Origin of the sequence: Wolbachia endosymbiont (group A) of Pherbina coryleti (assembly GCF_964026875.1) — a bacterium.
Lineage (GTDB): Bacteria > Pseudomonadota > Alphaproteobacteria > Rickettsiales > Anaplasmataceae > Wolbachia > Wolbachia pipientis.
In genome coordinates this window covers 865,072-922,742 of sequence record NZ_OZ034706.1, presented here as the reverse complement: position 1 = coordinate 922,742, position 57,671 = coordinate 865,072, and the positions used below count along the sequence as shown (strand labels likewise).

Annotated in this window: 54 protein-coding genes, 2 tRNA genes and 6 pseudogenes (2 of these 62 only partly in view); 45 read left to right on the top strand and 17 right to left on the bottom strand. The window is 35.5% G+C overall.

Going from position 1 to position 57,671, the window contains the following annotated elements:
• Together AAGD87_RS04560 and AAGD87_RS04555 are read right to left on the bottom strand one after the other, a co-directional pair.
• On the bottom strand, positions 1–185 hold the 5' portion of the coding sequence (locus AAGD87_RS04560; protein WP_010082383.1) for a hypothetical protein. It extends 16 nt beyond the left edge of the window; only the first 185 of its 201 coding nucleotides appear in the window; its start codon is at positions 183–185; its stop codon lies beyond the left edge, outside the window.
• The gene (locus tag AAGD87_RS04555; RefSeq protein WP_007548762.1) at positions 169–498 is read right to left on the bottom strand and encodes a transposase; all 330 of its coding nucleotides are present in this window, start codon (positions 496–498) and stop codon (positions 169–171) included. The genes AAGD87_RS04560 and AAGD87_RS04555 overlap by 17 nt, the downstream gene beginning before the upstream one ends.
• A 347-nt stretch (positions 499–845) precedes the next feature.
• Here AAGD87_RS04555 and ubiG point away from each other — a divergent pair, with 347 nt between their 5' ends.
• A complete protein-coding gene (gene ubiG / locus AAGD87_RS04550; RefSeq protein ID WP_174515933.1) occupies positions 846–2,021 on the top strand; it encodes a bifunctional 2-polyprenyl-6-hydroxyphenol methylase/3-demethylubiquinol 3-O-methyltransferase UbiG in 1,176 nt (391 codons plus the stop codon).
• A gap of 11 nt (positions 2,022–2,032) precedes the next feature.
• Here the strand turns inward: ubiG and AAGD87_RS04545 are convergent, their stop codons facing one another.
• Positions 2,033–2,455 (bottom strand): TrbC/VirB2 family protein, encoded by a 423-nt coding sequence (locus AAGD87_RS04545; protein ID WP_341817429.1) that lies wholly within the window; start codon positions 2,453–2,455, stop codon positions 2,033–2,035.
• A gap of 157 nt (positions 2,456–2,612) precedes the next feature.
• On the opposite strand from AAGD87_RS04545, the gene metG reads away from it, so the two are divergent.
• Entirely contained in the window at positions 2,613–4,250 is a 1,638-nt protein-coding gene (gene metG / locus AAGD87_RS04540; RefSeq protein WP_264339323.1) for a methionine--tRNA ligase, read from the top strand.
• Positions 4,251–4,323: 73 nt separating this feature from the next.
• On the opposite strand, the gene AAGD87_RS04535 is transcribed toward metG, so the two are convergent.
• The gene (locus AAGD87_RS04535) at positions 4,324–5,775 is read right to left on the bottom strand and encodes a hypothetical protein (protein ID WP_265024274.1); all 1,452 of its coding nucleotides are present in this window, start codon (positions 5,773–5,775) and stop codon (positions 4,324–4,326) included.
• 118 nt (positions 5,776–5,893) lie between these two features.
• Positions 5,894–7,345, bottom strand: coding sequence for a replicative DNA helicase (locus AAGD87_RS04530; protein ID WP_341817428.1), 1,452 nt, complete (start codon positions 7,343–7,345; stop codon positions 5,894–5,896).
• Positions 7,346–7,452: 107 nt separating this feature from the next.
• Between AAGD87_RS04530 and AAGD87_RS04525 the strand changes: the two genes are divergently transcribed.
• From AAGD87_RS04525 to AAGD87_RS04500, 6 genes are all read left to right on the top strand, one after another.
• Positions 7,453–7,535 (top strand) — tRNA-Leu (locus tag AAGD87_RS04525).
• A gap of 24 nt (positions 7,536–7,559) precedes the next feature.
• Positions 7,560–8,156, top strand: a complete 597-nt coding sequence (locus AAGD87_RS04520; RefSeq protein ID WP_015589093.1) for an RDD family protein — start codon at positions 7,560–7,562, stop codon at positions 8,154–8,156.
• A 178-nt stretch (positions 8,157–8,334) separates the two neighbouring features.
• Positions 8,335–8,529, top strand: coding sequence for a hypothetical protein (locus AAGD87_RS04515; protein ID WP_155968352.1), 195 nt, complete (start codon positions 8,335–8,337; stop codon positions 8,527–8,529).
• Positions 8,501–8,848, top strand: coding sequence for a hypothetical protein (locus AAGD87_RS04510; RefSeq protein ID WP_341817426.1), 348 nt, complete (start codon positions 8,501–8,503; stop codon positions 8,846–8,848). The genes AAGD87_RS04515 and AAGD87_RS04510 overlap by 29 nt, the downstream gene beginning before the upstream one ends.
• 181 nt (positions 8,849–9,029) lie before the next feature.
• On the top strand, positions 9,030–9,404 hold the full coding sequence (locus AAGD87_RS04505) for a RadC family protein (RefSeq protein ID WP_264339328.1): 375 nt from the start codon (positions 9,030–9,032) through the stop codon (positions 9,402–9,404).
• A 485-nt stretch (positions 9,405–9,889) separates the two neighbouring features.
• Positions 9,890–10,180 carry a GIY-YIG nuclease family protein gene (locus AAGD87_RS04500; RefSeq protein ID WP_007549156.1) on the top strand — a complete coding sequence of 97 codons (291 nt, stop codon included), beginning with the start codon at positions 9,890–9,892 and terminating at the stop codon, positions 10,178–10,180.
• A 106-nt stretch (positions 10,181–10,286) separates the two neighbouring features.
• Here AAGD87_RS04500 and AAGD87_RS04495 read toward each other — a convergent pair whose 3' ends face one another.
• Positions 10,287–13,529 carry a UvrD-helicase domain-containing protein gene (locus AAGD87_RS04495; protein WP_341817425.1) on the bottom strand — a complete coding sequence of 1,081 codons (3,243 nt, stop codon included), beginning with the start codon at positions 13,527–13,529 and terminating at the stop codon, positions 10,287–10,289.
• Between the two features lie 81 nt (positions 13,530–13,610).
• Here AAGD87_RS04495 and AAGD87_RS04490 point away from each other — a divergent pair, with 81 nt between their 5' ends.
• The 13 genes and pseudogenes from AAGD87_RS04490 to AAGD87_RS07820 form a co-directional block, all read left to right on the top strand.
• Positions 13,611–14,477 carry a 4-(cytidine 5'-diphospho)-2-C-methyl-D-erythritol kinase gene (locus AAGD87_RS04490; RefSeq protein WP_182309431.1) on the top strand — a complete coding sequence of 289 codons (867 nt, stop codon included), beginning with the start codon at positions 13,611–13,613 and terminating at the stop codon, positions 14,475–14,477.
• Between the two features lie 3 nt (positions 14,478–14,480).
• The gene (locus tag AAGD87_RS04485; protein ID WP_209472851.1) at positions 14,481–14,837 is read left to right on the top strand and encodes an Mth938-like domain-containing protein; all 357 of its coding nucleotides are present in this window, start codon (positions 14,481–14,483) and stop codon (positions 14,835–14,837) included.
• A 1-nt stretch (position 14,838) separates the two neighbouring features.
• The gene (locus tag AAGD87_RS04480) at positions 14,839–15,648 is read left to right on the top strand and encodes a metal ABC transporter permease (protein ID WP_182309433.1); all 810 of its coding nucleotides are present in this window, start codon (positions 14,839–14,841) and stop codon (positions 15,646–15,648) included.
• Positions 15,649–15,779: 131 nt separating this feature from the next.
• Positions 15,780–15,959, top strand: coding sequence for a hypothetical protein (locus AAGD87_RS04475; protein WP_341817423.1), 180 nt, complete (start codon positions 15,780–15,782; stop codon positions 15,957–15,959).
• A 5-nt stretch (positions 15,960–15,964) separates the two neighbouring features.
• Positions 15,965–16,957 carry a DNA polymerase III subunit delta gene (holA, locus tag AAGD87_RS04470; protein WP_341817422.1) on the top strand — a complete coding sequence of 331 codons (993 nt, stop codon included), beginning with the start codon at positions 15,965–15,967 and terminating at the stop codon, positions 16,955–16,957.
• Between the two features lie 169 nt (positions 16,958–17,126).
• Entirely contained in the window at positions 17,127–17,612 is a 486-nt protein-coding gene (locus AAGD87_RS04465) for a hypothetical protein (protein ID WP_338481540.1), read from the top strand.
• A gap of 65 nt (positions 17,613–17,677) precedes the next feature.
• A pseudogene (locus AAGD87_RS04460) lies at positions 17,678–18,987 on the top strand (IS4 family transposase).
• A 10-nt stretch (positions 18,988–18,997) separates the two neighbouring features.
• On the top strand, positions 18,998–19,288 hold the full coding sequence (locus AAGD87_RS04455; RefSeq protein WP_341817421.1) for a Fic family protein: 291 nt from the start codon (positions 18,998–19,000) through the stop codon (positions 19,286–19,288).
• A gap of 188 nt (positions 19,289–19,476) precedes the next feature.
• Positions 19,477–19,689 (top strand): DUF977 family protein, encoded by a 213-nt coding sequence (locus tag AAGD87_RS04450; RefSeq protein ID WP_264724136.1) that lies wholly within the window; start codon positions 19,477–19,479, stop codon positions 19,687–19,689.
• A gap of 406 nt (positions 19,690–20,095) precedes the next feature.
• The gene (gene dapB / locus AAGD87_RS04445) at positions 20,096–20,881 is read left to right on the top strand and encodes a 4-hydroxy-tetrahydrodipicolinate reductase (protein WP_182309436.1); all 786 of its coding nucleotides are present in this window, start codon (positions 20,096–20,098) and stop codon (positions 20,879–20,881) included.
• Positions 20,878–21,636, top strand: a complete 759-nt coding sequence (gene pstB / locus AAGD87_RS04440; RefSeq protein WP_006280935.1) for a phosphate ABC transporter ATP-binding protein PstB — start codon at positions 20,878–20,880, stop codon at positions 21,634–21,636. Before dapB ends, pstB begins: the two co-directional genes overlap by 4 nt.
• A gap of 78 nt (positions 21,637–21,714) precedes the next feature.
• The gene (locus AAGD87_RS04435; RefSeq protein WP_007548709.1) at positions 21,715–22,008 is read left to right on the top strand and encodes a transposase; all 294 of its coding nucleotides are present in this window, start codon (positions 21,715–21,717) and stop codon (positions 22,006–22,008) included.
• Positions 21,993–22,169 (top strand): annotated as a pseudogene (locus AAGD87_RS07820) (hypothetical protein); the annotation flags it as partial. The gene AAGD87_RS04435 and the pseudogene AAGD87_RS07820, both read left to right, overlap by 16 nt.
• 2 nt (positions 22,170–22,171) lie before the next feature.
• Here the strand turns inward: AAGD87_RS07820 and AAGD87_RS04430 are convergent.
• On the bottom strand, positions 22,172–22,294 hold the full coding sequence (locus AAGD87_RS04430; RefSeq protein ID WP_341817420.1) for a hypothetical protein: 123 nt from the start codon (positions 22,292–22,294) through the stop codon (positions 22,172–22,174).
• Positions 22,295–22,333: 39 nt separating this feature from the next.
• On the opposite strand from AAGD87_RS04430, the gene AAGD87_RS04425 reads away from it, so the two are divergent.
• Genes AAGD87_RS04425 through AAGD87_RS07810 form a run of 3 tightly spaced genes read left to right on the top strand, consistent with a single transcriptional unit; the run spans position 22,334 to position 22,853 of the window.
• A complete protein-coding gene (locus AAGD87_RS04425) occupies positions 22,334–22,531 on the top strand; it encodes a hypothetical protein (protein WP_010082070.1) in 198 nt (65 codons plus the stop codon).
• Between the two features lie 3 nt (positions 22,532–22,534).
• Positions 22,535–22,696, top strand: a complete 162-nt coding sequence (locus AAGD87_RS07815) for a DDE-type integrase/transposase/recombinase (protein ID WP_010082071.1) — start codon at positions 22,535–22,537, stop codon at positions 22,694–22,696.
• Positions 22,689–22,853: an IS3 family transposase gene (locus tag AAGD87_RS07810; protein WP_010082072.1), complete on the top strand. Its 165-nt coding sequence runs from the start codon at positions 22,689–22,691 to the stop codon at positions 22,851–22,853. The genes AAGD87_RS07815 and AAGD87_RS07810 overlap by 8 nt, the downstream gene beginning before the upstream one ends.
• Positions 22,854–23,032: 179 nt before the next feature.
• Here the strand turns inward: AAGD87_RS07810 and prfB are convergent.
• A protein-coding gene (prfB, locus tag AAGD87_RS04420) for a peptide chain release factor 2 (RefSeq protein ID WP_141456981.1) occupies positions 23,033–24,137 on the bottom strand; the annotation gives its coding sequence in 2 pieces (ribosomal slippage) (positions 23,033–24,061 and positions 24,063–24,137; 1,104 coding nt in all).
• A gap of 153 nt (positions 24,138–24,290) precedes the next feature.
• Here prfB and mgtE point away from each other — a divergent pair.
• A complete protein-coding gene (mgtE, locus tag AAGD87_RS04415; protein ID WP_006280192.1) occupies positions 24,291–25,661 on the top strand; it encodes a magnesium transporter in 1,371 nt (456 codons plus the stop codon).
• A gap of 255 nt (positions 25,662–25,916) precedes the next feature.
• On the opposite strand, the gene AAGD87_RS04410 is transcribed toward mgtE, so the two are convergent.
• Positions 25,917–27,377 carry a TrkH family potassium uptake protein gene (locus AAGD87_RS04410; protein WP_341817419.1) on the bottom strand — a complete coding sequence of 487 codons (1,461 nt, stop codon included), beginning with the start codon at positions 27,375–27,377 and terminating at the stop codon, positions 25,917–25,919.
• 141 nt (positions 27,378–27,518) lie between these two features.
• Here AAGD87_RS04410 and AAGD87_RS04405 point away from each other — a divergent pair, with 141 nt between their 5' ends.
• Positions 27,519–28,757: a hypothetical protein gene (locus AAGD87_RS04405; protein WP_341817418.1), complete on the top strand. Its 1,239-nt coding sequence runs from the start codon at positions 27,519–27,521 to the stop codon at positions 28,755–28,757.
• 79 nt (positions 28,758–28,836) lie between these two features.
• On the opposite strand, the gene AAGD87_RS04400 is transcribed toward AAGD87_RS04405, so the two are convergent.
• The gene (locus tag AAGD87_RS04400; protein WP_264339338.1) at positions 28,837–29,853 is read right to left on the bottom strand and encodes a substrate-binding domain-containing protein; all 1,017 of its coding nucleotides are present in this window, start codon (positions 29,851–29,853) and stop codon (positions 28,837–28,839) included.
• A 140-nt stretch (positions 29,854–29,993) separates the two neighbouring features.
• Here AAGD87_RS04400 and dcd point away from each other — a divergent pair, with 140 nt between their 5' ends.
• Both dcd and AAGD87_RS04390 read left to right on the top strand, forming a co-directional pair.
• Complete coding sequence (gene dcd / locus AAGD87_RS04395; protein WP_006280485.1) at positions 29,994–30,551, top strand: dCTP deaminase; 558 nt, start codon at positions 29,994–29,996, stop codon at positions 30,549–30,551.
• Between the two features lie 353 nt (positions 30,552–30,904).
• Positions 30,905–34,108, top strand: a complete 3,204-nt coding sequence (locus AAGD87_RS04390) for a glycoside hydrolase TIM-barrel-like domain-containing protein (protein WP_341817417.1) — start codon at positions 30,905–30,907, stop codon at positions 34,106–34,108.
• Here the strand turns inward: AAGD87_RS04390 and AAGD87_RS04385 are convergent.
• Positions 34,095–35,404 (bottom strand): annotated as a pseudogene (locus AAGD87_RS04385) (IS4 family transposase). The gene AAGD87_RS04390 and the pseudogene AAGD87_RS04385 overlap by 14 nt on opposite strands.
• 206 nt (positions 35,405–35,610) lie before the next feature.
• On the opposite strand from AAGD87_RS04385, the gene AAGD87_RS04380 reads away from it, so the two are divergent.
• The 4 genes from AAGD87_RS04380 (at position 35,611) to AAGD87_RS04365 (ending at position 40,252) form a co-directional block, all read left to right on the top strand.
• A complete protein-coding gene (locus tag AAGD87_RS04380) occupies positions 35,611–36,426 on the top strand; it encodes a hypothetical protein (protein WP_338481530.1) in 816 nt (271 codons plus the stop codon).
• A 183-nt stretch (positions 36,427–36,609) separates the two neighbouring features.
• Positions 36,610–37,773, top strand: coding sequence for a multidrug effflux MFS transporter (locus AAGD87_RS04375; RefSeq protein ID WP_264339590.1), 1,164 nt, complete (start codon positions 36,610–36,612; stop codon positions 37,771–37,773).
• A 133-nt stretch (positions 37,774–37,906) separates the two neighbouring features.
• Positions 37,907–39,187: an ankyrin repeat domain-containing protein gene (locus AAGD87_RS04370; protein WP_264339347.1), complete on the top strand. Its 1,281-nt coding sequence runs from the start codon at positions 37,907–37,909 to the stop codon at positions 39,185–39,187.
• Positions 39,188–40,252: an ankyrin repeat domain-containing protein gene (locus AAGD87_RS04365; RefSeq protein WP_341817799.1), complete on the top strand. Its 1,065-nt coding sequence runs from the start codon at positions 39,188–39,190 to the stop codon at positions 40,250–40,252.
• A 259-nt stretch (positions 40,253–40,511) separates the two neighbouring features.
• On the opposite strand, the gene tkt is transcribed toward AAGD87_RS04365, so the two are convergent.
• Entirely contained in the window at positions 40,512–42,563 is a 2,052-nt protein-coding gene (gene tkt / locus AAGD87_RS04360; RefSeq protein WP_338481528.1) for a transketolase, read from the bottom strand.
• 113 nt (positions 42,564–42,676) lie between these two features.
• On the opposite strand from tkt, the gene rpsD reads away from it, so the two are divergent.
• The 8 genes from rpsD (at position 42,677) to AAGD87_RS04320 (ending at position 47,488) form a co-directional block, all read left to right on the top strand.
• Positions 42,677–43,291 carry a 30S ribosomal protein S4 gene (rpsD, locus tag AAGD87_RS04355; RefSeq protein ID WP_341817416.1) on the top strand — a complete coding sequence of 205 codons (615 nt, stop codon included), beginning with the start codon at positions 42,677–42,679 and terminating at the stop codon, positions 43,289–43,291.
• 9 nt (positions 43,292–43,300) lie between these two features.
• Positions 43,301–43,387, top strand: a tRNA-Leu gene (locus tag AAGD87_RS04350).
• Between the two features lie 30 nt (positions 43,388–43,417).
• Complete coding sequence (iscX, locus tag AAGD87_RS04345; protein WP_007552114.1) at positions 43,418–43,618, top strand: Fe-S cluster assembly protein IscX; 201 nt, start codon at positions 43,418–43,420, stop codon at positions 43,616–43,618.
• 438 nt (positions 43,619–44,056) lie between these two features.
• Complete coding sequence (locus tag AAGD87_RS04340; protein WP_010082513.1) at positions 44,057–44,398, top strand: DUF721 domain-containing protein; 342 nt, start codon at positions 44,057–44,059, stop codon at positions 44,396–44,398.
• 37 nt (positions 44,399–44,435) lie between these two features.
• A complete protein-coding gene (gene rpmB, locus AAGD87_RS04335; protein WP_006279619.1) occupies positions 44,436–44,750 on the top strand; it encodes a 50S ribosomal protein L28 in 315 nt (104 codons plus the stop codon).
• Positions 44,743–45,606: a lipoyl synthase gene (gene lipA, locus AAGD87_RS04330; RefSeq protein WP_264339352.1), complete on the top strand. Its 864-nt coding sequence runs from the start codon at positions 44,743–44,745 to the stop codon at positions 45,604–45,606. The genes rpmB and lipA overlap by 8 nt, the downstream gene beginning before the upstream one ends.
• A 53-nt stretch (positions 45,607–45,659) precedes the next feature.
• The gene (ubiE, locus tag AAGD87_RS04325; RefSeq protein ID WP_264339354.1) at positions 45,660–46,376 is read left to right on the top strand and encodes a bifunctional demethylmenaquinone methyltransferase/2-methoxy-6-polyprenyl-1,4-benzoquinol methylase UbiE; all 717 of its coding nucleotides are present in this window, start codon (positions 45,660–45,662) and stop codon (positions 46,374–46,376) included.
• Positions 46,373–47,488 (top strand): FtsW/RodA/SpoVE family cell cycle protein, encoded by a 1,116-nt coding sequence (locus AAGD87_RS04320; protein WP_264339356.1) that lies wholly within the window; start codon positions 46,373–46,375, stop codon positions 47,486–47,488. Before ubiE ends, AAGD87_RS04320 begins: the two co-directional genes overlap by 4 nt.
• Positions 47,489–47,769: 281 nt before the next feature.
• On the opposite strand, the gene AAGD87_RS04315 is transcribed toward AAGD87_RS04320, so the two are convergent.
• Entirely contained in the window at positions 47,770–48,633 is an 864-nt protein-coding gene (locus AAGD87_RS04315) for an Rpn family recombination-promoting nuclease/putative transposase (RefSeq protein WP_264339357.1), read from the bottom strand.
• Positions 48,634–49,444: 811 nt separating this feature from the next.
• Between AAGD87_RS04315 and AAGD87_RS04310 the strand changes: the two genes are divergently transcribed.
• Together AAGD87_RS04310 and AAGD87_RS04305 are read left to right on the top strand one after the other, a co-directional pair.
• On the top strand, positions 49,445–51,151 hold the full coding sequence (locus tag AAGD87_RS04310) for an ABC transporter ATP-binding protein (RefSeq protein ID WP_338481526.1): 1,707 nt from the start codon (positions 49,445–49,447) through the stop codon (positions 51,149–51,151).
• Positions 51,152–51,450: 299 nt separating this feature from the next.
• Positions 51,451–51,579 carry a hypothetical protein gene (locus AAGD87_RS04305; protein ID WP_264723330.1) on the top strand — a complete coding sequence of 43 codons (129 nt, stop codon included), beginning with the start codon at positions 51,451–51,453 and terminating at the stop codon, positions 51,577–51,579.
• 25 nt (positions 51,580–51,604) lie between these two features.
• On the opposite strand, the pseudogene AAGD87_RS04300 reads toward AAGD87_RS04305, so the two are convergent.
• The 3 pseudogenes from AAGD87_RS04300 to AAGD87_RS04290 form a co-directional block, all read right to left on the bottom strand.
• Positions 51,605–51,811: pseudogene (locus tag AAGD87_RS04300) on the bottom strand (transposase); the annotation flags it as partial.
• Positions 51,812–51,824: 13 nt separating this feature from the next.
• A pseudogene (locus tag AAGD87_RS04295) lies at positions 51,825–53,134 on the bottom strand (IS4 family transposase).
• 60 nt (positions 53,135–53,194) lie between these two features.
• A pseudogene (locus AAGD87_RS04290) lies at positions 53,195–53,889 on the bottom strand (IS630 family transposase); the annotation flags it as partial.
• 252 nt (positions 53,890–54,141) lie between these two features.
• On the opposite strand from AAGD87_RS04290, the gene argS reads away from it, so the two are divergent.
• The 3 genes from argS to AAGD87_RS04275 all read left to right on the top strand — a co-directional run bounded on the left by argS (position 54,142) and on the right by AAGD87_RS04275 (position 56,447).
• Positions 54,142–55,848, top strand: coding sequence for an arginine--tRNA ligase (argS, locus tag AAGD87_RS04285; RefSeq protein WP_264339362.1), 1,707 nt, complete (start codon positions 54,142–54,144; stop codon positions 55,846–55,848).
• Positions 55,849–55,942: 94 nt separating this feature from the next.
• Positions 55,943–56,167 (top strand): hypothetical protein, encoded by a 225-nt coding sequence (locus AAGD87_RS04280; RefSeq protein ID WP_010962565.1) that lies wholly within the window; start codon positions 55,943–55,945, stop codon positions 56,165–56,167.
• Positions 56,145–56,447 (top strand): type II toxin-antitoxin system RelE/ParE family toxin, encoded by a 303-nt coding sequence (locus AAGD87_RS04275; RefSeq protein ID WP_341817415.1) that lies wholly within the window; start codon positions 56,145–56,147, stop codon positions 56,445–56,447. Before AAGD87_RS04280 ends, AAGD87_RS04275 begins: the two co-directional genes overlap by 23 nt.
• Positions 56,448–57,448: 1,001 nt before the next feature.
• Here AAGD87_RS04275 and AAGD87_RS04270 read toward each other — a convergent pair.
• Positions 57,449–57,671, bottom strand: the 3' end of a protein-coding gene (locus AAGD87_RS04270; protein ID WP_264339364.1) for a Na+/H+ antiporter NhaC family protein. It continues 1,073 nt past the right edge of the window; the window shows 223 of its 1,296 coding nt (coding positions 1,074–1,296); its start codon lies beyond the right edge, outside the window — the gene reads right to left on this strand; its stop codon occupies positions 57,449–57,451.

Here is a 57,671-nt window from a genome sequence, read left to right as displayed (position 1 = left end):
TTTACAGCTATGGCTTTTTTGCTGTTTGTATTCAACATTACATGCAATTTTCTTGTCTGTTCATAGCTGCGATACTTTCTATCTTCGCTATTTTCTTTGCTATGACCAGGAGTGTTGTTGTATATACTAATTCCTGTACTGTCTATAGCAATTTCGATATCTTCCATATTATTTTCTGCAATCATTGATCTTAATATTGAGTTTCTTAAACCTTCTTGATGATTGTGAATAGCTGATAACTTGCAAATTTTTCCCAATTTGCTCAAGGTATCCTGCTATAAACCCAACTGTTTGCCTCAGGCCTATTCTAAATAAACAAGTTATTATGTGCACCAAAATTACAACTTTATCGCTATAAATATTGTTGCCACCTGGTATTTTTGGACCATTCTCGTACCACTTTTCTATGGCTTCGTTGATATAATGAAAAATATTTCCTCTTTTTTCTAGAAATTTGTTATATTCGCTATGGTTACTGACCCTCATTTTTTGTGGCATATTTTTTCTTTCAAGGTTAAATGGCTATTTTATAATGAATTTTGTCAGTAGCCACCAGATTTTTTCAGTTGCTATGCAACAAAGCCCACTGGAATCCAGTTCTTATTATACAGCTATCTGGTGTACTTATTTAAAATTAAGTTTTCTGGATCTCAGTGCCAAAGCACTGGGATGACACCCTTCCTGGCGGAGATTATTCTCAAATCACAATGTTCGTACAGTTGTGGAATGAATTGCGGTATGACGTAGGAAAACCTTAGCTATAGCTTTAGAACTCCCAAAAGGTCAGAAGCATTGAATGACTTGACAGAAAGTTCAAACCCATATAAAATGTCCTTATTTCTTATATGTTAGGTATAGTATCAATTGCCTCAGATCATGCTGGTTATGAATTAAAATCAGAAATAAAACCTTACCTGGAAGCCCTAGGTTACAGAGTAGTAGATCAAGGCTGCACTGCTAAGCAAAAGTGTGTAGATTACCCAAACTATGCTGTTAAAGTTGTAGAAGATATAACAAGCAAAAAAGCAAATTATGGGATATTAATTTGTGGTACAGGTTTGGGCATGAGTACTGTGGCAAATCGTTTTGAAGGAATCTACGCTGCTTTATGTAACAGTGTTGAGATCGCAAAATTAGCTCGCGAGCATGGCAACGCAAATGTACTGTGTCTTGGTGCAGGATTTACTGCGAGTGGATTAGCAAAAGACATAGTCAAACAATTCCTCGAAACAGAATTTTCAAAAGAAAGCAGACATAAAAAACGCCTTGATAAACTCAGCAATATAACCTCTAAGAAAAAAAAAACAAAAACTTATAACGAAGATGAAATATCAAAATTCGCTAAAATGGCAGGCCAGTGGTGGGATGAGAACGGCAAATTCAAACCATTGCACATAATGAATCCTGTTAGAGTATCTTACATTATTGAGAAAATAAAAGAGTTAAAAAAATGCAATTTGAAAGAATTATCATTGCTTGATGTTGGATGCGGTGGTGGCATTTTGTCAGAGTCAATGGCACGCGTTGGCATTAACGTTGTGGGAATAGATGTATGTGAAGAAAACATAAAAGTAGCGCATTCACATGCAAAAAAAGTAGGGTTAAATATAGAATATATACACACCAGCATTGAAGAGCTAAGCAATGACAAGAAGTACGACGTGGTTCTGTTGATGGAAGTAGTTGAACATGTGGATAATTTAGAGCTTTTCATGAAAAAAGCGATAGAACTGCTAAAACCGAATGGGCTGATATTTATATCCACAATAAATAGAACTATCAAATCCTTCTGCCTTGCAATAATTGGTGCAGAGTACATATTAAATTGGCTGCCAAAAGGTACACATAACTGGAATAAATTTCTCAAGCCGTCAGAAATTGCAAATCACTTAAGAGAAAATAATGTAACGCTGCAAAACATGGCTGGCATGGAGTACAACGTAATAAAGCGTGAGTGGAATCTAACTAAAGGCGTGGATGTTAATTATATACTCTGCGGTTTGTTAGATTTAACTCTATAAAAGCACCATTTTCACTTCCAATACTTTGAAGGATCTTGGCCAGCTTTTATACAGTAGCCTTTATTAGTTAGCGCCCAACCGGAACGACAAGCATAATCTGTACCTACACGTTCATATCCAGGAGCAGCAACACACTTTCCATTCTCCAAGGTTTGACCTTTAAAAAGACAACAAACTTCTTTTTCTGTTACCTTTGTTACAATTTGAGGAGCACCAAAAAACACAGCAACAAACATACCCAGTGCGAAAAGTGCAGGCCAAGGCATTCTGCCAAATATTGCAAGTAAGCTTGAACCAATTATTACCACTGTAATCATTGGTCTACCTATTCCATGAACGTAACCTATTACATTACACATTACATCTGTTGCTCCATCAGCGTGTGCATCAAATGCATAGAAAACTATAAATAGAATTACAAGAAAATTTCTCATTGTTCTTTCAATAATCATGCCTGATTGTTTCTTATTTTAATAAAATTTCAGTAAATAGCTTTTTTCAAAAATTATGCTTAACCCAATCAATATTTATTTATTACTGCCTTTTTAATACTATAATTAACTCAGTTGATTTTTATCAAAATGCTAAACCATGGAACAATTCGAGAACTTTTACATCACCACGCCAGTATATTACGTAAACGATAAGCCGCATATTGGTCATGCATACACTTCTCTCTTGTGTGACGTGGTGGCAAGGTTCATGAAACTAGCTGGGAAAAATGTCAAATTTACCACCGGTACAGATGAACATGGACAAAAAATAGAAAAAGCAGCTAAAGCAAAGGAAATGCAGCCAAAAGAATTTACAGATGAAGTGAGCGTTTCATTTAAAGAATTGGCTAAGTTCATGAATTTTGAGTATGACGATTTTATTCGCACTACGGAGGAACGTCACAAAAAAGCAGTTATAGCTTTATGGAATAGACTTGAAGAGAGAGGGCAAATATATTTGGATTCCTATTCGGGTTGGTATTCAGTTCGTGATGAAGCATTTTATCAGGAGTCAGAGCTGATAGATGGCAAAGCACCAACAGGTGCTGAGGTCCAGTGGATAAAAGAAGAGAGTTACTTTTTTCGCTTATCAAACTGGCAAGAAAAATTACTGGAACTCTATAAAAATCAGCCAAGTTTTATCTTTCCTGAGAGCAGAAGAAATGAAGTGATATCGTTTGTAAGATCAGGGCTCATTGACCTCTCAATCTCTCGCACTAGTTTTAACTGGGGAATAAAAGTACCAGGTAATGACAAACACGTAATCTATGTTTGGATAGATGCATTAACCAATTATCTTACATCAATAGGTTTCCCTAGTACTGAAGGTGAGGAATATAAGAGGTTTTGGGCAGAACCAGAAACACAGATTCCAGTGTCAAGCACTGGAATGACACCAAACCAAGGGAAAACGCAGATTCCAGTGTCAAGCGCTGCAAACCTAGCTGACAACTCTTTCAACGTTCATGTAATCGGTAAAGACATATTGCGCTTTCATGCTGTATATTGGCCAGCGATTCTCCTTGCAGCAGACCTGCCACTGCCAAAACAAATTGCAGTTCATGGTTGGTGGTTGAACGAGGGAGAGAAAATATCCAAGTCCCTTGGTAATGTCATAGATCCAATTGGCCTCGCTCAAGAGTTTGGTGTTGATCAGCTACGCTATTTTCTCCTTCGGGAAGCAAGATTCGGCCAAGATGGCAACTTTAGTAAGAAAAATATGATCAGCCGGATAAATTCAGAACTGGCAAACAACATAGGCAATTTAGTACAAAGAACAATTTCATTTTTACACAAGCAATGTTCTGGAATTGTACCAACAATCGATCAAAGCCTACTTAAAGGTGAAGAAAGTCTTCCAGGTTGCAAAGCTATACTCGATCAAGTGATGAATCACCTATCAAAGTATGAATTTAACCAGATTATACTTCTAATTATCAACATCTCTTCTGAAGCAAATGCCTACATAGACAAAAGTGCACCCTGGACACTAAGCAAAACTGACAGAGAGCGCATGAATTTAGTAATTTACAAGTTACTGGAATATATCAGGATAATAGGCATTTTATTGCAGCCAATCGTTCCCAAGTCAGCAGAGATGATACTAAATCAACTGCAAATTCCGAAAGAACAACGAGATTTAAAATCTTTGTGCGACGCGTGCGTAAGTTCAGGCATAACATTGCCTAAACCTACGCCGGTTTTTTTGAGGGTTGATGCTAAAGAGGAGAAATAGTGTAAAAACTATTTCTCCTGGATGGGATTATCTTTAGTTAACGACGGTGCACACCGCTGTCTACATATTCAAGTTAGGTGGCAAGTGCCTTAGTTACTTTAGCAAAATGTGATTTAGTAACATCAGCATCTATCACTACTACTTCAGTCATTGCCGACTTAACCTTTCCTAGGCTCCATGCAAACCAGCCTTGACCATTTTCTTCTTTAGTTGGCTGACTTTCTGGGCTAGAAATCTCAGTACCTTTTTCATCACCAGATTCTGCATCATAAAATACATCCTGATCCTCAGAAAGACTCATTAAATACCTTTTAGCAGCATCAACATTTAAATGATCAGGTTGCTTAGGAACGTTATCAATATTCATCTGATTTTCCTGGCTAGGAGTCTCAGTTTTTAAATTTTCTTGTGTAGCCACATTCTTTTTTTCATCAGTTTGCTCTCTTAAAAATTGCCTTACCATCTTCTGTTTTTCTCTAAACAAAAAATCAAATAATATTGGAGAAAGCTCTAGCTTTGCCCCCTCTGGAATAACAATACCATTACCTTGAGATTCACTTGAAAGTTGACTAGCACCACTTGCTTGATCTGCCTTATTACCAAACATCAAGTTTTTAACACTATTCCAGTATGGTGAAAATTTTTCTGAGACCCATGAAAATTCTATTTTAGTTGATGGCATAGTATCATAAACATTTTTTAATTTATTTCCAACACTACTAATTGTCCCTTTTGCTGACTCAATTGATGTATCACAAGTGTTTTTCAAGCTGCTTCCAAAGCTATTAAGTGCACTTTTTACTGGTTCAAATGACGTACCATAAACATCTTTTAAGCCATCTTTAACAATACGAGTTACACGACCACTAATAAATGCTTCTTTTGTAGAAGTAAATGCTTTTTCAGATGCTGTTTTGATATCCTTTGCAAACTCAGCTGATGGCATAGTATCATAAATATTTTTTAATTTATTTCCAACACTATTAAATTTCCCTTTTGCTTGTGAAATAATGGCTTGCTCTTGAGTTTGTACTTCGAAATCTCTCTTAGTAAGCTGCTGGTTTATGCTATCAAATTCTACCGCATTACCTGGCTGAGAAGCATTAATCCTTCTGGTTGCAGCCAACTCATTTTTCATTCTAAAAATCTCCCGATCTTTCTCAGAAATAGTTTTATCTTTATCTTCTATCTCTTTTGCTTGATTAGCCAGTTGAGTATTTTTTTCGGATATTTCTTTTACTTTCTCAGAAATTATTTTACCTTTAGCTTCTACTTTACTTTTTTCATCAGAAAGCTGAGCTTCCTTCTCAGAAATAGTTTTGTTCTTACTAACTGCTGCATACGAAAGTGCAATAGCTACAGCAGAAAATACAGCACCACCAATAATAAATGGAAGGCCAACACTTAATGCTGCAACTGGAGCTAAGAAACCAATATAAGGAGCTGCAGCAAACACTCCAGATGCTAATAAAGTTAAAGCAGCCAGAGTTCCAGCTATATAATAGGGTACATTGTTTTTATTCATCATCTCACGTATTATAAAATATAATACCATTATAAAAGGATTTTTAAGAAGTTGTCAAGCTATCTTTACATAAAAAAAAATAATTGATAAACTTGGGAACAAGAAGATTGCTGTCAAGCTATGAACTATGCCTTTCCGTGTAATCTTTAAATGCACCTCTGTTAGAGTCAAAATATAGCTTCACACTGCCAATTGGTCCATTTCTCTGCTTTGCAATAATGAGCTCTGCAATGTTTCTAATTTTTTCCATTTTCTCTTGCCATTCCCGATGTTTATTGTTTCCTTCATTTGGCTGTTTTCTTAGTTCATAATACTCTTCTCTATAGAGAAACATTACTATATCTGCGTCTTGCTCTATGCTCCCTGAATCACGTAAATCAGAAAGTTGTGGTTTTTTATCATCCCTCTGCTCAACAGAACGAGAGAGCTGAGATAGTGCAACAATGGGAATATTTAGCTCCTTTGCAATTGCTTTCAAACCCTGCGTCACTTCCGAGATTTCTTGCACTCTATTTTCATTACTCCTTTTTGTTGTTCCTCTGATTAGCTGCAAATAATCAATGAATACCACTTCTACATTATATAATTGATACAGCAAGCGTATTCTGGTGCGAAGGGCACTAATTGATAGCGCAGGGGTGTCATCTATGATGAAAGGCAGTTCAGATAATTCTGTACTAGTATTGATAAATTCATGCAATTCAAAATCACTAATTCTCCCGGTTAATGCCTTATAATAACTAATTCCTGAATCTATAGTGATCAGCCTTGCAGTTAATTGCTCTGCTGACATTTCAAGCGAGAAAAACGCTACATAGTGTTGCTTATCTGCTCTTTTTTGCAACATCTTACAAGCATTAAGTGCGATGTTTAGCGCCAATGCTGTTTTACCCATAGAAGGCCTTGCAGCTAAAATTAATAAATCAGATTTTTGTAGACCACCAAGAAGCTGATTTAGATCTTGAAGTCCGGTTGTAACGCCTAGCGCTTCTGGATTATTTTTCAGTGTGCTGATCTTCTCAACTACATCTTTAATTGAACTTGCAAGTTTTATATATGTTTTCTCACCTTGTTTTTTTACTGCCAAATTGAACAATTTTGTCATTGCTTGTTCAATTTGCGCCTGTGCAGGATTTTCAATATCGTAGTTGTAGCTATCACCAACTATTTCTTGCCCGAGCTTGATTAAACATCTCCTTAAGTAAGTATCACGGATTATTCTAGTCAAACTATAAATATCAAGTGCAATACTTGCCTTCGCTGCAAGCTTTGCTAAGTACTCTACCCCACCACACTCGGTAAATGCTTGGTCGTTTTCAAAAAACATTTTAAGGCTCAGTTCATTGGCAATTATGCCATGTTTTCTGGTTTTAGATATTTGCGTAAAAATACTTTGATGCAGTGGATCATAGAAATTTTCTGCTGTAATTGTGTCTTCAACTGCATCACAGATTCTATTATCACGAATCATTGCACCAATAAGCATCTGTTCAGCTTCTAAATTATGCGGTAATTTACATATTTCCTTATCTACACTTCTTGAACTGAGGAGATTGGCTAATTCATTCATTTTAAGTTTTGAGAGTAATTGTTGATTATTGTAGAATATTTAGTTTTGATTTGAAAGACATATAAAATTTGACTAATTCCGTGTTGCCTATAGCATTAAAACTTAATGCCCCTGTGGTGGAATGGTAGACACGGCAGACTCAAAATCTGTTGCTTGCAAAAGCATGCTGGTTCAAGTCCGGCCAGGGGCACGTTAAATATTGGAAAGTATATATATGTTACATAAATTTTTTAATCGTTTATTTTCTATTTTTTCTTCTATAAATGTTATTCAAAAGGTAAAGAAAGATGAAAATGGGATATGTTATGTAACGGGCCTCAGGCGCTATATATCAGTATTGCTTGATTTGATTATTATCGTTTTGTTCTTGCAGTTTTGCAGCCAAGCCTTAAATCAGCTCTTTATGAACTCAGAGGATAGCAAAATATTAAGTCAAATTGCTGCAAAATCCCCAATGCAAGCACCACTGTCTGCGGAAGAAAAGACAACGCAGAGTAGACTTATAAAATTACTAATCCTAAATCAAATAGTCCAGTTTATTATGCTCTTTTGCTATGTAATATATATGTGGGTAAAGTTTGCTACTACACCTGGAAAACTATTATTTGGGCTTAGAGTTGTGGATGCACAAACTTTCGAAAAGATGACCCTAAAACAAGCAACAAAGAGATTTTTTTCCTTTATATTGTCAGTTGCACCATTGTTCTTGGGCTTTTTATGGTCAAATTTCAACAAACGCTGTCAAACTTGGCACGATAAGATCGCAGGCACAGTGGTTGTCACGAGTAAAAGCCTTAGAAGGCAGAGCTAAAAACTACTTGACACCCTTCGCCAGCCCCTTTATCATGATACTGAAGGTATTCATTTATCTTCAATCTGTGCAGATTAAACGACAACAGTATTACGTATTGGCGTCTTATTTTTAATTTTTTGCACTATGTGCATGCACTGGGATGACACCTCTGGGCACTGCCGTCGTAAAGGAACCAGTGTCAGCTACTCGGATGACAAAGGAGGACAGTGTCTCAGCTACTTTCATGACACCATTTGCTGTCTTTAAAAATGAATGTTCTTACAATTGTGCGTCATGCGCTTTATTAAATATTTTACTTAAAAATCTAATTTCTTATTATACAAGAGATAAGCAATTCATTGATGATGAAAAATTACAAAAAGGGGCATAGAAAGCGCCTAAGAGAGAAAATTATTTTAGATAATGGACAATCATTACTTGATTATGAAGTTTTAGAGCACATTTTATATTCAGCATATAGTAGAATTGATGTAAAACCGGTGGCAAAGAGTTTGATAGAAAGTTTTGGCAGCTTAAATAAAGTTTTTAATGCTGACCTGGAAGCGCTGCAAAACGTTGATGATGTCAGCAATGCAGCGATATCTGCCATCTTCTGTGTAAAACAAGCCTTTGTTCGTTCTGCAAGAGAAGAAATAAAAAACCTGCCTGTAATCGATAACCATACGCGTCAAGTTAAGGAAATATCGTGAAATATAGCAACATTTGAGATGGGCATTTTATTTGTTACATTTATTTTTTTAGGGAGTTCTTATCTAGAAGAAGATAATTTTTTCAGAAGAATCTATAAATTAATAACTTTATTACTTAATATATAAAATAGTTTTTTCGTTTCCTTTCTTCCTTATACCACTTTTCCTTAACTTGACGCGTATGGTAATCGATAACTGGGAAAAATTGCTTGATTATTTAAGAATAAGTATAGGAAGCCTCAATAAGGAAAATTTTCGTGTCATCTATATGAATAAAAAGTATCGTCTAATAGCGGAAGACCTGCAAAATATTGGTACAGTAGATCAAACTCCTCTTTATGTCAGAGAGATCATCAAGCGCGCACTTTTGATTGGTTCAACATCCATTGTAATATCTCACAATCATCCAAGCGGAGATACACAACCTTCAAATAGCGATATATCTCTCACTAGACAACTAGCAGAAGCTTGCCAAAGTATAGGAATAGAATTAATAGACCACATTATTATTACATTCAGTAGCTATTTTAGTTTCAAGGAAAATAGGTTGTTGTGAAAGCCTTTATAGCTACAGTATAGCTCTTTTTACAATAATCCGAACAGATCATAATATGCTACTGCTCTACCATAGCCATAAGCACATATCTTATCCTATTCGGACTATTGCGAGAAGTGCTATAACTTAGATTTACCGACAATCGTCATTCCGCTACGTGTTAGCGGCTAAGAGATACCGTGAATGAATCGCGGTATGACGTAGATTGCTGTCATCCCGCTGCTTGTTAGCGGCTGAGATACCGCCGCGGTATAGTATAGCTCTTTTTACAATAATCCGAACAGATCATAATATGCTACTGCTCTACCATAGCCATAAGCACATATCTTATCCTATTCGGACTATTGCGAGAAGTGCTATAACTCGTCATCCCGCTACGTGTTAGCGGGATCTATCCGCGGTGGTATGACGGTAAGATTTATTGTGGCATGATGGTGTAGTATAATGTTGATAAACCTCAGTTACTTTAGCTATAAACGATTAAGATGAAGTTATCATATATCTATATACTTACAAATAAAGCTAATAGCACATTATATATTGGTGTAACTGCAAATTTGATCAAGAGGATTTGGGAACACAAAAACAAAATTGTTTCAGGTTTTACATCAAGATATAATGTAAATAAACTTGTATATTTTGAAGAGTTTGAAGATATAAGTTTAGCTATTGCAAGAGAAAGGCGCCTGAAAGAATGGCCAAGGCAGTGGAAAATTAATTTGATCAATCAAAAGAATCCTAGCTGGGTTGACTTATATTACTTAGCTTTAAGATAGCTATGCTGAGATCCCGCTAACACGTAGCGGGATGACGAGAAAGGAGTGGCGGTATGACGGTTCGCGGTGGTATGACGTAGTAGCTATTTCTTGCAATCAAGTTTCGTTAAAAGTCAGATTGAATGGTTAAATCTTCCACCCAAATAACCACGCACTCTACTTGCTTGTTTGGATATATTTCTTGTACTAAGGTTTTATAGATTAACATCTGTTTTTTTATTTCATTTAATAAGGAAACAGAAACGTTACGGTGTGATTTGTAGTCAATTATGATTGCTTTATCTTGCGTTATGCATAGCCTATCTAGTCGTACTAATACTGACTTGCCATCAATTGTTCCACTCAGTGTAATCTCTGATTTGCCTTCCAAGTCAAACAAATAGCCATATTTTTCATTAAAGGCTAATATTTTACTGTAAATTTCATCCTTATCTTCGCTGATGTTATCAAGGTATTTTCTGACCCAATTTTTTCTTCTTTCTTTTTCTATCTTGGGCATATACTGCAATATGCTGTGAATAATCAGGCCTCTTGCATAACCATCTGTCATCCAAGTAGCTGACACTGGGATCCATTCTGCTCCTTCTTTTTCACTGGATTCCAGCGTCACGCGCTGGGATGACACCGAAGAGTGGGCTAAAGCTGGTGGAAGGGAAATGACCGGAACGTCAAAGTAATCACGTTTTTTATAAATGTAAGGGTAGTTTGCATTCACGCATAATACTTCAACTTTTTCTTTAAATATTGGCCGTAAACCCCTTTGTTTCTTTTCATATGGTTCTCCATACTTAGTGATTAGATCATACCAAGAGCCCTTTTGCACTGGCTCTTTACTTAAGATGTATAACTCATCTTCAGCACGCGTGAGTGCTACGTATAATAAACGCAAATATTCATTATAATCCTCTAGTTTTTTCTCTCTTTTTACTTGATCGCAATAAGCGTTGTTGTTTTTTCCACACCAAAATGGTGCTTCCGTTCCATCAAAGATAATGCTTTCACTGTTTCTTGGCACTGTGTTTGTATCAACCAAAAATACTATGGGAGCTTGCAGACCTTTTGATTTGTGAATTGTCATTATTCGCACAGCATTGCGTTCTGATTGCATATCATTCTTAATCTCCGGATTATTCTCCTTGATCCATTGAACAAACGCTTGAAGAGATGGGTTTTCAAATTGCAACACGAGGTTCATAAATTCGTCTAGGACCTCAAAGCACTCAAGACCTAACCTTGCAGCAAATTTCTTCTTACCTGTACGTAATATATGCGTAAATAGTGCAAGAGGAGACTCTATGCGAGATAAGTTAATGAGATAGTTTAATTCACTATAGATAACCACAGAATAATCGTGAATTCTTTCCCATAGTGAATGCTCTTTACGGTCGTATGCAATGTTAAATAAATCATCCTCGGTGAAATTAAATAGCGGTGATTTTAAAGCATTTGCAAGAGCTAAATCATTTGCCTGGAGGAGTAAAAATTCGGCCAAAGCTATTAAGTCCTGCACGGCTATATAGTTCATAATTCTAAAATAATCCCGGCCTACAACTGGCACATTTGCTTTTTTAAGTTCGCTTATTATGTAATCAACTAACACGTTTCGTTGTCGCACCAAAATCATAATGTCTCTTGGCTCTATATGGCGATCTTTAGCGACTAAAATCCGCCCTTCGTTTAACCAATTGTGAATTCTGTTAGCTATTGTTTGAGCAAGTAATCGATCTGCTATTGTATAACCTTCCTTGCATGTCAGAGGAATTTGTAAAGCTCGCTGTTCTTTCTCTTTGCGCCTTGGTAACGCTGGCCAAATTTCAATATATCCTTGGTCATTTTCTCTATGTGGAACATGTTTTATTTCATTATCATTAAAAGATATTTCTGCGCGGAAGTTATTAAATATTCTATCTACAAGCATCAAAACTTCTGGAGTTGAGCGAAATGACTTTTCAAGTTGGCATGATATCCAATCTCTACCACCAGTTTTCGTATGAAAGTATTGTTGCATATAGTTGAATAGATGGGGATTTGCTCCTTGAAATCTGTATATGGATTGTTTTACGTCACCAACTACAAATAAGGTTCGCTTTTCATCATTACCGGCAAAAAATTCATCGCAGAGATTTGTTATAATTTTCCACTGGCTGATGCTATTGTCTTGTGCCTCGTCAACAAGGATGTGATCTATTTTTTGATCCAAGTTAAACAATATCCAATCTTTATAGTTTGGATTGCTGAGAAGATTTGTTGCTAAGTCAATTATATCATTGTAGTCAAGCAGTGCATTTTTTGATTTTTCACTATTATACAAATCAACATATACTTTAAATATACCAAGTAAGCTACTGGTTTTCTTGAATATTTGATAAGAGTTCATGTCTCTTATATGGGTAAATACTACATTCTGAACGCTCTCTATTATTTGCTCTGCATCTTTGAATTTCTCCAAAATACTTTTTGTTGCAATGGATGATATGCTCTTTTTTTCGTGCGATTCTGATTTTAGAAATACCTTGGCTAGGTTTTCTATTTTGGTGTCATTCCACTTTATTCCGGTGTCATCTGAGTAGCTGACACTGGTTCTTTTTTTCTGGATCCCAGCTGGGATGACAGTAGAATAAAGTATTTCACTATAACTCTGATCTCTTTTACTGCCTTCACTTAATATCTCGGCTAGTCTTTCCACGTGCTCGATTGTTTCACTCTGTAAGTCATGAATTTCATCTGGGGCGCTCAATTTATCTTTGATATATTTCGAATCATTTGCTGATATCGATCTTTTTATACATAAAGTATAAAGCAAATCGCGTAGTTTATTTTCATCAATTTCAGTTGCAATAAGGTTGATATCATCCTGCACAGTTTCGTTATGAAGCACTTTATTGAATATGATGGAATGTAATTCTTTGCATTCGCTCAGCGTGCAATTTGGAGCAATGCCAGCTTCTATAGGAAAGCTGGAGATTAATTTGTAACAGAAAGCGTGTATGGTTTGTATAGTTAGACCAAGATTTTCCAGTTCAGAGAAAAGCCTTCTTGCTCTTGTTAAATAATCTTTATTTTTTCTGGATCCCAGTGTCACGCACTGGGATGACATTGGAAAGAAATCTAGTTGTTCTAGATCTGCTGCCAACACACTATCTGAACATATTGCCCACTTACTGAGTATGCTGTGAATGCGATTCTCCATTTCGTTTGCTGCAGCATTGGTGAATGTTAAGCAAAGAATATTTCTTTTGTTTTCTAATAAAAGTCTCAATACTCTGTCTATTAAGATTTTTGTTTTGCCTGTACCAGCGGACGCATTTACCCACACAGAGAAATTAGGATTTATGGCATTTGATCTCATCAGAAGTGCGAGAACCTTATAAAAGTTGACTAGAATAGCATTATACATATAATGTAAAAATAGTGTTAGTGAAGATATATAATGAAAAGTTTTTGTGTAAAGGCGCCTGCAAAAATCAATCTTTTTTTGCATGTTGTAGACAAAAAAGAAACAGGGTATCATTTGATTGAAGGTTTATTTGTCTTTGCTAATCTCTCTAATTTTTTGGAAATAAAAGTAGGTGAGAAGGATTCTAGATACGATAACTCTACAGTTGAATTTATAAACTCCGAGTCTAAAATAAATAACCAATATAACACTGTAATGAAAGCGGTTAATCTGCTGCTTAGGCATGCTCCTGTACGCACTAAAGTCACTGTAAAGGTTGTAAAAAACATACCAATTGCTGCAGGACTTGGTAGCGGATCCTCAGATGCTGGAGCTGTGGTACGTACGCTAGGGAAGCTGTGGGAGATTGATAGGACGATTTTAAATGAAATAGCCTTAAACGTTGGTGCTGATGTTCCCGCAAGCGTAGATAGCAAGCCAGTTTTTGTTAGAGGTATTGGCGAAGAATTATGCCACATTAAAAAATTCTCTTTACCTACAAATGTGGTGCTTGTGAAACCGAAAAAAAGGTTTTTGAGTACACCAGATGTATTTTCCAAACATGAAGGAAAATTTTCTGAGCCAATTAAATGGAGCGATGACGCTGAAAAGGATTTGTTGAAGCTTCTTAAAGAGACGAGAAACGATCTTCAAGAAATAGCAATAAGCTTTGTACCTGAAATTAAGGATGTGATATCAACACTTGAGTCACAAGAAGGCTCTATACTTTCTCGCATGTCAGGCAGTGGTGTATCATGTTTTGGAATATTCGATAGTGAGGAAAATGCAAAAGCTGCTGCAGTTAATATCGGAAAAAAGCAACCAGAATGGTGGGTATGTGACACTCAATTAATAGTTTGACTTATGCCCTTAATTTCCGAGAATAAAAATCTTATAAATGGTTACAGGGAAGGAAAATTTTTGGTGAATAATAGAGAATATTGCGGCTCAATTATAATTTTTCCTGAAAAGGTGATTAAATTGAAAGAAAGTGATATAAACAGCAAGGAGTATTTTGAATCTTTTTTAACAGAGGAAATAGAAATTTTGTTAATAGGTACTGGTAAAACACGCAATATACTAAGTTCTTCAGTGAAGTCCTATCTTATGGAACAAAAAGGTTTAAATTTTGAATTTATGACAACAGGTTCTGCATGCAGAACCCATAATATTCTGATATCCGAAGATAGATTTGTTGTCAGTTATCTAATAGCCATATAGCATGTTTGAAATGTTTACCCAGGATTTTTTCATCAACAGTCTAGTTGCAGTAGTCGTAATTAGCCTAGTAACAGGCGCTTTAGGATCGTTTATGATATGGCAAAGGTTATCTTATCTTGGTGATAGTTTGTCCCATTCTTCATTGCTTGGTATTGCACTTGCTTTGATCTTTAAGATTAGCCCATCGCTTAGCATAATGCTCATTGCAATTACATTTGCTATACTACTTTCTCTTAATTTTAACAGATTATATTCTGCTGATACGATATTGAACATTGTTACCAATGTAGTTTTATCATCGAGTTTAATACTTATGTCTTTTCTTCCATCTGGCAATAATAGTATTATTAGCTCACTGTTTGGTGATATATTAACGCTCGATCAAAGTGATATAATATCGATTTTTTTAACCTCTCTAATAGTTACTTTGATATTAATATTTAGATGGCGTTATTGGTTAATGATTTCAATTAATCAAGATTTAGCAGTAGTTGAAAAAATTAATGTTACCTTTGTTAGACTAGAATTTTTAATCACTCTTGCTATATTTATAGCAATTGCTGCCCAACTAATAGGAATATTACTCATTGCTGCATTTTTGCTAATACCAGCAGCATCTGCAAGGCTCATTTCGAAAACTCCAATGCAGATGATTATTGTTGCAACAGTTTTTTCTGTGATTTCTGGGATATCAGGTCTCATGTTATCTGCAAGTTTTGATTTGTTAACTGGACCTGCAATTATACTTGTTGCAGCGGTATATTTAATTATCGCTTATTTTATAAGGCTAGTGTTAAGCAGGTTGGCTTAATTTTGATCTCGAATGTTAATAATTTTGTAATATACTCATTATAAAACATCACTATCTTAGCACAAAATAGTTTTTGCTATACTATTATTTATATGCTAATGATAAGTTGTTAATTTTATGGAGTAAGCAATATGAGCGAAGAAGGATTTTTTTCCAAATATATATCTCAACCTGTGAAAAAATTTTATAATTATATTACAGGAAAAACAGAAGAGTCAGATGATGTAGCAGGCGATGTGCATAATATTGCACAAGGAGACTCAGAGTCTTTGGATACTTATGTACAGTCAAATGAGAATGATATCATATAGATAGCATGAGGATCACACCATCCAAAGTTAAAAAATTCCTAGAGAAACCTGATGCTTTACGTGGTGTGTTAATTCATGGAAGTGATAACAGTAGGGTTGATTTTTATGTACAAGAAATAATTGCTAATTTGGGTGAGTATTCAGTTCAGGTGATGGATTTTGCAATAGTGAATAAGTCACCCAGTTTACTGTTTTCTGAATTGGCAAACGTTTCGATGTTTACCAGCAAAAAATTAATTAAGCTGATAAATGTGAGTGGAGGTATATCCAAAGAGTTAAAAAACGTATTGGATTATAACGCAAGTGGTCACTATGTAATGATGGTAGCAAGTGATCTTCCATATAATTCTGCGACTAAAAGTTATATGGAGAGTTCAAAAATTTTTGGTGTGATTGCTTGCTATAAGGACAGCAACAGCAATCTTTATGACATTATATCAAGTTACTTAAAACAAAATGATATAAAATGCACAAATGAGATAATCTACCATTTGCAATCTTACTTTAATCATAGCAAGCTGCCTATATGTTCAGAACTTGAGAAGTTAGTTTTATACTTAGGGGAGAGAAAAGACCTAAAACTTACTGATATAGAATTATGCTTTTCAACTTCTGGCAACGACTATGCTACACTTGATGATCTATGCTCTGCCATAGCAAGTAAAGATATGTCGCGCTTCATTAGAATTTCTGATGTATTGATATCGCAAGAAAATTTTTCACCGATAGCACTAATTCGCATTATATCAAATTATTTCCTACGCCTTGAAAACGTTTTGCTGTCAGTGCAAGGTGGAATGAGTGAGCAGGCTGCGATTGATCAGCTAAGCCCTCCATTGTTTTTTAAACAATTGCAGAGCTTTAAATCTCATTTGAAAAGTTTGCAACTTTCAGAACTTAAGAAGATCTTGGAAAAATTGATAAGCTTAGAAGTTACCTGTAAAAAAACTGACTTGGATCATAAAATGATTTTTCAACATGCACTGACGAGTAGCTGACTACTCAGATCCAGCCTTTCTTATAATTTCATCAAAATGTTGTATTTTAACATAAAATAGCTGCTTTTATGCCTACCAAAATTCATTCTTTAGTGTGTGTCTCACAAGTATTCTTTGCTAATAGGATATTTTCGAATATAATTGAATATAACTAGATAAAAATACAGATATGTTTGACATTTCAAAAATTGTAATAACACCTGAAATGTTAAAATTAGTTGCTGAAATTGATGAATTTAAAGGAGCATGGCAATTGTTTGGTAATTTAGCTCCAGAACGTTTACAAATGCTCAAGAAAATTGCAACAATTGAAAGTATTGGTTCTTCTACCCGTATTGAAGGGGCAAAACTATCAGACCGTGAAATTGAACAATTATTATCCAAACTTGATACACGTTCATTTCGTTCTCTAGATGAACGAGAAATAGCCGGATATGCGTATGTGTGTGAAGAAGTATTTCAAAATTTTAAAAAGATGCCATTTACAGAAAACACTATAAAACAGTTTCACATCTGGCTTTTACAATTTTCATATAAAGATCAAAGGCACATGGGAGAATATAAAAAATTCCCCAATCATGTTGAAGCGTTTGATGAATCTGGAAAAAGCTTGGGCATAGTTTTTGAAACCATACGCGTCAAGTTAAGGAAATAAAGGTATGAAAGAGATAGAATAATAAGGTATAAGTTCTCCCAGATATACTTTTAGTGAGAGAACCAATGAATAAAATAACTTGCTTATCAAAAAAGCTCAAAGAATTTTTTAATGAAAAAGCAGAGAAAATCTCAATTACAACAAGGTTTATAAAAAGAAAGAGAAAGCTAAAAGGTTCATCATTCGTAAAAGCCATGGTCTTGGGTAATATAGGAGTTGATAATTGTAGCGTAGAAACAATGTGTCAATTACTAAACGAGGACTCGATAGATATAACAAAACAAGGTTTGGATTTTAGATTTACTGAAGAAGCAGTGGAATTTATGAAAAGGATGTATAATGAATCTGTGATTTTCTTTAAAAATATCTTGCAAGTTGATTGCAAAATCTTACAGCAATTTAATAGTGTTAAATTATTGGACAGTAGCTATATTACTCTACCTAACAGTATGGAAGAGATGTATAAAGGTTATGGTACTAGCTACAGTGGCTATGAAAGCAATACTAAGTCTGGAATAAAGTTACAATTAGTTTTCGACTACATGAATCAGATAATAGACCAACTTAATTTAACGGAGGGGGTAAGATCAGACCAGGGATATAGGAAACATTTAAGTAATATATTAAGCAATGATTTGCTAATATCTGATCTCGGTTATTTTGTGCCAAGTTCTTTTAAACAAATCAATGAAATAGGAGCTTATTTCATAAGTCGTCGATACCAACATATATGATGTAGAAACAAATCAAAAAATGGAGTTATTAGAATGTTGAGAGGATAAGTTATTTTTAGAAAACGAGGTATTGTTAGGAAAAGAAGCAAAAATTAGAGTAAGAATTATATGTCAGAAACTAACTGAAGAACAGTCTATGGGCAGAAGAAGGAAAGCTAATAGATTAGCAAGATCGCAGATCCTCTAAAAGAAATCAAAAATTGTTGAACTGGTCAATATTTATAACTAATGTTCCAGAAAATAAAATTAGTGCTGAGCAAGTATTAACGATTTACAGAGTAAGGTGGCAAATTGAGTTATTATTTAAATTGTATAAAAGCCATATCAGGCTTGATAAGCTAAAAGGAAAGCCATGCAGAGTATTATGTGAACTATATGCTAAATTGTGCGCAATTCTTATATTTCACGGCATAGTTGGTTGCACAGAAGTGAAAAAGAATACAGAACTTAGCTTAACAAAGGCATTTATTGAGCTAAAAAGGCGGGTTAGAGAGTTATTTTTAGTATTAACCAAAATTAATAGTTTAAAAGCATTTCTTAAAAAACTCACTATAACTTGGTCGCGATTTTCATTAAAAGACAAACGTAGAAGGGCTAGAGTATCCACTTTAACCTCTCTAAATTTGCTCACAATCTCTTAACTTGACGCGTATGGTTTTTGAAACAGCCTCTCCATTTGAGACAGCAACACAAATGCAAGAACTTATTTATTGGACTAGCCAGCAATTAGAGGTGAAATCGTTACACCCTCTATTAATTATTGGCATTTTTATAGTTACTTTTTTAGCTATTCATCCCTTCCAGGATGGAAATGGCAGATTATCACGCATTCTCACAACTTTCTTGTTACTAAAGTTAGGGTATATCTATGTACCTTACAGTTCCCTTGAAAGTAATAAGGAGAGTTATAGCTCTTTTTACAATAATCCGAACAGACCGTAATATGCTACTGGCCTGCTATAGCCATAAACACATATCTTATCGCATTCGGACTATTATAAGAAAGGCTATACTACTTAGCTTTGCGTCGTACTCAACAATCCTTGAAGACGAGCAGCTATGATTTTAATCCATGGCTTATATTCTTTTTAAGGTCACTACAAAAGCAAAAATTTCATCTCGAACAAAATGTGTCACACGAAAAAGTGTTAAATCTCTATTTACCACCACTTTCTGCTAAAGTATTAGCACTACTCAGCAAACATGGACGTCTTACAATTAAGGATTTGGAAAATATTACTAAAGCAAACTGCAATACCTTAAAGAAGCACGTATCTAATCTCGTAAAGAGTAATCACATCACTCAGCATGGAAAAGGCAAAGCAACCTGGTATGTAATATAGAGCTCAATAGGATATGTATTCATTTTGAATTGTTAAATTATTCAGCTATAGAATATAGATCACAGCTGTACAAACATTGTAGTTTGAGCCCACTAGATCCCAGTGCCCTATTCTTGTCATCCCAGTGCCTTCTCCTGTCATCCCAGTGCCCAGACACTGGGATCCAGAAAAGTTTGCTTGTAAGCAAGCAAACTAGCATAGAAAGTGGTTACAACGTTTTCGATGAGATTGCAGAAAGGCTAGATTCCAGACTGGAATGACATCGTTCACTATGTACCATATTGCAATAGTTGTGGTCAAGGCACTGGGATCTGAAATTGCAGTGTTCGTACAGCTATAGAATATAGATCAGAAGTGACAGAGCTTAAAAAAAGGCCTAACATTCTTAATAAACGTAAAAAGCTTTATGAAAATCAGAGTTGGAGTAATAGGCTGCTTAGGCAGAATGGGCAAAAAAATACTCAATGAATTAATTACAAATACCAAAGTGGAAATAGCAGGTGCTGTTGCCCGTTCAGGTAGTAAGTACATAGATTCAGATATTGGACCAATTATAGCCAATCTAGGAATTAAAGTTACAAGTTCTATTAGTGGCATATTTGAGTCATCTGACGTTGTAATAGATTTTACAACTAAAGAATGTATGTTAGACTGCCTTAAAGCAGCTGTAAAATTTAAAACACCGCTGGTTAGTGGCACAACTGGAATAGAAGGTGTCGATTTGAAAGAATATGCTGCTGAAGTTCCAATATTATGGTCAGCAAATATGAGTGTTGGGGTTAATGTGTTGCTGAAATTGGTAAAAAAAGCTGCTGAGCTTTTAGGTAATGAATATGACGTTGAGATTTGGGAAATGCATCATAACTTAAAAAAGGATTCACCATCTGGAACAGCTATAGAACTTGGCAAAACAATTGCTAACGCTTCAAAAATGGATTTTCAGTCCAATCAATATTTACATAGTGGTTCAAACATAAGAAAAAAGGGGGGAATAGGTTTTGCAGTATCTCGTGGAGGTGGAGTAATAGGAGATCACAGCGTGATGTTTGTTAATTCTGATGAACGGATAGAACTAAACCACAAAGCAATTGATCGCACAACATTTGCTAGAGGAGCTGTTCAAGCAGCAGTATGGCTATACGAAAATAAAAGAGAAATTCCGGGGCTCTATTCAATGCAGGATGTGATATGAGCAATACACGTGCCTCTGTTAAAGATTTAAATCTCTGGTACGGCTCTAAGCAAGTTTTATTCGATATAAATTTGAATATTTATAAAAGAAAAGTTACTACTTTTATCGGACCATCCGGGTGCGGTAAATCAACATTTTTGCGTTGTTTTAATCGTATGAATGACTATGTACCAGGTTGCAAAACTGTTGGTGAATTAGATATCGATGGGCTGGGTGATATATATTCACGCGATATGGATGTTGTACTACTTAGAGCAAAAGTTGGTATGGTATTTCAAAAGCCAAATCCTTTTCCAAAATCAATATATGATAATGTTGCTTGTGGGCCAAAATTGCATGGTATGGCGAAGGATAAGCAAAAATTGAATGAGATGGTGGAAAATAGTTTAACCAAGGTTGGTTTATGGGAAGAATTGAAGGACAGATTGCAAGATAGCGCACTCAATTTATCCGGTGGCCAACAACAGAGACTATGCATTGCTCGCGCAATTGCAGTGAAGCCAACTATTTTATTAATGGATGAACCGTGCTCCGCTCTTGATCCAATGGCAACCAATGCAATCGAAAATCTTATACAAGAGCTGAAATTAAGATTTACTATAATTATGGTAACTCATTCAATGAAGCAAGCTAAGAAGTTATCTGATAGTGTGATTTTCTTTCATAATGGCAGAATTGTTGAGTCTGGAAGCACTCAAGAAATATTCGAAAATGCTCAATCTCCCTTAACAAAGGAGTATATCCTGGATCATTAAATTTCTGACCTTACCCAGAAAAAGTGGAGAGAAAGAAAAGAGTTTTTTTGGGTAAAATAAAATTTTGGAGGATTAGAAATGGTAAGAGAATATACGGCAGAATTCAAATTGGAAGCTGTTAAGCTGGCAAATGAACAAAGAAAGGTAGGTCAACCAGTTGCAAAAGTAGCAAGAGATCTAGGAATAAGGGATAGTGTATTAGGAAAATGGATGAAGAAATATAACGAAAAAAAGTCAGCGGCAAATGCATTTCCAGATGTAGCACCTTATGACAAAGAGAGGTTTGATTTACAAAGCAAGAGTAACAAGGGAAAGAGACATTTAAAAAAAAGCCCTGGCCAGTCAAAAAGAGTAAAATATTTTTTTATATAGTAACTGCTATAAAGTACAGGAATTATGTAGGATTTTCTGCTAGTGGCTACTATAAGTGGACCACAAGAAAAATAAGCAGTAGAGAATCAGCAAATAAAGAGCTACTCGAAGCTATTCAAAAAATATATCAAGTTTCTAAATGTAGATATGGAGCTCCTAAAATTCATGCTGAATTGAAGGCTTTGGGTAAAAGTTGCAATTTGAAAACGGTGCAAAGTATAGCCTTTCTTATAATAGTCCGAATGCGATAAGATATGTGTTTATGGCTATAGCAGGCCAGTAGCATATTACGGTCTGTTCGGATTATTGTAAAAAGAGCTATATTATGCAGAAAAATGACATCAGGGCTATACTGAGAAGAAAGTTTAAAATTAAAAAACAACAAACAGATAATAGAGCTGTAGCTCCCAATATATTAGATCAAAACTTTATTGTTGATCAACCAAATAAAGTATGGGATTACTTACATCAAAACCAAGGAGGGATGGCTATATTTGGCAGCAATAATTCTCACGTATGGTAGTTAATGAGTAGTGCAATAAATAAACAATTGGTTATGAACTCTTTATTAATGGCCATTAATAGGCGTAAACCTGTTAAAAATCTACTGCTGCACAGTGACCAAGGTTCACAATATACTGCGCAAGGGTATCAATATCTCTTAGCTGTAAAGAATATAGATGAGTAATAAAGGCTGTTGTTACGACAATTCTGTTGCAGAAAGCTTCTTTAGCTCATTGAAAAGAGAAATACTTATTGATACTTCACAACACTCTGCTCAACAAACTAGAACTGCAATATTTGAATACATAGAAATTTTTTATAACAAACAACGTCACTATTAACTATTGCATTCCAGAACAATTTGATGCATCATTCTTTTTGTAAAAAACATTCCAAACTTTCTCTCCACTTTTTCTGGGTAAGGTCACTTTTCCACTGATCATATTTAATCGCCATAACTTTACTCCTACTTTAACAATATTTTAATTATCATATATTATGGCAAGAAAGTCAACCCTACCTAATTTTGCTTAGTAAGCACACTAACTATGAAACAATCTATATTACCATCAAAAACAGAATTTATATTGCCCACTTCATGTCCGGTTCTTAAATCCTTCACCATTTGATATGGATGCATAACGTACGATCTGATCTGATTACCCCAGCCTATATCGCATTTTTTACCATACTCTTCAGCCATTTTCTGTTCTTTTTTTTCCAGTTCAATTTGGTATAAACGTCCTTTAAGTAATTTTAACGCCTCATCTTTATTTCTATGTTGAGAACGACCATTTTGGCATTGAACTACAACACCAGTTGGAATATGCGTAATGCGTACTGCACTTTCAGTTTTGTTCACATGCTGACCGCCTGCTCCAGAAGCTCGGTAGGTGTCGATCTTTAGATCCTTTTCATCCACAGCAATATCAATTGAATCTTCGATCACTGGAGTTACTCCTACACTTGCAAAACTGGTATGACGTTTACCATTTGCATCAAATGGCGATATTCTAACCAGCCTGTGAATTCCACTTTCACTTTTTGCCCACCCATAAGCTTTTTCTCCAACGATTTTTATCATTGCAGACTTTATACCAACTGACTCTCCTTCTAATTTTTCTACAACTTCAACTTTAAAGTTGTGATAAATTTCTGCCCACCTTATATACATGCGCATCAGCATTTCAGCCCAATCATTGCTCTCGGTTCCGCCAGCTCCTGAGTGGATTTCTAAAAAGCAGTTATTATTATCTGCTTCACCAGTAAATAAGGACTCTGTTTCTTTATACTTGATTAATTTCTCTAGCTTAGCTAATTCATTTTCAACTTCAGAGAAAAATTCTTCATCATTTTCATCAATAGCAGACTTCATTAAGCTGATGGCATCGTTGTAATCGCTTTCCAGCTTTAAAAACGACTCTACGTCATTCTTAATTTTAGAACGTTCTTTTAAAACTTCTTGTGCTTTTTGGTTATCTTGCCATAGGTCATCATTCGACGCTTGGGAGTCAAGCTCTTCAAGGCGCAACTTTAATTTTTCTATGTCAAAGACACCTCCTGATAAGAGAAATACTTTTATTTAAGCTTTGAAAGTGTTCAAGAATTTCTGGATAAGTTTTCATTATACTTTAGATTTTAATATATTTACTATCAATAACAATAACAGTAAACAAAATAGAAATTTAACCATATGATAGTTAATTTAAATAATTTCATTATACTTTAATGTTTAAGGAAATCAAGCGCGTATATTTATTAAAAAACAAGGTAAAGTAATGAATATTGAAATAAGTTCCCATTATGGTTTAGACAAAAAGGCTATTGATGACTTAATAGAGTCACTTGATAACGAGGAGCTAGAGAATGTTCGTAATATTGTAAAAACGATAGACAGTGTTCAGTTAGCTTATTTTTTATCTACTTCGATCAGTGATCACAGGGAGAAATTAGTTAATATCCTCGATCAACATTTGTTAAGTGATGCCCTAGTGCATGTAGTGCCAGATTTACAAATAGAGATCATAGAAACATTGGGAATAGAAAATACAGCAAAGTTACTAATGCTCCTTGATGTAGAAGATATAGTAACCATAGTGAAAGATTTAGATAGAAAGTCTGTAGAAAATATACTTTACTATTTGCCCAGCAAAACTCAGAAATCGGTAGAGGAGTTGCTATCATATCCAGAAGAAAGTGCAGGAAGGTTAATACATAAAGATATGGTTATAGCTCCATATTATTGGACAATAAATCAACTGACAGAATTTGTGTGCAACTATAAAAAAATACCAGAAAAATTTCACCAGATATTCATTATCAACTCAAAATTAGAGCCTATAGGCAGTGTTAATTTAAATAAGGTAATATCTCACTCAGGAGACACAATAATAAAAGAGATAATGGATCATGACATAAAAATCATTAAAACTGGAATAGACCAAGAGGAAGTAGCAAGAATATTTAAAGATTACTCTCTATTATCGGCTCCGGTAGTAAATAAGAATGGTAAAATTATTGGTGTGATCTTAATTGAAGATGTAATAAAAGTTGTTCAACAAGAAACAGAAGAGGATGTACTCAAAATAAGCGGTGTATCTTCTAAAGCCGATATAAATGCCCCTATACATAAAACTATAATTAAAAGGCTACCTTGGTTACTGTTTAACCTCTTAGCTGCAACAATGTGTTCCATAGTAGTTGGCTTTTTCGATGATGTAATAAAAAGTTTTATAGTGCTGCCAATAATCATGCCGATAATTGCATCAATGAGCGGAAATGCAGGATCCCAAACAGTAACGCTAACCATCCGGGCAATCGCAACAAAATATCTAACTGAGCAAAATGCAAAAAGAATACTGATGAAAGAATTTTTAATAGGTCTTATAAACGGGGTGATCTTATCTACTATTTCATTAGTAGTGTTAGCAATAAGGTTTCACAACTTCAAAGTGGAGATGATTTTTGTGGTCTCCATGATTATGATGTCAATTATTGCAACGTTCATCGGAACTTTCATTCCTATAATGCTTCACCGTTTAAAGTCTGACCCTGCCGTTTCTTCTTCAATCCTAACATCGGCAACAACTGATATTCTCTCAGCTTTTATATTTCTTGGTTTAGCTACGATCTTTTTATTAAATAGCTAATACTATCTATAGCTATACCGCCGCGAACCGTCATGCCGCGATTCATTCGCGGTATCTCTTAGCATAGATCCCGCTAACAAGTAGCGGGATGACGAGAAAGGGGCTACTTGGATGACATTCTTCCTGGTGTGCCCAAATCACAATGTTCGTACATCTGTGGATTTATTCGCGGTATAGATTCCGCTAACGAGTAGCGGAATGACGGTTTTTCAAATTGTCGTAAGTCAGTTTAGCTATAATATCAAATTTTACCAACTATTTCTTTCTATTAAATAAGAATAAATTGCCTATACAAAAATAGATTGGCAATATTTCAAGTCTGCCAAGCAGCATTAAAAACGATAGAAATAATTTTACTTCATTACTGAAAGAGGAATAATTACCCGAAGGACCTATTAAATTACTAAATCCCGGGCCAGAGTTTGTAAGCGTTGCAGAGACTGAACTGATGCTAGTTATAAAGTCTGCATTGCTTAAGTAAGACATCACTATTGATGAAATGGTAAACGTTAACATGAAAATTGCAAAAAATATAAAGACAGAGTGAACTTCATCATTCTCCAGGGTTTTTCCATTGAATTTTACTCCATTGTCTGCATCAGGGTTTAATAAAAGGTAAAAGTAATTTCTTATAGACCTTAAAAGAACAATCAAGCGGAAGATTTTGACACCACCACTTGAAGAACCACTACATCCACCAACAAAGGTGAGAAAAAAAGCTAAGACTGAAATGAAACTCCAATCTATATGATTACAGATTGCATAACCAGTTGACGTAATCAAGGAAGTGATGGTAAATGTGCTGCATCTAAATGATAATGACACTCCTAAATCAACATTTTTATACAACCAAAAACAAGCAAATAAAGATGAAACAATAGCTATCTTAAAAAAGTAAGAGACCTGCTCATCATAGCAAATGTCTAACCGTCTTATGATTTTTAAATAGCTAAGAAAAGGCAGAGAACCCAAAATCATAAAAACGATCGTTATGGCTTCTAGTATGGGATTATTATAGTGCCCTATAGAATCATTATAGTTAGCAAATCCACCAGTTGATACAGCAGACATTCCGTGACATATTGCATCAAATAGTGGCATACCAGCTAGATAATAGGAAAATATACATAACAAAATTAAGCCATAATATATTGCCGTAACATGAATCACTACGCTTCGCGTATTCGGCAACTTCCTTTTGGTAGCATCTGAATACTCAGAATAAAGTAAATTATTTAGGCTGAGAACCTTAAACATAGGAAAAACTGTAATTCCTAAAGTGATTACACCAAAACCCCCCATGCCATGTAGCATTGCTCTCCATAGCAGTATTCCTGGAGATTGTTTTTCAATATCATTAAATATAGTTGCTCCTGTGGTTGTGATGCCAGATATCGTTTCAAACAATGCATCAACATAGCTCAGATTATCAAAATAGAAAGGAATAGCTGCAAACAGAGACAAGGCAATCCAGGTGCAACTAGTAATCGCAAAAATTGCTGGCATTCCATGCAATCTACTTAATTTACCGAGTAAAATAAAAATTGCGCCAGATGTGCAGGTAATTATGAATCCAGCGAGGAAATTTTTCCATTCGTAGCTGAGATACTTATTGGTAATAGCAGGAATAAGCATTGCTAAGCTAAACAGCAATAGGAATATTCCCACAATAAATACAATTGAACGCAAATTTTGTAAACGTTGATGATTTTTCATAGAATTACTTCCTCGCTATACAAAGCCATAAAAGCTACTCTAACGTCAAGCATTTTGTTGGCCTTTATTAACAGTTATTAACAGTATGCTTGATTTACTTGTAAATATGTGTGATAATTAAATTTTTATTAGAGGTAAGATATGGTTGAATTAACTAATGCACAAGAAGAAATTCTAGATTCATTAAGACAGGCAGTCTGGAATGGCAATTTTCAGGAAGTCCAGAACGTACTCGACAATAATGAACATAATGATATACAAGCAGTTTTGAGCCACGAGGGGACTTTGACTAGTGACAAAGGTACCATTTTAGATTTTGTTATGTGTTGTAGCATTACAATTAAAGCTCAAGTAGAGATCATTGAACAAATTTGGAAGGAAGCTGATCAAAAAACTCGTGATTTTTTGTGTAATACAGAATACGATCTAGCAGGAGGTGATAGTGTTAACACAATAAATATGCTTAGAGGCCTGCAAGAAAGGACCAACGATTCTAATAACGGACCTGTTCTTGGAAAAGTTATTCAAAAAATAGAAGATCACAAGTGGGTAATGGATCTTGATTCCAACTTACAAGAAGCAATAGAAAACCTTGATATTGATCAAGTTAAAGCAGCATTAGAGAATTGTGGTGAAGATGTAGAAAGGGTTTTAGAGCGAGAGGTATATTGGAGTAGTGGAAGAGTAGATGCCCTTTTAGTTTATCCTCTGAAAGTTGAATATAGTGAAGAATTGAACCAAGAAGATGTGGAAAAGATAAAAGAAAGCTTTAAATTAATGTTTGATGCTGCTTCTCCAGGGCTCCTTGGGTTCGAGCCCAATGGAAATAACTATGTAATGGATAAACTTACATGTGCACAAAAACGTTTTGCTAAAATACCTGGAGTAGGTGAGCAATGCTTTCAAGATTTGATTCAAGAATTTGAGGAAAAACTTAGTAAAAATGAACTAGATAATGCCAAGACTGATGATCAGATAGCATGGGATAAAGAGTATGCGACTCGATTTTCACAAGAAATCAATCAGGATCCGTCTGAGAATGATGATCTTAACTTTATAGATGACACTGATCTAGATCAAAACACCGTAAACTCTGCACCAACTGCAGACAACAAAACCCCAGAAAAAAACGATACAAACTTCTGGAGTGAACACAAAGGGAAGATCGCTCTGGGCGTTGTTGGACTATGCGTAGTTGGTGCTATTGCAGCCTATGTGCTGGCATATCCTGTAGTTGCATTAGTTTTAGAAGTTTTAGCAGTTTCAGCATTGGCTGTACTAGCTTATATTGGAGGAGTTTGTGAGAAATCAGAAAGCCCAAATACGAAAAGCTCGGACCCGGTTGTTTCTGGGGTGTTGCAACAACGCAGAACTGTCTAATTAGTAATCCATTGTCATCCCAGCGCGGCGCGCTGGGTCTGACTACGCTAGAACAAAGAATATAAAAGAAACGTTGCCGTCACGTTATATCATAAACCTTTGCTGAAGCTTTCTTTATATCTTCACTTGAAAGTGGAATTAGACCAAGCCTAGATAGGTACCCATCTTCAATGCTGATCGAATCTATAATTTCTTTTATGAATTCTCTTAATCCATCAACAGTATCCAGGTGTTCTTTCTTTATATAAAGGTATAGAGGTCTTGCTAATATATATTTTCCCGATGATATATTTTCGTAAGTTGGCTCAATTCCTGCAATTGTGCTCCCTTGTATTTTATCTTGATTCCTCATTAAAAAGCTAAAACTAAATATCCCTAAAGCGTTCTTGTTACTTTTCAATTTTTGTATTATTATGTTTTCATTAATTCCAACTTCTATATACCTTCCGTCATCCCTTATATTACCACATGCTTGCTTTCTTTCTTCCTGATCTTTATAATTCTCTTTGAAAATTCTCGAGTTCATGCATGAATATTGATCAAGCATAATAGAATTAACCAAAGTTTCGTATGTGCCTGTATTTTGATGTGGACCATAAATTTCAATTTCTGTTTTTGGTAAGGCTTGATTTACATCAGACCAAAACTTCTTATTATTTTTTACTAATTTATCATTTTCTTGAGAATATGCAGATAAAGTTTCAAATAAGTCCTTCTTTGTGAAATCAAATCTATGGCTTTGATTTGAATTTGCAATGACAACTCCATCATAGCCAATGATGATTTCTATCACTTCATTAATTTTATTCCTTTTACATAGTTCTCTTTCTACTTCCTTCATAGGGCGAGATGAAGTGGTGATGTCTGGAGTGTCTTCCCCTATTCCTGAGCAAAACATTTTGAATCCTGATCCACTTCCTATCGATTCCACAACTGGAGTCTTAAAGGAGAATACACGGTTGAACTCTTCGGCTATAAACGAGATAAAAGGAAAAACAGTTGAAGATCCAACAATTCTGATGTATTTCCTGGCATCAGCATTTGATAGCGGCGTGAATAATACGAATACAAAAATCAGGAGAAAGTTTCTAAGCATTATTTTTAGTTAAGAACATAAATCTAATTATTATAACAAAAATCAAACTGAAAAGCTTTAATTGCATGACAAAAGCTACAGTTTACATTTAAATTTTATTTTATATTATTGTAAGTATTACACAACTTTAAGGGGCAATTATGGCAGTTATGCCAGATAAATGGATAAGAGAAAAAGCTGAAAATTTTGGAATGATAGAGCCTTTTGTGAATCACAAAAGCAGCAAAGGTGTTATATCTTTCGGACTATCATCTTATGGTTACGATGCAAGAGTGGATAATAAATTTAAAATTTTTACTAACGTTAATTCAGCTATCGTGGACCCTAAAAATTTTTCTGAGAATAGTTTTATAGATAAGGAAACAGATGTATGCATAATTCCACCAAATAGTTTCGTACTTGCAAGTACAGTGGAATATTTTCGTATACCAAGGAATGTACTGGTCATTTGTGTTGGTAAATCAACTTACGCAAGGTGTGGAATTATAGTAAACGTTACTCCCTTAGAACCTGGATGGGAAGGTCATGTCACACTCGAATTCTCAAACACCACTCCGCTTCCTGCGAAAATTTACGCTAATGAAGGCGCATGCCAATTCGTATTTTTAAGCGGCGAAAGTGAATGCGAGAAATCATATGATGATATGAAAGGAAAATATATGAATCAGCATGGTATCACTTTGCCGCTGGTGAAGTGATTGCCATGAGAGTGGTAATTTTTCACTTCCGTACTTTTTCATTGTTGCTTACAATGATTATAGCTACATCATGTGCTTTTCTTAATTAAAAACTTCAATTATTTATTGTAAATTATTGAATTTGCTACTATTTAGTAGCAAATTGTCATCCAAGTGGCTGTAAAATGACAAATTCGTCATTCCGCTACTAGTTAGCGGAATCTATGCTAAGAGATACCGCGAATGAATCGCGGTATGACGGTTCGCGGCGGCATAACGATAAGCTCGTCATCCCGCTGCTTGTTAGCGGGATCTATCCGCTGCGGCATGACGTAGAGCCTACATTAGCTATAGAAACAAAAAGGAGGATCATTATGTCTACAATAATTTTATCATCAATTTTTGGTCAAGCAGGCAGCATTTTTGGGCCAATTGGCCAGATTATCGGCTCAGAACTCGGTGCTCTTCTTGGTGCGCAGCTTGATGGTGCGATGTTTGGCCTTGATGCCGAGCAAAAAGTAACGCATGGTGCGAGGCTAAAAAATCTGCAAGTTCAAACCTCAACCTATGGCAGAACAATTCCAATTATCTATGGCACTGCTCGTGTTGCAGGGAACATTATTTGGGCGCAGCCAATAAAAGAAGAGGCGATAACCACCAAAAGTAAAATTGGAAGAGGTATGAACGTTACATATAATTACTATGCAACGCTTGCAATTGCGATCTGCAAGGGGAAAGTAGAAAAATTAAACAGAATCTGGGCAGATACAACATCACTTAGCTTTGATGAAATAGATTATACTTTTTACAGCGGCAGAGAAGACCAAAATCCTGATCCATTTATGTCATCAATTGAAGGAGAGGGGAATGTGCCGGCTTATAGGGGAATATCTTACATAGTCATCAAGAATTTTCCTTTAGCAGACTATAATAATCATGTTCCGGTATTTACGTTTGAAGTGCAAACTGCATTAAAGCCCGTTGGGTTTTCAATAGCGGAAAATATTCGGAATATCAATATCATACCAGGTTCAGGTGAGTTTGTATATGATACAAAAATACAGAAGAAAATCGCGCAAGAGAAAATAAGCAGCAACCAATATATCCCATATGGGCTGGCGCAAAGGGTAAATCACAACAACCACACTAAAAAGAGCGATGCAATGCTTTCTTTGGATCAATTAAAGGGAGATTTACCAAATGTTGAGTGGGTATCGGTAGTAGTCAATTGGTTTGTGAATGATCTGAACATTAAAGATTGTAAAATATATCCTGCAGTTGAATTTCAAGATGATTCCGCAATATTACCTGATGATTGGCAAGTAGGGGGTGTAACCAGAGATAATGCTCAGCTAATTTCAAAAGATGCGAGTGGAAACCCAAGGTATGGTGGCACAGTTAGTGATGCAGCGTTGATAAGATACATAGAAGAGTTACGCAGCAGAGGCTACAAGGTGATGCTCTATCCAATGCCCTTGCTTGACACAAAGAACAAAGAGTGGCGAGGAAAATTGAGCGGGACTCCTGGGGATATAAGTGATTTTTTTGAGAATCAATATAACAAATTTATAGAGCATTATGCAAGCATTGCCAAACAAACTAAAGTGGAAGGGTTTATCATCGGTTCTGAACTTGTGCGGCTTACCAAAATTAGAGATGAACAAGGTAATTACCCTGCCGTTATAGAGCTAGTTAAGCTTGCAAAGCGAATAAAACTTCAGCTTGGAAAAGAAGTAACGGTAACTTACGCTGCGGATTGGAGCGAATACCATTCATATGATGGTTGGTATAATATGGATGAGCTTTGGTCTTCAGAGTACATCGACGTTATTGGCATAGATGCTTATTTTCCACTGACTGATGGTCCAGAGCCTCCTTTTGGCTATTCTGCGGAAGATGTAATGGGTGGTTGGAGCAGTGGAGTGGGGTATGATTATTTCTATGATTACTCAAAAAGTGAGCCTGAAAAAGTAAAGTATAACGACAGCAGGTATGCGTGGAAAAATATAGAGAAATGGTGGAGTGAAACTCACATAAATCCAGGTGGTAGCAAAACAAAATGGCAACCAAAAATGAAAAAAATATGGTTTACTGAATATGGATTTCCCAGTATGAACGGCTGCACTAATGAACCAAATGTGTTTGTTTACAAAGGCAGCATAGAGAGCAAATATCCACGATATTCAAACGGAGAGGTGAGCTTTCTTTCGCAAAAAATTGCAATTGAAGGAACGTTAAAAAAGTGGCAAAGCTCGGAAATGGTAGAAAAAATGTTTCTCTGGGCGTGGGATGCAAGGCCATTTCCTTACTTTCCCAATTTATGTGATATGTGGACTGACTGCCATAATTGGCAGACAGGACATTGGATTCAGGGAAAGCTTTCACAGCTTAATATTTCCGATGTTTTATCGGATCTATTACAAAAAGCAGGTTTAAAAAGCGATCAGTTCGATACAAGCAACGTCAAAGGGTTATTGTCTGGGTATGTGATAAACGACCAGCAACCCGTACGTTCTATTATTAAAATGCTGCAAAGTTGCTATTTTTTTGATGTGGTTGAACAGGACTCTAAACTGAAATTTGTTCAAAAGGGCAGGGGAGTTACAACTGTAATGCCAATTGGTGAAACGGTTTTCAGTAACAATTCAAAGCAAATGCAACTTGTTAATATTAGTCAACTGGATTTAAACAATAAAGTTAACGTCGTTTATTTTAATCGCAATTTTGGCTATCCAATTGATGTTAAATATGCTGAGTTGCCAAAGCAAGGCACTGCTATAACAGTTGAAATACCGCTCATTATGGAGGAGGGAGAGGCGCAAAATATAGCTGAGGTTTTACTTTATTCTTCGTGGCAAGAGAGAAATATATACAATTTCAAGCTGCCGATAAGATATGCGTGGCTTGCGCCAAGTGATGTAATGACGATTTTAGACGGTGAGAAAAAGCATACGGTGAGAATTATAAAAACAAAATTTGAAAGCATGTCCATTCAAGTAAGTGGTGTTGGTTATGACAGCTCCATATATAAGCTTTCTTTTCCTTCAACAAGGTCTCTTATGCTGAAGGAATACCCTCCTTCTCATATCAGCAAAACCATCGCAGAAATGATAGATTTACCGCATGTTAAAGGTAATATTGCAAGCTTTACTTTAATTGGTGAGGAAAGGAATTGGAAGGGAGCAACGCTCTTTATTTCGTACAACGATAAGGATTATAAGCCTATCGCAAGCACAAATAAGCAGTCTACTTACGGATATGTAATGGAATCTACCGACGAGGGGCTTATAGTAGTGTTACGTTTTGGAAACATAACTTCAATTGCGAACTCAAATTTAGCACTGGTTGGAAAAGAGGTAATAAAATTCCAGAATGCTGAACTTATAGATAAAAATAAATATAAGCTTAGCAACCTAATCAGAGGACAAGAAGATACTAAAGAATATGATCATGCCACAGGTGAAAAATTTGTTCTACTTGATGATTCAATAATATCTTTCGAAGTGCAAATGGGGAAAAAGTTTTACCTAAAAGCAGTGACTTACGGTGACCATACGCGTCAAGTTAAGAGATTGTGAGCAAATTTAGAGAGGTTAAAGTGGATACTCTAGCCCTTCTACGTTTGTCTTTTAATGAAAATCGCGACCAAGTTATAGTGAGTTTTTTAAGAAATGCTTTTAAACTATTAATTTTGGTTAATACTAAAAATAACTCTCTAACCCGCCTTTTTAGCTCAATAAATGCCTTTGTTAAGCTAAGTTCTGTATTCTTTTTCACTTCTGTGCAACCAACTATGCCGTGAAATATAAGAATTGCGCACAATTTAGCATATAGTTCACATAATACTCTGCATGGCTTTCCTTTTAGCTTATCAAGCCTGATATGGCTTTTATACAATTTAAATAATAACTCAATTTGCCACCTTACTCTGTAAATCGTTAATACTTGCTCAGCACTAATTTTATTTTCTGGAACATTAGTTATAAATATTGACCAGTTCAACAATTTTTGATTTCTTTTAGAGGATCTGCGATCTTGCTAATCTATTAGCTTTCCTTCTTCTGCCCATAGACTGTTCTTCAGTTAGTTTCTGACATATAATTCTTACTCTAATTTTTGCTTCTTTTCCTAACAATACCTCGTTTTCTAAAAATAACTTATCCTCTCAACATTCTAATAACTCCATTTTTTGATTTGTTTCTACATCATATATGTTGGTATCGACGACTTATGAAATAAGCTCCTATTTCATTGATTTGTTTAAAAGAACTTGGCACAAAATAACCGAGATCAGATATTAGCAAATCATTGCTTAATATATTACTTAAATGTTTCCTATATCCCTGGTCTGATCTTACCCCCTCCGTTAAATTAAGTTGGTCTATTATCTGATTCATGTAGTCGAAAACTAATTGTAACTTTATTCCAGACTTAGTATTGCTTTCATAGCCACTGTAGCTAGTACCATAACCTTTATACATCTCTTCCATACTGTTAGGTAGAGTAATATAGCTACTGTCCAATAATTTAACACTATTAAATTGCTGTAAGATTTTGCAATCAACTTGCAAGATATTTTTAAAGAGAATCACAGATTCATTATACATCCTTTTCATAAATTCCACTGCTTCTTCAGTAAATCTAAAATCCAAACCTTGTTTTGTTATATCTATCGAGTCCTCGTTTAGTAATTGACACATTGTTTCTACGCTACAATTATCAACTCCTATATTACCCAAGACCATGGCTTTTACGAATGATGAACCTTTTAGCTTTCTCTTTCTTTTTATAAACCTTGTTGTAATTGAGATTTTCTCTGCTTTTTCATTAAAAAATTCTTTGAGCTTTTTTGATAAGCAAGTTATTTTATTCATTGGTTCTCTCACTAAAAGTATATCTGGGAGAACTTATACCTTATTATTCTATCTCTTTCATACCTTTATTTCCTTAACTTGACGCGTATGCTTACGGTGACTCGCTGGAAAATACGGAAGTGAAAGTGATAAATTCATTTAGTAATTGAAATTTAATAAAGTAAGTGCTAGAATTAATATACAGGTATTAATGGTAGAGATATAACATGTCAAAGGAAATGGTCAATGCGTTGAAAGCTGAAGTGAAGAAGCTCAAATATGCTGATTTCAAAGCTAACACTTGGGACGAAGTAATTTCTGGTGAGGGAACATATAAGGATCTTAATAGAACACACGGCCTTGCTATTAACGGACAAAAAATAACTAACGAATTTATTAACAATCTGTATTCAAACCATAAAAATCTAATTCTACGGGATGAAAACGGAAAAGGGAATTATCGTCCATTTCTCAGACAAATTTTTACAGAAATGTTTAAACACGTTGGTGCAACAATTCCCAATAACTCTATTATTGAGGAGTTAATAAATAACTATTATCAGGGCGGATATACTCATTTTCTTCCTAATGATATGAATCAAGCTCTTGGATCTTTTCATTTGTCAACGCAAGGCAACTGTATGACAAGAGAGTATATTATGGATTGTCGTGAACCCAATTGTATAAAGCTTAGTTTTAGCATGAAATATACAAAAATGCTTAACTATGATGATTATACATATATCGAAACACCAGGTTTTTGCAGTTCAGCGGAGTTTAAACTGAAATGTGAAGATAAAAATGTAACATATGAAGATGGTAAAGTACTTCTTACCATTCCTAAAGAGCTAAAAAACTACAAAGTAAGTGGTAAGAATTTGTTTGATGTTATTGTTGAATATTTTCAGAAGCTTTGCGAAAAATTGGGCTTTAAATTTGAGACAAAAGTGGAACATAGCCTTGGTGAACCACTAAAGGTAGTAAGTGAGGCAAATGCATCTTCTGTTGAAGACTTAAAGCTTAAAGTGAATAATCAAAGGTAAGATATTGAAATTCGTGCTTTTCATGATTTTAGCTTAAGATTTCAGTGTCCGCTACTCGAATGACATCGTTTACTATGTAACATTGTACTTATACTAATGAAAAAAATACATTATAATTAAGTATATTTACCAATAAATCATTAAGTGAAAACAGCTCTTTCGCAAAATATCATCTCTCTTATTATGATATTGTCTGTAGCAATTGTCGATATGGCAACTGACCTATACTCAGTTGCACTACCAAGCATTGCCAATTATTTTAAAGTAGAAGGCAGTGTAGTGCAGCTTACAATTAGCTTGAATCTAGTTGGATTTGCGGTGTCTGGATTAATTTATGGTCCATTATCGGACCATTATGGTAGGCGTCCAATGATGCTGATTGGTATGACAATTTTTACTTTGGCAAGTGTCATGTGTTATATAGCCGACAGCATTGCGCTCTTGATACTAATTCGCTTCATACAAGGAACAGGGGCTGGTGTTGCAGGTGTTGTTGGGTATGCAGCAATAAGGGATATGTACTCGGGTAGTGAATACTCGAGAGTCATTTCAAAATTAAATATGGTTGTGGCACTCTCACCTGGAATAGCTCCAGTGGTGGGCAGTTATATAATTTCACATGGGTATCATTGGAAATTTTTGTTTTTTATTATATCACTTGCAGCAATTGCTATACTTATTTTTATCTACTTTAAGTTACAAGAAACACTCACTGTAAATAAAAATGAAACCAGTATAACTAACATAACTACTAATATCTTCAAGCAATATATATCAATATTTAGAAATTATCGTTTCCTTGGGTTTTCAGCCATTCATGGATTAACTTTCATGTGGCTTTGGGCATACATTGCTAACTACCCGTTCATATTTGAATCGATGGGCATTGAAGTACAGTATTTTGGCTACCTCATATCGATCATAGTCATATTCTACATAATTGGAACTTTAATTAATAGAAGGTATGTACCAAAAGTAGGGGTTAGCAAAATGCTAATAATAGGTTTGGTGTTACCGATAATATCCGATAGTTTATTGGTATATTTTTATTTCGCGGACAAGTTGAATATATTAATTCTTCAAGTCGCCTGGATTCCAGCCAATATCGGACTTGCATTAATAATAAGCAATAACGTAACTTCTGCTTTAGAAACGATCAAAGGTATAGGGCTTGGTAGTGCAGTTCTCTCATTCTGCAATATGATGTTTGGGGCTATTGGAATATATATAGTAGGAAAATTTTTTCGCTATGGTATTTTACCAAATTTACTATTAACAATAGCATGCTCTACAATTGCAATTCTTATGTACAGCCAGCTCAAATGTACTGAAAAACACAGGGAATAACCATTATTTGCGTGATCCAGAGCTCATGGGTTATTAATGACTTTATCATGATAATATAATTTTACAGGGGGTGAGAGCTCATAGATTATTAACGGCTTTATTATAACAATATAGTTTTACAAAGAGGTGTAGGATGAGTAGTTCACAAAGTAGAGATAATTTTTTTAAGGCTGTTGAAAGAGGTGATATTGATGCAGTAAACCGTCTAATAAGTGAAGGAGCAGATGTTAATGCAGTAGATGTACATAACAACACTCTTTTACATTATGCTGCTGGAAATGGCTATGCAGAGATAGTAAAAGATCTATTGGATAATGGGGCAAATGTTAATGCAGTAGGATTTGCAAATATGACTCCTCTACATCGAGCTGCTGAAGAGGGCCGTAAAGAGGTAGTAGAAGTTTTACTAAATAATAGGGCAAATGTTAATGCAATAGATGAACATAACAGCACTCCTTTACATAGGGCTGCTGAAGAGGGCCATCAAGAAGTAGTAGAAGCCCTACTGAAAGTAAATGGGATCGATGTTAATGCACAAGATAAATATGAAGGTACTCCTTTACATTTTGCTGCTGCACATGGCCATAAAGAGGTAGTAGAAGCCCTATTGGACAAAGGGGCAAGTGTTAATATAACAGATCAAAATGGAAAGACTCCTTTACATCGGGCTGCTGAAAATGGCCATGCAGAGATAGTAAAAGATCTATTGGAAAAAGGGGCAAATGTTAATGCAAAAGATGAAGGGGAAAATACTCCCTTAAATTTAGCCGGTGATGACGGAATAAAAACTCTATTGCAACCCGCAGAAGAATCTGATGATGCTAGTCCAGTATTGCAAAATGATGAAGAAGAAAGCCAAGTTCCACAAAATGCTGCTTTATTTGAGGCTGTTAAAAGAGGTGATATTGATGGATTAAAGCGTCTAATAAGTGAAGGAGCAGATGTTAATGCTTTAGATGGAAACAGATTTACTCCTTTACGGCATGCTATTGTCAAAGGAGACAAAGATATGGTCTCGCTTTTAATTGATAACAAAGCAGATGTTAATGCACAGTCTGAAAATGGACGCGCTCTTTTACATGTTGCTGTTGAAAAAGCCAACAAAACGCAACCACTCGATACAAGTATAATAGAAGCTCTATTAGAAGCAAAAGGGATCAATGTTAATATAGCAAATGAAAATGGAAGGACTGCTTTACATGAAGCTGCTAAAAGTTACGATAAGAAAATAGTAACAGTTCTATTAGAAGCAAAAGGAATTTGTGTTACTCCACTAGATAATACTGACAGCATTCCTTTAAAGCTTGCCTCTCAACAAGGCAGGCAACATATAGTAAAAATTCTAGAAGAAACGCAAAAGGATATCGAAGCTTTGTATTCAGCCGTTAAAAGTGATAATTATAAGGAAGTTTAAATTCTATTAAGTAAAAAAGTAAACGTTAATTCAATAGACAGCAATGGAAAAACTCCTTTACATGAAGCTGCTGCAAGTGGCCATAAAGAAATAGTAGACGCCCTAATAAAAGCAGGAGCAGATGTTAATATAGCAGATAAAAATGGAATGGTTCCTTTGTTTAAAGCTGCTTTCTATGGTCATAAAGATGCAACTGAAGTTTTATTAAATAGTGGAGCAAAGGTTGATACAGTAATGGAATCACTTCTTCAGAGTATGATGGAATATAATGACAATAGTAGCCATAAAGATATAGTTAAAGCTTTATTAAACAAGGGAGCAAATGCTGATGCAGTAGATTCATATGGACATACTCTTTTGCATTGGGCTGCTAGAGAAGGTTATACGGATATAGCAGAACTTTTATTAGAAAAAGGAGCGAATGTTAATATACAAGATAACGATCTATGGACTCCTTTACATTTTACTACAAAAAATAAAATGTTTATGGGTTATGCATATCGTCCAGCAAACGCCTCTGCGGAAACAGTAAAATTCTTAATAGAAAAAGGAGCAGATGTTAATATAGAAAATGAAGATGGAAATACTCCTTTCAAATTAGCCACTGATGAAGGAATAAAAACTCTATTGCAACCAGCAGAAAAATCTGATGATGGTTCAGCGGGTGGATCATCGACAGATAGTGAAGGGGGTCAAGAGGAAGAAAAACGAGTAGGTGATGATACTGAACTACAATCAGATAATAGCAAAGAAGGGGAAAAAACCAGCACCACCAGTGCAGAACAAGGAACTGATGTACAAGACAACGATGTAGGTCCTGTTGCTTCCACAGAACCTGCACAAACAGAAGAACAGCCGAGCTCTTTTTTTGGTAGTTTGTTTAGTATACTTATGAAGCCTTTTTCATTAGTTGCATCATTTTTTGGTGGTTTTTTTTCATGGTTGTTTGGGTCTGACGAAGAAAAGTCTGACACACAACCTTATGATGATTCTTCTTCACCTGGGGTCGATCAATCAGTTGAACAAAATAATGGTGATCATAATGACCAGAGCAATGTGATTTGATAGTGATCTTCTACCGGAAAAGGTGTCATCCCAGTGCTTGACACTGGGATCTCATTTTACTTTATGATGATGTCATGAAAGTAGCTGACATTGGGATCCAGAAGACTTAATTTCAACCAAATAATAAAGGCTAGATCCCAGTGTCACGCACTGGGATGACAAAAAAAGGAGCACTGGAATGACACCATCTTGGATGGAAATAACGTCACGCGCTGGAATGACAAAGAAGAGTGGGCTTTCATATGGTTATGCAAGAAGTCTACTGAATATAAACCAGTTTCTCACACACACATTTTACTACGTGATCAGCACTGATATTAAAATGCTCATAGAGTGTTTTATAAGGTGCTGATTCTCCGAAGCTTTTCATGCCAATAAATATACCGTTTGAACCTATGTATTTATGCCAACCCATTTCACTTCCGGCTTCAATTGCAACTTTAATGCTGTCATTATTTAATATTGCCGCTTTATATTCATCGCTTTGCTCGTCAAAAAGCCTCCAGCATGGCATAGAAACAATCCTTGTACCTATACCCTTTTCCTGCAATTTCTCCCTTGCTTCAACTGCAATTTCAACCTCGGACCCCGTAGCAAATATCGTCACTTTTAATTCTTTTGAACATTCACACAAAATATATGCACCAAACTTCGATAAATTAGCAGATTGATCGATATCAGAGTAGAACTTGCGCATGTAACTTACGTTTTGCCTTGAGAGCGCAAACAGTGCAGGTGATTCTTTTTTTTCGAGTGCAATGCTAACACACTCTAGAGTTTCAACTGCATCGGCTGGCCTAAAAACATATAGATTTGGTATAGCACGCAAAGAGGCTAAATGCTCTATTGGCTGATGAGTTGGGCCATCTTCTCCCACTCCAATTGAGTCGTGAGTCATGACATACATAACCTGCTGCTTCATCAGAGCTGAAAGACGTATAGCAGGACGACAATAGTCGGAAAATACCAAAAAAGTGCCGCCATAAGGAAGAATCGCGCCGTGAAGTGCCATACCATTCATACAAGCTGCCATAGCGTGCTCTCTCACTCCATAGTGGACATAAGAGCCACTATAATTATTGCTATTTATTACCTGCATGTGCTTATATTTAGTGCAATTTGACCCAGTAAGATCAGCAGAACCGCCGATTAATTCCGGCATAGACTCAGTTAAAAGTTCCATTACTCTGCCGAAAGAAGATCGAGTAGCTTCGTTTGGCATTAGCTCACATATTTGTTTCTTCAGGTCAGCTAAAACACCAGCGATATTATCTGGTAGATGTTTATCTAACCGTCTTTGAAGTTCTGCATGATACCCTGTCATCCCAGCATTCTCTTCTGTCATCCCAGTGCTTGACACTGGGATCCATTCTTTTTCTTCTTTCCTGGTCACGCGCTGGAATGACATCGTGTAGTTTTGTTTTGCTCTCTCAACAGTTTTCTTCCAGGCATTTTTCACATCTTCTGGTACATGGAATGGTTCATAATTCCAGTTTAATTTCTCTCTCATCTGTTTTATGTCTTCCTCCGAAAAAGCACCACTGTGAGCAGAGGATGTGCCAGCACGGCTTGAAAATTTTCCGATAATAGTTTTGCAGCAGATCATTGTAGGTTTATCAGACTTTTTTGCTTGCTCTATTGCAAGGGATATGGCATCAAAATCATGGCCATCAATTTTGTCAACATTCCATCCATACGCTAAGAAGCGTTTCTCTACATCGTCAGAACAGGAAAGGCAAGTAGCGCCATCTATAGAAATATCATTATCATCAAAAAGAGCTATAAGCTTATTCAATTTAAGATGCCCAGCAAGTGATGCTGCTTCATGGCTTATTCCTTCCATAAGACAGCCATCCCCTAGCATCACGTAAGTGTAGTGATTAATTAAGCTATCTCCAAATTGTTCTTTAAGAATCGATTCAGCAAGTGCCATGCCAACAGCAGTGGCAAACCCCTGACCGAGCGGGCCTGTTGTTGCCTCTACTCCGGAAGTCAAGCCAAACTCTGGATGACCTGGGGTCTTGGATCTCATTTGCCTAAAGTTTTTTAGCTCATCTATACCGATATAACCTGTCAAATATAATATTGAATATAGTAACATTGACCCATGACCGTTTGATAAAACAAAGCGATCTCTATTGAACCATTTAGAATCATCAGGATTATGATTCAGATATTTAGCAAACAAAACAGTTGCAACATCTGCCATGCCAAGTGGCATACCTGGGTGTCCAGAGTTTGCTTTTTGTACTGCATCAATTGATAAAAAACGGATGGCGTTTGCCATAGATTTTAAATGTGAATGATTCATGTGTTAATAGAAAAACTTAAAAATGAAGTATAAAAGATTATATCAGCAAAAACAAGTTGACACTGAGTGCTAAAATCCTTAATAATCTAAAGTTAAATCGTGAGAGTTTTTATATGACAACTGTTATCACTAGAAAGTATAGGATTAGCCGTAGACTTGGTGTAAATTTATGGGGTAGAGCTAAAGACCCAGTAAACAAAAGGAAATACCCTCCAGGTCAACATGGTATTCTTGGATTCAAGAAGTTATCCGACTTTGGTAAGCAGTTTGCTGCGCATAAGAAATTTAAGTTTTACTATGCGATTTCAAGTAAGCAGCTCAGACGTACATTTTTAGATGCTTATAACAGAAAGGGTTATACGGCTGATAATTTTATCGGTATCTTAGAATCGAGATTAAGTTCTGTTTTATACCACTCTGGTCTTGTTCCAACAATTTACTCAGCAAAGCAGCTCATATCTCACAAGCACGTTACAGTTAATGATAAGTTGGTTAACATATCGAGTTATCGAGTGAAGCCAGGTGATATAATAAAAATAAGAGAAAGGGCAGCAAAAATCCCTGTAGTAGTAGAGGCTGAACAAAAACAAGAGCGCAAGGCTCCGGATTATTTAGAAGCAGATAGTAAAGAGCATTCAGTGAAGTATTTGAGGTCACCTCAATATTCTGAGGTTCCTTATTCAGCAGACATGGAAGTCAATTTAGTAGTAGAGTTTTACTCTAGATAGATAAAAAAAGCCCGTGTGGCGGAATCGGTAGACGCAGCGGACTTAAAATCCGTGGGTTTTGCGACCTTGGGAGTTCAAGTCTCCCCATGGGCACCAATTTAACTTAGCAGATAAATACAAAAAAGTATGAAATGGCTTGATATAGAAGATATTGTGGAAGCTCTGGAGGAAAAATTTCCAAATGAGAATATAATTAGTATCAGATTCACTGAGCTTAAAAAAAAGGTCTTGAGTTTAGAGGAATTTGATGATGATGAAAAACGCTGTAACGAAAAAATACTCGAAGCTATTCAAGCAGCTTGGATTGAGGAAAGATTAACCGCATAGCAATAAACCATACGCAAACGTGATTTCTATTACAATTTGCATATTGATTATGCTATTTTTTGGATCTAGCCTGGCAAGTTAATAATCATTTAACTAATTACAATTAAAACAGCTATAAGGTTAATTATGAGGCAAAACAAAAATTTTTGAATGGAACGATCTTGACAAGTGCTACGTTGAGATAAGTTTTGCATAAAAATACTGCTTTTACGGTGTGAGGCTAGAGGTTTGTAAAGCAGTTAGCAGGTTGTCATCTAAGTAGCGTGACCAGAGCTAGATTCCGCGAACACGCCGCGGAATGACGACTATGCAATATGCGTTGCGGAGTGACGATTATGGTCATACCGTCACGGTATCTCACAAACATGTAGCAGTAATGACAAAATCTCAAGTTATATGTATACTTTTATATTATCTACCTACTAAAAAAACAGAAAAATGCTCAAACGTAGCGGTCCAAAAAAATTAAAGTCTATAATTGAAAACTATGCATTAAAATGCATGAAAAATAAGATTAGTAAAAATGAAATACGTCTTATTTTAAACTGGCGAAATATAGTAGGGAAAGAAATAGCAGAGTGTACAAAACCGAAAAAGATCTCATATGCACAGAATATAAATTCGGGTGTGTTGCATTTGGTAGTAACAAATGGCAGCAAAGCATTGGAAATTCAGCATATGATTTCTCTTATAATAGAAAAAATTACGATATTTTTTGGTTATAAAGCAGTATATGGTATAAAAATTAAGCAAGAGAGTATTGACTATTTGACTATATAAGGTAATCTAAGTACATAGAATAATTTGGTATATTGAAGTGAGTAGAGTTTGTGAATTAACAAATAGAAAAAAATCTTTTGGTAATAAGGTATCACATTCGAATCGTAAAACAAAGCGTACCTTTCTTTTAAATTTACATAAGGTTACGTTAACAAGTGATATATTGAATAAAAAGTTTAGATTTCGTGTGGCAACAAGAACTTTGAGAACTATAGATTACAAAGGTGATTTAGATGCTTTTTTGCTCAACACAAGAACGATTAAACTAAGTGAGAAAGCGCAGAAGATAAAAAGAAGGTTGAAAAAAGTTTTAGTAAAGCAAGAGGTAGAGTTAGCAGTTTCAGATGCATAGTAAGCCTCCATGGCTCAGAGCAAAAGCTCCGACCGGTGAAGTATTCAATGAGACCTTAAACATCGTTAAACTGCATAACTTGCATACAGTGTGCGAAGAGGCTGCATGTCCAAATATTGGTGAATGTTGGAATAAACGTCATGCTACTGTGATGATTCTTGGTTCTGTTTGCACTCGTGCTTGTGCATTTTGCAACGTTGCAACTGGCATTCCTGATAAACTAGACCCTCATGAGCCAGAAAATTTAGCAAAAGCGATAAAAAAGTTAAACTTAAAACATGTTGTCATTACTTCCGTTGATCGTGATGATTTGCCAGATGGTGGCGCAAATCAGTTTATACAGTGCATAGAAGAAATTAGAAAGATAACTTCAGAAACAACAATAGAGATTTTAACTCCTGATTTTTTAAATAAGAAAGGAGCATTTGAAGCAATCGCTGTTGCATCACCTGATGTCTATAACCACAATATTGAAACAGTGCCGAGATTGTATGCAAAAATAAGACCACGAGCTCGCTATTTTCATTCACTATATTTGCTGAAGATGGTAAAGCAGATTAATCCTAAAGTTTTCACAAAGTCGGGGCTTATGGTTGGTCTTGGAGAAACAAAAGAGGAAATATTTCAGGTTATGGACGATTTGCGCAGTGCTGAGGTTGATTTTATTACAATTGGTCAATATCTACAACCAACTCCAAAACATGCAAAACTTGATAGATATGTTACCCCAGAAGAGTTTGAGCATTATAAATATATCGCTTACTCCAAAGGGTTCCTAGTGGTTGCATCAAGCCCACTAACTCGGTCATCATACCACGCTGAAGAAGATTTTAACAGGCTCAAGGCCTGTCGTTGACATTTGTGTTAATTCAAATTAATTTTTACTAATTATAAAGGAGTTTTTACGTAATGTCTACTATAAAAATCGAGAAGAAATCACAATTAGTTAAAGAGGTATTCGACTCCGTGGCAAATCGCTATGACACCATGAATGATATAATGAGCCTCGGAATGCACAGATTATGGAAAGATAGGATGGTAAATAGTGTGCATTTTACAAAAAACTCTAAGGTTTTAGATGTTGCTGGAGGAACTGGAGATATAGCAATAAGAGTAGTAAGAAAAGAGCCAAGTGCTAAGGTTACAGTATGCGATATAAATCAAAACATGCTAAGCAGAGGACGTGATAAAGCTATAAATTCAAACCAAATTAATTTTGATTGGGTATGTGCGAACGCAGAAAGTTTACCATTTGAAGACTCCGAATTTGATTATTGCACAATAGCTTTTGGCATTCGAAATGTTTCTGACCGTAAGAAGGCTTTAAATGAGGCGCACAGGGTATTAAAACCACATGGAAAATTTATCTGCTTAGAATTTGCCCCTATGCACTATCAAAATGAGATATTTACCAAACTTTATGACTTATATTCATTTAAAGTAATTCCTAAAATTGGCAGCATAGTTGCTAAAGACAAGAGTTCTTATGAATATTTAGTGAAGAGCATCAGAGAATTTCCAACTCAGGCTGATTTTAAAATGGAGATTGAAGAGGTAGGTTTTAAGAATGTTGAGTTTCATAATATGAGCTATGGAATAGTGGCATTACACATTGGAACAAAATGAATATTAAACTCTGGTATAGAACGCTGGATTATTATCTCATCCTTCCAGTGTTTTTTTTGCTCACTATAAGCTTCATTCTTGTTTATTCAGCAAGCCCTGTAATTGCGCAGCGTCTTTCTTTACCACAAGATTATTTTATACGGCGTCACACAATTTATATAGTCCTGTCACTAATTACCTTGGTGACATTTTCTTTTCTCAACACAAGAACTATACTTAACCTCTCGTTCGCAGGTTTCATTTTATTTACTATTCTAGTAGCAATTGCGATAATACTTGGTATAGAGGTAAAAGGTGCGAAACGATGGTTACATATTGTCAAAATTTCAGTTCAACCATCTGAGTTCGTAAGGCCATTTTTTTCTGTTGTTATAGCTAGTATCTTGGCCAGCGAAATGAAGTTTAAAATACACATATCAATCATAATATTTCTGTTAGTTTTTGTGTTGTTACTTTTGCAACCTGATTTCAGTATGTCTATGCTTTTAACATATTCTTTTATCGGTCAAATGTTTATTGCATGTATACCATTTTTATACTTTCTATGCATAATAGGAATGGCCACAACTGGAACTACAATAGCTTACTTATGCCTCCCACATATAAAGCAAAGGATTTACAATTTTGTCTTTTTTACGCAGCGCGATAACTTTCAAGTCACAAAATCATTAGAAGCATTCAAAAGAGGTCAATTAACTGGAGTTGGGCCTGGTGAAGGTAGCGTAAAAGCCTCTCTTCCTGATTGCCATACAGATTTTGTGTTTTCTGTTTTAGCAGAAGAATTTGGTTTGATTACGTGCTTAGCCACATTGATGTTATTTGGCATCATTTCCGCCCGCTTGCTTTACATTGCATATAGGGAAAATGAATTATTTAATCTGTTGGTGATTCTCGGTATCTCAATTCAATTCATCACACAATTCATAATAAACATAGGGGTAACATTGAGTGTTTTTCCAACCACCGGCATAACCCTGCCGTTACTTAGCTATGGTGGTTCTTCTCTTTTATCTTCGAGCATCGCACTTGGCATAATGCTGTCTTTCAGTAGAAACCAAGCTATCGCATTAAAGTTTCGTGAGCGTGTTATGCTTGGAAGGTATATGGACTAAACTTGTACCGCTCACAACTATTATTGGTATCCCTCCAAAATGGGTATCTGTTCAGATGAGTGGCAAAATAAGGTAGACGAGAAAAGCAACTATAGGAACAAATGGGTGTCATGCAAGTAGCTGACACTGGGATGACAAAAAAAGGAGCACTGGAATTTTTGTTTCAGCATTAGCCATGCATCTGAACAGATACCAGAAAATATTCCACTGACATGCTGAACAACAAATACATCACTATGTCGTTTATCGCAAAAACTTATATTTTTCGTAACCATTCACACTTAATTCTGCAATTCTTTGATCTCACTCATAGAAAGACCAGTAGTTTGAGCTATAATATTAAAAGAAACACCTGCTTTAAGTAGATTCTTTGCGACTTCAATTTCCCTCTCTTTTCTACCTTCCTCTTTAGCAAGATCAAGTCTGTATTCAAGAATGGCTTCTTCTTTGCGCAGATCCATTATTCTTTCTTCATAAGTTATTAGATCTTTTTCATTCCAGTGAAACTTATCTAATTCATCATATGCTAGCTTTATTATTGGTGATTTTTCCGCAATTTTTCTGAGATCTTCGTCCGTTGTTTCATCTGCATATTTGAAAAAAAATAGCCAACGGTCTACTACACTTTCTAGTTGTTCTTCTCTACTCTTAGGAAATTTTGGCAGCTCTATGAAGATAAATTGAAAATCTTTTAAGTCATGCTCATTGGTTTTTTCATCTCTTATGGTATGGCTAGATATATAGTCAAGCTTATCAGGGAATAAGGTACAATTTGAAATCGCGATAAAGAAAATCTTCTTTAAATCAACGTATTTACCAGATTTATCAGCTTGTCTTGAGTAAGCCTTAGCAGCATAAAGTTGTGCGCGTTTTTCAAAGCCTTTATCACGAGCGAGCTGCATCTCAATTATATACCTGTTCCCACTAGAATCTCTGCAAAGAACATCAACAATGCTTTGTTTATCAGAAGCAATTTCAGGGTCCATAATGGTGCTTAAGAATTCTACTTCTTGTATAGTGTTGACTTCAGTACATCCTAAAATATCGTTTAAAAAATGGATAAGAATATTCTTATTTTTTTCAGTGCCAAAGATTTTCTTAAATGTTAAATCTAACTTTGGATCGAGAAATTTAGAAAGAGCCATAGTAAAAATACTGAGAAAAGATTAATAATTATACACTATTATTAACAACTATTCAACCATATTTTTAAGTATAGCTATACCGCCGTGGCGCTAACACGTAGCGGGATGACGAGGTTATCGTCACGCCGCCACGAACCGTCATACCGCCGCGGTATCTCTTAACATAGATCCCTTACTTAACCGTCATACCTTAACATAGATCCCGCTAACACGTAGCGGGATGACGATTGTCGTTTAGCCATAAATACTTAAGAAATTTACCAAACGAAAAAAAAGGCAAAAGAAGCCCTAGTCATTGTCTATTTTCAGTATTGGCGTTTTTTAAGTCTTAAACACTGCAATTTAGCTGCTTTTAAATGCAACTCACCTTAGTTTAAATGTTTAAGAAATTTACTAAGCAGAAAAAAAGGCAAAAGAAACCCCGTGTTAGCTAATTGTCACTCTCTAATCCTGCAAATTGGCGTACTATACTGTCTTAAACGACTTATAAGCGCATTTCAGCTTATATAGGTAAAAACCTAGAAATGTTGTGAAGACATAAGGTGCACATAGTGCAAAAAATTAAAAATAAGACGCCAACTACGTTGTTTTCTTGCTGTTTAATCTGCACAGATGAAGATAACTGAATACCTTCAATACCATGATAAGAGGACTGGCGGAGTTTGTCAAGCAAGTTTTTCGTTTCTGCGGGCTACTACCCTTTCTTGGTGGACTATAACAGCTGCAGAACCTAAATTGCTTCATACTACACCTTTCCCCTTTCCCCTGAAACTAAAATCTATATACTTAACTTTAGAAACTTTAAAATAAGATGCGATCTAATATTAGGCAGTTATTTTACTATATAAAGCCTAATCTATCCTATTTTGTCATAGCTTTTATTGCAGTTTTATTTTCAGCCTTAACGATCCTCCTCTTTGGCAGAGGCTTAAGCAATATAATTGATTCTGGCACAGAGCACGATTTTACTACCAAACTATTAGTTGCAATACTTATAGTTTTAGCCATTTCTCTCACTGCATTTACTCGGTTATATTTCATTGGCATTGGCAGCGAGAAAGTTATCGCAAGAATCAGATATGACTTATATAGCAGTATCACTAACTTGCAACCAAGTTTCTTTGAGAACACAGGCGTACAAGATGTTATCTCAGCGTTAATTACTGATACCTCTGTGCTGCAATCAATAATAAACAGCAGCTTACTAACCATATTACGAAATTTTGTGATTCTGATTGGCAGTGTTGCTATGTTATTATATACAAATATACAACTAACTGCGTATGCAGCCGCAATAATACCTATACTACTCATTATCATGACCTCACTTGGAAAAAAAGTGCGTAGCTATGCACGCTTTGCTCAGGATAAATTAAGTGAGCTTGCGTCATTTAGTGAGGAAAATTTTAGATCTATAGTGACTATCAAATCGTTTGTACTCGAGGAAAACGAAAAAATCCGTTTTAAGGAACATTTAAACTCAGTATCAAAATCATACGTAAAATTAGTACTCTTGCGTGCTATTTTAGTAACTCTAGTTATCACGTGTGTGATAGGTTCACTAGTTGTTTTGCTCTTTTTTGGTATTAAAGAAGTCTTAAGCAATAATATAACTATTGGAGAACTCTCCTCATTTGTGTTTTATTCAGCGCTTGCGGCAGGAGCTATAAATAATTTGAGCGATAATATCAGTGATTTACAACGAGGTCTTGGAATAGTAGAGCGTTTATTTGAATTTAAAAATATGAAAAGCTCTATAGCAGATCCCGATGATCCTATAAAAATTTGTAGTGTTCAAAAGGGAATTTCGTTTAATGGTGTAACATTTTTTTATGCTGATAAGCCAGCATTAGATAACGTATCATTTTCTATAGAGGCAGGTCAAGCAGTATCAATTGTTGGACCATCTGGCAGTGGTAAAAGCACCATTTTAAAGCTTCTGCTCCGTTTTCATGATCCAAACAAAGGTAGCATTACTATCGATGGGCACAACATTAAGTCAATTGCGCTAAATGACCTCAGATCGTTGTTTGGCTTAGTGCCACAAGATCACATGATATTCTCTTGCTCAATAATGGAAAATATACTATATGGCAAACCAGGTGCCGAATATGAGGAAGTAAAGCAAGCAGCCATCAGCGCTTATGCAATGGAATTTATTGATAAGCTGCCTGATAAATTTGATACATTTGTAGGAAAAAGAGGATTAAAACTTTCTGAAGGACAAAAACAACGTATTGTAATAGCAAGGGCCATACTCAACAATCCTCAGGTTTTAATACTGGATGAAGCAACCTCTGCCCTTGATTACAAAAGTGAGAACCTCGTGCAAAAAGCATTGAGCAAGTTAATGCAAAACAGAACAACAATCGTAATTACACACAGGCTATCAACCGCACTCAAGACTGACAAGATTATAGTAATTAATCATGGAAAAGTAGAAGAAGTAGGAACTCATGACTCTCTAATGAGTAAAGACGGGCTGTATGCAAAACTGGCGAAGATACAGTGGAATTGAAAGAAAATTTAAATCATACCGTTAGTTGATATGCTAGATTTATAATTAAAATTATTAAATTTTTAATTTTATTATTTTATAATGGTTCCATAGTTATCCGGAAATTTCGTGATCTGTAGTTTCTTTCATTCACGTTATATTCATAGCTTGTTCTATCTTAATGTATAGCTCTTTTTACAATAATCCGAACAGACCGTAATATGCTACTGGCCTGCTATAGCCATAAACACATATCTTATCGCATTCGGACTATTATAAGAAAGGCTATAATTCCAATTTTGACTGTATAGGAGGTCTCTATGTTAAAACATAACTATAGTGATAAAATCAATAATCGCTATTCATATACTAACAAATTTTCTTATAGTGATGAGGGTGTAGATGAGACGATCAAGGATAAAATCACAACTGAAGATCAGGTAGTATAGCATTTCTCATAATAGTCCGAACAGGTCATAGGAAGGCAGAATCAACAGCACGACGAAAGGATTCGAATAGAGGAATGTTTTTCCTGGCTCTGTTTTTTATAGCAAACCAATGATGCTCAATTTTGTTGAAATCTGGAGAATAAGGCGGCAGATACAAAATTTCTGCACCAACCCCTTTAGCAAGCTCGATAATCTTATCAGACTTATGAAAAGTAGCATTGTCAAGAATGACCATACGCGTCAAGTTAAGAGATTGTGAGCAAATTTAGAGAGGTTAAAGTGGATACTCTAGCCCTTCTACGTTTGTCTTTTAATGAAAATCGCGACCAAGTTATAGTGAGTTTTTTAAGAAATGCTTTTAAACTATTAATTTTGGTTAATACTAAAAATAACTCTCTAACCCGCCTTTTTAGCTCAATAAATGCCTTTGTTAAGCTAAGTTCTGTATTCTTTTTCACTTCTGTGCAACCAACTATGCCGTGAAATATAAGAATTGCGCACAATTTAGCATATAGTTCACATAATACTCTGCATGGCTTTCCTTTTAGCTTATCAAGCCTGATATGGCTTTTATACAATTTAAATAATAACTCAATTTGCCACCTTACTCTGTAAATCGTTAATACTTGCTCAGCACTAATTTTATTTTCTGGAACATTAGTTATAAATATTGACCAGTTCAACAATTTTTGATTTCTTTTAGAGGATCTGCGATCTTGCTAATCTATTAGCTTTCCTTCTTCTGCCCATAGACTGTTCTTCAGTTAGTTTCTGACATATAATTCTTACTCTAATTTTTGCTTCTTTTCCTAACAATACCTCGTTTTCTAAAAATAACTTATCCTCTCAACATTCTAATAACTCCATTTTTTGATTTGTTTCTACATCATATATGTTGGTATCGACGACTTATGAAATAAGCTCCTATTTCATTGATTTGTTTAAAAGAACTTGGCACAAAATAACCGAGATCAGATATTAGCAAATCATTGCTTAATATATTACTTAAATGTTTCCTATATCCCTGGTCTGATCTTACCCCCTCCGTTAAATTAAGTTGGTCTATTATCTGATTCATGTAGTCGAAAACTAATTGTAACTTTATTCCAGACTTAGTATTGCTTTCATAGCCACTGTAGCTAGTACCATAACCTTTATACATCTCTTCCATACTGTTAGGTAGAGTAATATAGCTACTGTCCAATAATTTAACACTATTAAATTGCTGTAAGATTTTGCAATCAACTTGCAAGATATTTTTAAAGAGAATCACAGATTCATTATACATCCTTTTCATAAATTCCACTGCTTCTTCAGTAAATCTAAAATCCAAACCTTGTTTTGTTATATCTATCGAGTCCTCGTTTAGTAATTGACACATTGTTTCTACGCTACAATTATCAACTCCTATATTACCCAAGACCATGGCTTTTACGAATGATGAACCTTTTAGCTTTCTCTTTCTTTTTATAAACCTTGTTGTAATTGAGATTTTCTCTGCTTTTTCATTAAAAAATTCTTTGAGCTTTTTTGATAAGCAAGTTATTTTATTCATTGGTTCTCTCACTAAAAGTATATCTGGGAGAACTTATACCTTATTATTCTATCTCTTTCATACCTTTATTTCCTTAACTTGACGCGTATGGTCAAGAATGACAGTCTGTCCAGGTTCCAAGATCGGTGTCAAAAATTGCTCAAACCATCCATTAAAAACATCCATATTACAGTGGCCTTCAAAGGTTAACGGAACAACTATCTTTCTTCCACTTAAGGCTGCAACCATACTGATTCGTTGAGTTTTCTTTCCAGATTTTAAGGCATAAAACCGCTGTCCTTTCTGGCAATATCCGTAGGGGTAGTCTTCGGTGTTATCAATGCCAGACTCATCTATATACACTAAGTTTTTAGGTTCTTTTGTCGCTATAATTTTCAAAAATTCAGCACGTTTTTCTTCGTTTCTTTCCTTGTATCCATATGTCTTTTTTTGCGCGTAAATCCAATTTTTTTAAGGGCTCGATAGATCGTTTGGATACTAACGTTGTTCCAAAGTTTAGCCATTTCCGATAGAGTCTTTCCTCCGTGTTCTCTGGCAAATTTGGCAAAGGTATCCCAGTCGGTAATTTTGTGATTGTAACCCCCATTTCCAAGTTTTTTTGATTGAAAGTCTCCTGTTTCTTTTCTTCTTTGCTGCCACTCCCATAAAGTAGTTCGTCCAATCTTAAATCTTGCTGCCACTGTTTCTCTGCTTTCTCCTTCGTCTAGCGCTTCCATTGCTTTTTTTCTTAAATCATAACTATATGCTGCTGGCATTCAACCTCCTTATCATCATCTACCCTTATCCTATCACATCCGGACTTTTATGGAAAGAGCTATAACTGATGATATTGAAGAGCCTGATGCTGGTAATGATGGTTACAGTGAAGGTATGGCTTTCTCTTACCATGGTTACGGCAACGACTTAATATAAACTCTGATCCAGGAAGATAAAATAGTTAAGATAAACCTTCAACTAGCCCCACTTATTCGCTATATTGTTGGAGGTTTTCATAGTTTTTCTAGTTGATGAACATTTTCAAAAGGGCTTCTTCCTTAATTTTGAGTAAATTAAACGAGTTGAAGCAAAGGGGTATTATAAATACAGATACAACAAACTTTATCGTAGAACCCCCAAGTAACAGAGCACATGGAGACATTTACACAAACGTTGCTATGGTGCTCGCAAAGCATGAAAAGAAGAATCCCATTGAAATTGCAGAGGTTTTAGCCAAAGAATTTGAACTTTTTGATGAAGTTGCAAAAGTGGAAATAGCGGGCCCTGGTTTCATCAACATACACTTAAAAATAAAAGTATGGCATGGGATTTTAAAACAAATAAATGAGCTAAAAACAGAGTTTGGCACCCTAGATATAGGGAACAATCAGGCCATTAATGTTGAATTTGTATCTGCAAATCCAACTGGTCCACTGCATATTGGTCATGCAAGAGGGGCAGTATTTGGTGACGTTCTGGCAAATTTATTGAAAAAAGTTGGTTATAAAGTTACTAAGGAATACTATATTAATGATGCTGGAGCGCAGATAGATACGCTAATTCGGTCAGTATATTTGCGGTATAAGGAAGCTCTGGGAGAAAAAATCAGCATCGAAAAAGGTTTATACCCAGGTGAATATTTAAAACCAATAGGGACTGGGCTGGCCAAAAAATATGGCGCAGAGCTTCTAGAAAAGCAAGATAATCAAGTGATTAGAGACTATACTTTAAGTTCTATCTTAGAAATCATAAAGGAAGACATGAACTTACTTGGAGTAAATCATGATGTTTTTACTTCAGAGTATGAGCTACAAAAAAGTGGCAAAATTGAAGAGAGTATAAAGATATTGTCTGACAAGGGTCTAGTGTATGAAGGGTACCTGGAGAAACCAAAAGGCAAAGAAAGCGAAAATTGGACTTCCAGAAAAGAGATGCTATTTCGCTCTACAAAATTTGGTGATGACGTTGACCGTGCATTGAAGAAAGAGGACGGCAGTTGGACTTATTTTGCCTCGGATATCGCTTACCATTTTGATAAGATATCGCGTGGTTTTAACAATATGATCGTAGAGCTTGGTAGTGACCACGGCGGTTATGTCAAAAGACTCAAAGCAGTCGTCTCTGCGCTCAGTGATGATCAAGCAAAAATAGAGGTAAAACTGCATAATATTGTGAATTTTTTCGAGAACGGCAAACCTGTTAAGATGTCCAAAAGATCAGGAAACTTCCTAACAGCAAGAGATGTAGTGGAAGAAGTTGGCAGGGACATAACTCGTTTTATAATGCTAACACGCAAGAATGATATGGTCTTGGACTTTGATTTTGCTAAAGTTAAAGAACAGTCAAAAGACAACCCTATTTTTTACGTGCAATATGCGCATGCTCGTGCTCATTCGTTAATGCGTAATGCTCCAAAAGAGCTCCCAACAGCAGATCCTTCACTTTTAAGGACAGGTGGAGAGCTCTTCCTCATAAAAACCTTAGCAAAGTGGCCAGATGTGGTAGAAATTGCAGCAAGGCTTTGTGAGCCACACAGAATTACTTTCTACTTACTTGAAGTTGCAGAAGCGTTTCACGTTTTATGGGGGTATGGCAAGAGTGATTTAAACATGCGTTTCATACTGGAAGACAACTTAAACCTCACCGCTGCAAGAATGTTTCTCGTGCAGGCCTTAGCACACGTCATCGCTTCTGGACTTTCTATCTTCAATATAGAGCCTTTGGAAGAGATGAGTTGATTTTTTTATGCAAGATTGTTTTTTCAACGAATAGAGAAGTTGACAAAATTAAGTAAAAATGTTATAATTTATAGTAGTATTTTCTGGTTAATATATGGCTCACAGTCAAAAAAAGCTCAATGTTAATGTAAGTTTTGACAGTAAATTGGCTCAGTATCTTACAGAAATGGCAGAGACTCAAAATAAAACTATTCCTGAAGTTTTAGTAGATTTAGTGGAAGAAGAGTTCGAAGAAGATGTAGAGCTATCCAAAATAGCTGACGATCGCCTCTCTGAAGGTGAAGAAGAAGTAGAGGATGATGAAAACATCTGGAAATAAAACTTACACTATAAAATTCTTAAAAAATGTTATTGAAAAAGAAATTCCAGCTCTTCCGGCAAAGATTAAATTAATGGTTCAGGAGGACATAAAGAAACGCCTTACAGTTGATCCTTTTAATCTAGGAAAGCCTTTATGTCATAGCTTTAGAGGGCAATATAGGATAAGGGTTAGCAACTACCGTATAATTTACATCATAAATCATTCAGAACGTAAAGTACTTATTACTGCAGTGGGGTATAGAAAAAACATTTACAAACACAGAAGATTACACAATTAAAAATATAAGAAAGATCTCACCGCTGCAACTTGTCCAAGCCTTAGCACACGTCATTGCTTCTGGACTTTCTATCTTTAATATAGAGCCGTTAGAAGAAATGAGTTGATTTTTTTTTGTTACAATATGTAATGATCAAAATATTATTCAAAGTAGGGTAAAGTTATGACGATCAGTTTTAGGGAGTATTCAACTGTATTCACTGAAGTTGCGGAACAGACAGATTTAAATGGAAATAACATAATTGAAAGAATAAAAGGGCATTAGCATAGATCCCGCTAACAAGCAGCGGGATGACGGTTGTCAGGGTGTCAGGCTAGTACCTTCTCTTGTCATCCCAGTGCCCAGACACTGGGATCCAGAAAAGTTTGCTTGTGAACAAGCAAACTAGCATGGAAAGTGGTTACAACATTTTCGATGAGATTATATGGAAAACTGTATTCCAGTGTCAAGCACTGGAATACATCACAGGGGCACTGGAATGACACCCTTTACGGGCTCTTAAATTGCAACTATAAATGTTTAAGAAATTTACCAAATAAAAAAAAAGGCAAAAGAAGCCCCGTGGTGGTTGGCTATTTACCATGTACTAAAATACCGGCGTTTTTTTTATTCTAAAACGCTTGATTAAGAGCGATTTAGCTGCTTTTAACTTGCAACTAACCTACACCGCAAGTGTTTAAGAAATTTACTAAGCAGGAAAAAAGGCAAAGAAACCCCGTAGTAGCTAGCATTCAAATTCTCCCTTGTCAATTTGACGTTTTTTGCTGTCTTAAACGCTTTGTAAGCGCGTTTCGGCTTATATAGATAAAAACCTAAAAATTTTTAAAGACATGCGATGCACGTAGTGCGAAAAATTAAACATGAGACGCCAAATACCCTAAGTTTTTTGTCATTAACCTGCACAGATTGCGAAGATAAATAAATAGCTTCAGTTTCATGATAAGGGGGTTGGCGAAGGGTGTCAAGTAATTCCGTTCCTTATGGGTAAAAAAAGAGAAACTCTAAGTTGCAGCCGCACAATGTTTCTCTTTTCTGCTGTTGATGATTATTTCGCCTATTGTAACTGCCGCTAGAATAAAGCAATAATATACCTGTGTTAATAAAGAAATAGGTGATACAGAGGCGATGCTACCTGCTAGCAATAGTTGGGAACCATAAGGTAAGATACCTTTTGTAGCACAAGCAAAAACATCTAATAAGTATGCGCTGCGATGTGGCGCAATA

What these genes read in the sequence shown, in the direction of transcription:
- AAGD87_RS04555 (WP_007548762.1), bottom strand. Translation starts at nt 498, where the DNA reads ATGCCACAAAAAATGAGGGTCAGTAACCATAGCGAATATAACAAATTT.
- ubiG (WP_174515933.1), top strand. Translation starts at nt 846, where the DNA reads ATGTTAGGTATAGTATCAATTGCCTCAGATCATGCTGGTTATGAATTA.
- AAGD87_RS04545 (WP_341817429.1), bottom strand. Translation starts at nt 2,455, where the DNA reads ATGAGAAATTTTCTTGTAATTCTATTTATAGTTTTCTATGCATTTGAT.
- metG (WP_264339323.1), top strand. Translation starts at nt 2,613, where the DNA reads ATGGAACAATTCGAGAACTTTTACATCACCACGCCAGTATATTACGTA.
- AAGD87_RS04535 (WP_265024274.1), bottom strand. Translation starts at nt 5,775, where the DNA reads ATGAATAAAAACAATGTACCCTATTATATAGCTGGAACTCTGGCTGCT.
- AAGD87_RS04530 (WP_341817428.1), bottom strand. Translation starts at nt 7,345, where the DNA reads ATGAATGAATTAGCCAATCTCCTCAGTTCAAGAAGTGTAGATAAGGAA.
- AAGD87_RS04520 (WP_015589093.1), top strand. Translation starts at nt 7,560, where the DNA reads ATGTTACATAAATTTTTTAATCGTTTATTTTCTATTTTTTCTTCTATA.
- AAGD87_RS04510 (WP_341817426.1), top strand. Translation starts at nt 8,501, where the DNA reads ATGATGAAAAATTACAAAAAGGGGCATAGAAAGCGCCTAAGAGAGAAA.
- AAGD87_RS04505 (WP_264339328.1), top strand. Translation starts at nt 9,030, where the DNA reads ATGGTAATCGATAACTGGGAAAAATTGCTTGATTATTTAAGAATAAGT.
- AAGD87_RS04500 (WP_007549156.1), top strand. Translation starts at nt 9,890, where the DNA reads ATGAAGTTATCATATATCTATATACTTACAAATAAAGCTAATAGCACA.
- AAGD87_RS04495 (WP_341817425.1), bottom strand. Translation starts at nt 13,529, where the DNA reads ATGAGATCAAATGCCATAAATCCTAATTTCTCTGTGTGGGTAAATGCG.
- AAGD87_RS04490 (WP_182309431.1), top strand. Translation starts at nt 13,611, where the DNA reads ATGAAAAGTTTTTGTGTAAAGGCGCCTGCAAAAATCAATCTTTTTTTG.
- AAGD87_RS04485 (WP_209472851.1), top strand. Translation starts at nt 14,481, where the DNA reads ATGCCCTTAATTTCCGAGAATAAAAATCTTATAAATGGTTACAGGGAA.
- AAGD87_RS04480 (WP_182309433.1), top strand. Translation starts at nt 14,839, where the DNA reads ATGTTTGAAATGTTTACCCAGGATTTTTTCATCAACAGTCTAGTTGCA.
- AAGD87_RS04475 (WP_341817423.1), top strand. Translation starts at nt 15,780, where the DNA reads ATGAGCGAAGAAGGATTTTTTTCCAAATATATATCTCAACCTGTGAAA.
- holA (WP_341817422.1), top strand. Translation starts at nt 15,965, where the DNA reads ATGAGGATCACACCATCCAAAGTTAAAAAATTCCTAGAGAAACCTGAT.
- AAGD87_RS04465 (WP_338481540.1), top strand. Translation starts at nt 17,127, where the DNA reads ATGTTTGACATTTCAAAAATTGTAATAACACCTGAAATGTTAAAATTA.
- AAGD87_RS04455 (WP_341817421.1), top strand. Translation starts at nt 18,998, where the DNA reads ATGGTTTTTGAAACAGCCTCTCCATTTGAGACAGCAACACAAATGCAA.
- dapB (WP_182309436.1), top strand. Translation starts at nt 20,096, where the DNA reads ATGAAAATCAGAGTTGGAGTAATAGGCTGCTTAGGCAGAATGGGCAAA.
- pstB (WP_006280935.1), top strand. Translation starts at nt 20,878, where the DNA reads ATGAGCAATACACGTGCCTCTGTTAAAGATTTAAATCTCTGGTACGGC.
- AAGD87_RS04435 (WP_007548709.1), top strand. Translation starts at nt 21,715, where the DNA reads ATGGTAAGAGAATATACGGCAGAATTCAAATTGGAAGCTGTTAAGCTG.
- AAGD87_RS04430 (WP_341817420.1), bottom strand. Translation starts at nt 22,294, where the DNA reads ATGCTACTGGCCTGCTATAGCCATAAACACATATCTTATCGCATTCGG.
- AAGD87_RS04425 (WP_010082070.1), top strand. Translation starts at nt 22,334, where the DNA reads ATGCAGAAAAATGACATCAGGGCTATACTGAGAAGAAAGTTTAAAATT.
- AAGD87_RS07815 (WP_010082071.1), top strand. Translation starts at nt 22,535, where the DNA reads ATGAGTAGTGCAATAAATAAACAATTGGTTATGAACTCTTTATTAATG.
- AAGD87_RS07810 (WP_010082072.1), top strand. Translation starts at nt 22,689, where the DNA reads ATGAGTAATAAAGGCTGTTGTTACGACAATTCTGTTGCAGAAAGCTTC.
- mgtE (WP_006280192.1), top strand. Translation starts at nt 24,291, where the DNA reads ATGAATATTGAAATAAGTTCCCATTATGGTTTAGACAAAAAGGCTATT.
- AAGD87_RS04410 (WP_341817419.1), bottom strand. Translation starts at nt 27,377, where the DNA reads ATGAAAAATCATCAACGTTTACAAAATTTGCGTTCAATTGTATTTATT.
- AAGD87_RS04405 (WP_341817418.1), top strand. Translation starts at nt 27,519, where the DNA reads ATGGTTGAATTAACTAATGCACAAGAAGAAATTCTAGATTCATTAAGA.
- AAGD87_RS04400 (WP_264339338.1), bottom strand. Translation starts at nt 29,853, where the DNA reads ATGCTTAGAAACTTTCTCCTGATTTTTGTATTCGTATTATTCACGCCG.
- dcd (WP_006280485.1), top strand. Translation starts at nt 29,994, where the DNA reads ATGGCAGTTATGCCAGATAAATGGATAAGAGAAAAAGCTGAAAATTTT.
- AAGD87_RS04390 (WP_341817417.1), top strand. Translation starts at nt 30,905, where the DNA reads ATGTCTACAATAATTTTATCATCAATTTTTGGTCAAGCAGGCAGCATT.
- AAGD87_RS04380 (WP_338481530.1), top strand. Translation starts at nt 35,611, where the DNA reads ATGTCAAAGGAAATGGTCAATGCGTTGAAAGCTGAAGTGAAGAAGCTC.
- AAGD87_RS04375 (WP_264339590.1), top strand. Translation starts at nt 36,610, where the DNA reads ATGATATTGTCTGTAGCAATTGTCGATATGGCAACTGACCTATACTCA.
- AAGD87_RS04370 (WP_264339347.1), top strand. Translation starts at nt 37,907, where the DNA reads ATGAGTAGTTCACAAAGTAGAGATAATTTTTTTAAGGCTGTTGAAAGA.
- tkt (WP_338481528.1), bottom strand. Translation starts at nt 42,563, where the DNA reads ATGAATCATTCACATTTAAAATCTATGGCAAACGCCATCCGTTTTTTA.
- rpsD (WP_341817416.1), top strand. Translation starts at nt 42,677, where the DNA reads ATGACAACTGTTATCACTAGAAAGTATAGGATTAGCCGTAGACTTGGT.
- iscX (WP_007552114.1), top strand. Translation starts at nt 43,418, where the DNA reads ATGAAATGGCTTGATATAGAAGATATTGTGGAAGCTCTGGAGGAAAAA.
- AAGD87_RS04340 (WP_010082513.1), top strand. Translation starts at nt 44,057, where the DNA reads ATGCTCAAACGTAGCGGTCCAAAAAAATTAAAGTCTATAATTGAAAAC.
- lipA (WP_264339352.1), top strand. Translation starts at nt 44,743, where the DNA reads ATGCATAGTAAGCCTCCATGGCTCAGAGCAAAAGCTCCGACCGGTGAA.
- ubiE (WP_264339354.1), top strand. Translation starts at nt 45,660, where the DNA reads ATGTCTACTATAAAAATCGAGAAGAAATCACAATTAGTTAAAGAGGTA.
- AAGD87_RS04320 (WP_264339356.1), top strand. Translation starts at nt 46,373, where the DNA reads ATGAATATTAAACTCTGGTATAGAACGCTGGATTATTATCTCATCCTT.
- AAGD87_RS04315 (WP_264339357.1), bottom strand. Translation starts at nt 48,633, where the DNA reads ATGGCTCTTTCTAAATTTCTCGATCCAAAGTTAGATTTAACATTTAAG.
- AAGD87_RS04310 (WP_338481526.1), top strand. Translation starts at nt 49,445, where the DNA reads ATGCGATCTAATATTAGGCAGTTATTTTACTATATAAAGCCTAATCTA.
- AAGD87_RS04305 (WP_264723330.1), top strand. Translation starts at nt 51,451, where the DNA reads ATGTTAAAACATAACTATAGTGATAAAATCAATAATCGCTATTCATAT.
- argS (WP_264339362.1), top strand. Translation starts at nt 54,142, where the DNA reads ATGAACATTTTCAAAAGGGCTTCTTCCTTAATTTTGAGTAAATTAAAC.
- AAGD87_RS04280 (WP_010962565.1), top strand. Translation starts at nt 55,943, where the DNA reads ATGGCTCACAGTCAAAAAAAGCTCAATGTTAATGTAAGTTTTGACAGT.
- AAGD87_RS04275 (WP_341817415.1), top strand. Translation starts at nt 56,145, where the DNA reads ATGATGAAAACATCTGGAAATAAAACTTACACTATAAAATTCTTAAAA.